Genomic DNA, 57,671 nt, shown 5'->3' on the forward strand with positions numbered 1-57,671 from the left:
GCCTGAAGGGCTACTCGGCTGGGCGGCCCGACCTTCGGAAGCGGTACTGCGATGCCGGCGTGCGGCCGGGCAACTCTGGTGCGAGTACTCGGAGATGAAAGAGAGCAGGCAGGCGAGCCCGAGCAGGGAGAGCCGTACCGAGGGCGTCTGCTCCTGAATCGCCGTCTCGCACAAAACTCCCAGCACGGGTGCCTGAGAACCAAGGACGCGCTTCATGCTCATGCGAAACCGGCGCGTCCTTGCTCGGCCTTTGTTTCCCATCGGACTGCCTTCCTGGACCGTGGCGGCCTCTTCGGCTCCGATGGTGCCCTGGGCGCTCAAACACCGGCGATTTACTGCGCGGGCGACCCATCGTCACGCAGGAATCCATTTCGGTGGGAATAGTTGGAGTCACTTCCCTCACACTGTCCGTACAGGAGAGAGGAGTTGGGCGTATGCCATCTGGTCGCAAGCTGTTGCCCATGGAACAGCCGCGTCTGCCGTTACAGAAGTTCGCATGGCTTGTGCGTGCGATGCGCGCTTTCCATCAGGATCCAAAGATCCAAGAAACGGCCAGCTTCACGGCAGCCCTCAACCGGCACTTGGAGGAGGAACTGAAGCCGGCCACCATCAACCGCCTCGAGAGTGGCAAAGCCGACTTCACCATCGAGCGCTGCTCTGCGTACGAGAAGGCCCTTGGCTTGAATGCCCTGGACCTCGTTGACTGCTACCTGTACGCAAGCCGAGCACAGGGCCTCACCCCGAAGACGTCTTCAGCCCGCCTGACCGAGGCGACGTCAACCGAGATGGAGCTGATCTTCCGCATGGGGGAAGGGGAGAACCTGACGACCCCGGAGTGGCTCAGGCTCGCCCACCTGTACCGCAATCGTCCTGACCTCCTGTCCCGCCCCCGCATCCGCGAAACCTTCCTCCACAAACTCCTGGACAACGCAGGCCAGAGCTTTGAGAAGGAAGAGCGCCTCGTACGAGAGGTTCTCATCACCACAGGCCCAGATGTCTTACCGATCCTGCAGGAAAGACTGCGGACAGACCCGCTCCGCTACTTCACGACGTGCGAGGCGGCCGGGTTCATGACAGGAACACAGAGCCATGAGTTCCTTGCGGACCTCGCGCTGGGCATGCGGGACGGAGCGGTCACAGCAACGCTCCTGGAGCCCTTGCGCAGAAGTCTCCAAGCGAACGGGCGCGGGCCGGCAGGCATGGAACACCGGGCACCCGAGTTCAAGGACTACGCGCTCAAGATCCTTGACGACACGGACGAATTCTTCACGGCCAGAGAAGAAGCCTTCACCTTCCTCCGCTGGGGAGGCTTCGCCCTCACAGGGCGGGAACACGCACGCATGCAGTCCATCCGGGAAGATCTCCAACAGTTGCGACTGGTGACAGGCCAGGCCTGGCAACGAGAGCTCCTCGCCGAGGTGAAGAAGCGCTTCATCAGCGATCTGTCCGCCTCCCCGTTGGCAGGGGCAGGAACGCCACTGGAAATCCCAGGAGTGCAGACCTTCATCCAAGAAGGCCTTTTTTCCCCTGAGAGAATCGACCGGCTCACCGCGTCCGTTCTCATCCGACCCTGGCAGCTGAGCGGTCTGCTCGGCAGCTCGCTGGGGGCAGTGATCAGCCAGAACGTCGACAAGAACAACTATGGTGTGCAGCGAGCTGCCGTGCGCTTCCTTACGAAACTCATGCGCCCCGAAGCCCTTGAGCCGATCCGCACCATCGGATGGTCACACATCAAGGACGACAGTGTCCGACTCGTGGTCGGATGGGCCCTGGGCGCAGGCAGCCCGGAGCACGATGCCTCACTGCTTCGACACCTCGGCCAAACAGCCACCACCACCGCCACCCGCCGGGTCGTGGCCCTGTCCGCCGCACGGCTAGGAGCCCATCCCGTACTGCAAGATCTTGCCTCCAGTACGGACTCCCTCGCGGCTGCTGAAGCCCAAGAATTACTTCGCCAACAGTGACCGAGAGCGGGCGGGCCCTGGTGAGCCCTGTTCATCGACTCCTACAGAGACAGTCCCCAGGGTGCTGCCGGCGTGCCGTCAGCCATGAGCCCGTCATGGGCGATTGCCTGGGCACGAGGTGGGTCATCGGGGAAAAGTTGGGGACCCAGCAGGCCCTCGGTGATGACGGTGTAGTCGCCCGCGTCCGCGGCTTTCAACAGCCAACGCTGAGCCTCCTGTACATTGCCTCGGGCAGCGGCGAGAGTACCGAGGTCACGTCGGGCTGCTCCGAGGTCTAGTGCAGCGAACTGCAGCAGGGTGTCTACCTCTTGTGGCATGTCGGCTGCATCACGTCCCTCCGCCAGCACCCTTGCCAGCTCGAGCGCCGCCCCAGCATTTCCGTCCGCGGCCAGAAGCCGCAGCACGCCGGTTGCGAGTCGGCGATCGCGGATACCTCTGGTCAGCAGTGGCTTGATTGCTTGGTGTACCGCCCGACCGCGCCCTTCTCGTCGAGCCCGGCTCAACATGCACAGCGCTTCGCGCGACCGATCCGGCCAGAGGTGGCGGAAGAGGTCTGCGAATCCTGAGGTGCTGGAGGCTGCCCACTCCTGGCGCGCGGATTCGGCTGCTGCGGGCTGGCCCCTGTCGTCCAGGTAGGAGAACAGATCGTGAGCTGCGTTGGGGTCATTGGCTTCCACGCCCGCCCGGAGGATGGCAAGTGCCAAGTGGCCGGCCCCGGCCTGTGCCAGTTTGGTGGGCCAGTGCGCCAATCTGGGAACGACGTCGAAAGCCTGGGAAGCCAGGGTACGTAGGGCCTCACCGCGCGCGGTCACGATGTGTTCCACAGCGTCCAGTGCAGCAGCATCGCCGTCGGCAGCCTGCAAGAGCGTTGTCACCAATGCCGGGAGCTTCGTGGGTTCCTGCGGATCGCGGTGCTCCAGTGCAGCAGCGTCGGTGAATCGGCCTTGATGCTCGTACAGCTCCTGCAGATGCGGGACGGCATGGGCGTCGCCTGCATCCACCGCAGCCGTCAAGAGACTCTCGGCGATCGCTGCCCGTTCGTCGCCGTACTCGACAGGAATTTGCGAGGTGTGCATCGCAGCCAGGATCCACCCCAGTTCGGTTTGGCTACTTCCGCCATCGCTGATCGTGGTTAGCGCATCGCGGAGTTCGTCGAGCCCTTGGCGGGTTTTGATCCGCTCGGTCTCGCTGTAGAGGAAGCAGAGTCCCTCGAAGCCCTCGGTCGTACAGCCCCGGCGGATCGCTTCCTGGTACAGACCGGCGGCGATGGCGAAGCGACCACGGGTCGTGGCGGCCATCGCCAGCTCCGCCAAGGCGGTCCCCGGGACGGCAGGATGGCGGACAGCTTCCCAGAAGGTTCCTGGGGGTGCTGTGAATCTGCGGCGTTCTGCCAGGTGATCTTCTAGGTAGTCGTCGAGTCCGCACAGACCGGGTGCGGGACCCATGCCGCTAGCGTCCAGTACTGCCGGCAGGGCGCAGGCAACGTTTTGGACCTTGTGCTGAGCCCATTCAAGGCCCACGTCGCGCCATTCGGGTGTGACCTCGAGGCGCTCTTTCTGGGTGAGGTAGCCCGGTGTTGCCTCCTGCAGGACTTCCAGAGGCAGAGGACCGTGCAGTCCCAGTCGGCGGGCGTCGGCAGCGGCAGTGACCAACGCCCGTCCCACTGCGCAATCGGACTGCTCGTAGCGGCGCATCAGATCCACTGCGGCTGCGAGCGTCTGGCACAGATTGCCGTCCCTTTGCGCACTGCGGACGGCTTGCCCCCAGGCCGGCTCGCCGACGGATGCCTCGGCGAACTCCTCCATCGCCTGGCCGGTGAACTGATCGGAGACAGGGAACAGATGCGCCTGCGACAACAATGCCCGGGCTTGTGTGTGACGGTCCGGCCGATCGTGACGGGGTGGGGCGGTAAGGGCTTCGTGGCGTGATGTCCAGATGGTGGCTACCACCACGATGTGCCGTCCAGAGTCCAGCAGCGCGTGCAGTGCCTCGGCTGCCGTCTCGCCGTCCTTGTCCGTCAGGGTGATGTGCAGATCATCGAGCCACAGCACCGTACGTTCCGCGATGGACCCAGAGGCCAGGCGAGTCAGTGCGCCGGCGGACTTGGGATAGAGCAGGTCCCAACCGGAAAGGCGCTCGACTACGGCTTCGTACGCAGCGCGCGTCTTTCCAGCGCAGGGGCCGCCCACCAGCACAGCAAGTCCGGTCTCCCCTGCCGCGAGTGTGCCGAGGTACGCGCGAAGTGCCGTGTCGTGTGCTCGCGGTACATACGGGGGTAGTCCGTCTCCGACGGATGGGTGCACTCCCAATTGCCCAGCAGTCCACGACAGCAGCGCTCGTGGGGTCTCCAGGGGCAGTGGTTGGTCGGAGCGTGAGTAGTAGTACCGCCTGTAATCGTTGTGGATGCCGGTGGCATGGCCGCCGTTGGAGGCATTGACTGTTAGGTCACGCAGCTCGGCGGGTGGGGGAGGGGGCTGGACCGCATGGCCACTTCTTTCACCGGACGGGGTCAGCCCTTGTTCGAGTCCGGCTGCGGAGGGGTGCCGATCGATGCACCGCCAGTGATGACGGCGGCGGCAATCGAACCTTGATCGGCTCTGATGTTGACTTGATCTGCGGCCACGCCGCCTGCTCCTGCTGATTTCGCAGATCCCCGCCCCTGCGCGGCTTCCTGGACTGCTTCAACGGCGGCGGTCAGCTGCGCGGCGAAGCTTTCGTCGCCTTCGGCCACGTCGGCAAGAGCATCCTCGACCTGCCGCTGCGTACGGTCTTTGAGCTGGGGCAGACCTTCGTCAGCCTCCTTGCGCAGCTGGGTGAGCACCCTGTCGGTACCAAGCGCTTGGTCAACCACCCCGGACAGCTTGTCAAGCGCAGCATCAAGAGCATGGTCGACCTCGCCGTCGACTCGCTTCCCTACCCGCGATGCCTTCTTGAACAGCCACGTCGCCGCGAGTGACGTGGCGACGGCAATTTCGATCATGAAGCTTCCCCGGAAACAGTTGGTTGAACAGGACCGTAGCGCGTTCTGTGCATCCGTCAGGGAAGAACATCACAAACGTGCCCAGGACCGGTACAGGTCCTGGCCGGGGTTCGCGCGGGCATCGGCTCGGACCCGGGTGCGCGCTGCGGGGGTCGTCGAGCTGCTCGCCGCTGGGATGGTGGTTTGTGGAAAGCGGCGTGGGACCGGGTTCGTGCTCGGCGCCCGCCGCTTGCCTGGTGAGAAGCTGGTGGCTGCCCGGCGCGGGGATGTTGGCCCTCCGGAGAGGTTGCCACGGCCTCAGTTTGCTGCTGCGGTCGCGCCCAACGCCCCTTGGTACCGTCCTCGCAGACCACGCCGGGTTGGCCGGCCGCCTTCGGGCCCATCTCGGGTGGCGAAAGAGCAGCAACGCCTACCACTGAGCCCGTTGGTCTCGAAACTTCCTCCGTGTGCACTGGCCCGTGACGCATCGTGGGTGCGCAGAACATCTATATCCTCTGAGGTTGCTCCCGTGGATTCTCGTAGACCGAAATCCGCCGACAGGGCGAAGGGCGAAGCCACCGAATAGTCGAACGCTTTATCGAATATCCGGGGGTGGAGGACGTTGCTCGACAGTCGCGTGCAGGGCTTCGGATCATTCTTGAACATGGCCGAATCGAAACCGAAAAGCGGCGGCGGCAAAGACTGCGACTACGCCCTTCATGCGCTGCTCCTGTGAGCTTCATGCCCTGCTGGGGTAGTCGTCAGTGCAGCTCAAGTGCGATCCAGGCGGACCACGTCGAGGGAGAGTGCGACGTGGCACTTGATCATTCTGAACAGGAAGGATGCGATGCATTTGCGTCGCATACGGCCTGACAGGTGCTCCCTTAATTGACGCTTTCCCCGGAGCATTGTCGGTGGTGGCGTCTACCTTCCAAAGGAGGCGTAGGGCAAGCGTGCTTGGCGTCGTGGAGGGGGAGCGGTGTCATCAGAAGAAGAAATGCCCGCCGTGACCGGCAGCGTGACCGACGCGCGTAAGGCCGTGGGATATCTGGTGCGGCCCGAGTCCGGTGAATACATCGCGATCATGGATGTGTTGGAGGGGTCGGTGACCGACCTGACGGTCGCCGAAATCGCTGCGGCGGTGGTGGTTGGTGGAACGCGCCTGGACGCACGTCTGGTGGAGACGCGCCTGGACGCGCTGAAGGACATGGGTGCGGTCTCGATTAGGACGGACACCAGCCACGCACGCCGCTACGCCGAGATCCTGCCCCGCAACTGGCGCTACACCGCCAGCCCCACGGGCCGGCACGTTCAGCGCTTCTACCGCCAGGTCCTGGCCGGCACGGTCACCGCGCGGGAAATCCCGATCGCATCACTCAGCCGCATCGTTTCCCACCTCGAGCAGCTCGCAGCTGCCCTGGATACGGCCCAGCCCGATGCAGGCCTCCTCGACGCCGCCGTGCTGGATGCGGTGGGGTCGGTGTTCACCAGCCACGACGACCTCGATGCCGCACTGGTCGGCGCCGAGGACGCGCTGATCGGCCTTGCCGACCGGTTCGACCTGGACGAGGAGCGCACCAGCGACCTGAAGGGCCTGCTGGTCGACTACGCCACCCGCGTGGGGGCCGAACTCGACTCCGGATCCGCCCGGGCTGCCGCAGCACTCGTGTTCCTGCGGCCGTGGTTCGGCCACCTGTCCCAGGCAGCCGTCGATGCCTCCCAGGCGCGCGACCTCATCGCCGCCGGCGCGCTCAGCGCCTCCCGCGGCGGCCGCAGGGAGGACTGGGAAGGACTGTGCGCGTGGTTCGATGCCCGCACCGGGCGGGCCGCACGGTTCTCGCTGCGACTGGTGCGGGCGCTGCCGGGCATGCACGCCAACCTGCGCCGACTGCACTCCTCGGCCGGTACCGCCTCCACCCGCAGCCGCGCTCTGGCCCTGGCCCGTGCCGTGCTGACCCCGGACATCGGGGTGCAGATCTTCCAAGCCTCGGTCGGCGATCACCCCTGGCGGAAGCTCTATGGCCAGGTGGACGAAGACGACCGGGGCCGCAACCCCTCCTGGCGCGACGGAGGGCAGGTGCCCGTGCCCACGCTGCTGCGTACCGCGGGTCGGTCCGGCCCGCGCGGCAGGGGCGCCGCACCGCGCGACGACACCGCGGCCAAAGCCCAAGTCGCCGAGGCCCGGGCACGCCGCGAAGCCGGACACCGAAAGGCGCTCGCCGCAGTCCTGGCCGCGCTTCCTAGCCAGCAGCTGGACGAAGCTGCCGCCCGGGCCGCACTCGCCGCCCTGATGGCCGCCGCCCGCACTGGCGCCACCGGGCCACGGCGCACCGGTACGAGCGGCGGTCTGGCCTGCACTCTCCTTCACACCGGCTCCGGCACCGGCGCCCTGATCGCCCCCACCTGGCGCGTGCTCCTGCCCGGACGCATCCCGCTCTTCCACCGGCCCGGCGAACGCCCCTCCGCCGAGGTCCTCGCCGCCCTTGCGGACACCACGACGACACCCGACCGATCGACACACGCCGCCTTGCGCATCACTCACTCCCGCCCCGACGCCCCCGACGCTGTTCTGCGGCCCATCTCCCGTCAGGAGGGTGCGGCATGAGGGAACAGACAAGCACCCGCACACCCGCCCCGACGCCTGCTGCCGGTCGTTCGCCGCGGCGCAAGGCCTGGCGGCCCGAGGCCGACGCCGAGGCGGCCGCGCTGCTGCGCCGTCTGGCAGCACGCTGCTGGCTCATCGGCGGCCGCGACGACGAACTCATTGCCGCGGTGCGCCGCAACGAGCACGCGCTGCGCTCCGCCGTCGCCCGACTGGGATGGGTACTGATCGTGGAGCGCGACCTGGTGCGCCTGCGTAAGAGCCCGCCCCCACGCCCCCAGGCATGGGCCGAACAGGGACCCACGCCTGCTGCCTGCTCGTGGTTCTTCCTGTTGCTGGCGGCCGCGGAGTCGATGCCCTCGCGCACGGGCGTAGGGCACCTGGTCACCCAGGCGCACGCGGCTGCTGCCGAGGCCGGACTGCCCGTGCGCCACGACATCACCGAGCGCAGGGCCGTCCTGGCCGCCCTGCACATGCTTGATGACCGTGGCGTGATCGAACGCCTCGACGGTGACCTCGACCGCTACCTCCACGACGACCAGGCGCCCGTCCTGCTGGCCATCCACCACACCCGACTGGCCTACGTCATCGCCAACCCCGGCACCCTCGACCCTGCCGCCGACCCACAGGCCTGGCTGAAGCAGGTACAGCGGGAGCCGGACGCCGCACGCCGGATGCGCCGCGCGCTCGTGGACGACACCTGTGTTCACACCGCACTGCTGGACGAGGCAGAGGCGCAGTGGCTGAGCCAACGGGTGCGCGGTGACGACGGAGGCCCGCTGGCCGACGCCTTCGGGCTCGTGCTCGAACGCCGGGCGGAGGGAGCGGCGTTCGTGGTCCCCGACGAAGCCTTCCGCCACCCCCATGAGCTCGGGCCGCTGACCTTCCCCGCGCCCGGAACCGTCGCCCATGCCGCACTGCTTCTTCTGGACCATGCCGCCCTGCACGGCCATACCGACCACGCTCCCGGGCCGGGCTGGCGCGGGATGGGAGAGAAGGCTGTGGTGGAAGCTCTGACCGCGTTCGGTACCCGCAACGCCGCCGGCCGCGGCGGCTGGGGCAGCGAGTACATCCAGGACCCGTCCCTGCTCGCCGGCAAGGTCCGCGACCTGCTGACCGGTACCCACCTGGCCCGGCTGATCCCCGCCGCCGCACCGGCCGGCGGGGAGGCGACTTTCATGTGGTGGTTCGCCCCCGCCACCGGCCGCTGGGCCGAAGAAGGCACTGCCCAGCCCAAGACCCCGCGCCCCCGCTCCCGGGCCGCCAGGCCAGCACCGCAACAGCCCCCAGCCCAGCAGGAAGGCCTGTTCGACGCGATGAACACCGACCGGGCCGCGGAGGAGCCCCCGGCATGAGTGACATCCTCGACCTCGACTTCACCCAGCCCCCGACGCCCGCGCCGTCCGGCAACACCGGCCGCTTCGGCGGACGCTGGCGGCTGATAGGCGCAGGGGCATCGAACGTGTGGCGCTACGGCGACCTGGACCTGGTCGCCCCCTCGGGCCGACTGCTGCTGCGCGGCCCCAACGGGACGGGCAAGACCACCGCGCTGGAAGCCCTGTGGCCCTACCTCCTCGATCTCAACGGAGCCAAACTGGCCGCCGGCAAGGCCCGCCCCACCACCTTGAAACTCCTGATGAGCGAAGGCGCCCCCGCCAAGGGCCGCCGCTACGGATACCTGTGGCTGACCTTCGCCGCCCCGGACAGCGCGACGGCACCCGACCTGCCGGACGAGGCGGCCGACAACGGCCGTGTGGTCAGCTTCGGAGCCCGGCTGCAGTACTCACCCAGCTCCACCCCCGCCGTCAAGGTCGTCCCCTTCATGGTCACAGGCCGCCCGCTCGAAGATCTGGCGTTGCGCGGTCCCCACAACAGTGCCCTGGAACTCGAGGAGTTCACCAGCCGCGTCGAGGCCGCCGGCGGACGTGTCTTCGCCGAGCCCGAGGAGTACGTCGAAGAACTGGCCGGACGCATCTGGTCCACCACCGCAGGCGAACTGAGGCTGCTCGCCTCGCGGCTGCGGGAGGTCCGCAACCCCACCCTGCTGGGCGACGTCTCCCCAGCCGCGGCCGCCGACGCGCTGCGCCAGTCCCTGCCCGGGGTGGCCGAGGACGTCGTCACCGCCACCGCCGAAGCGCTCGCCGAATCCGACACCACCCGCGAGGCGTTCGCCCGAGACGCACACGCCGCCACCCTCCTGACAGAGTTCGCCCGCGTATGGAGCGGACACGCCGTCGACGTCACCCGCACCGCCCAGAGCCACGCGCGCCACGCCCACGATGCCGCCGCCGCCCGCCAACGGGACGTCCACAAGCACACCGGCCTGCTGGAGAGGGCCACAGCCGAGGCCGAGCAGGCCGCAGAGGACGTCCAACGTCTGGAAGGCGACCGCGACCGGGCCCAGGCCGCTGTGCGCGCCATCGAGACCAGCGACGCCTACCGCTCCCACGGGCACGTCATGAGCCTGCGCAAACGGCTGCGCGCCGAACAGAAGACCGCAGCCGGCAGCTACGCCAGCCTGCATGAGGCCGCCCAGGACGCGATCCGGCAGACCGCGAACGGCCGCAACGCCCTCGACGAGGTCATCGGCGACATCCGCGAGACGCTGGCCGACGCAGAGGAGGCCGGGGGAGCGCCGGTGGCGTTGGAGACCCTGCTCGCCCACCATCCCCGGGCCCGCGTCACCCGTCGAGTCGCCGACCGCATGACCGATCCCGGTCCGGGCATCACCCTCACCCACGACCGTGAGGGCCTCAACCGGCTCGCCGCCACGTGGACGGCCCACGCCCGCGAGCACCGTGCCACGGCTGACCGGGCCACCCTGGTCCTGCGCGACCATGACAGCGTGGCAGCCGCCGAAGAAGCTGCCAAGGTCGCACACCGCGCGGCAGCCGGTGCCGAGAGCGCCTACGACGAAGCCGTCCAAGCCCAGGACCGTGCCACCGCGGCGGCCCGATCGGCCGCCCGCCGGGTGCTCGGCGAGGTGACGCGGTGGGCGCAGGAGCATCCGGTGCTGCGGGGCCTGTACGACCCAGCAGCCCCGGGCGGAGACCCGTCGCCGGTGTGGGACACACACGACGTCGACGCCCTCCAGCATGCGGAACCTGCCGCGGTCCGCGACCAGCTCACCGCCTGGGCTGAGGACGCCCTGCGCATCGCTGAACGGCTCGCCGCCAGCCACGACAGCGCGGCCGAACACCACCTCGCCACCGCAGCAGATCTCGAGAGCACCGCAGCTCAATACCGCGCGCAGGCAGTCCAGTTGCGGTCGGGGCGGCTCCTGCCGCTGCCCCGGCCCAGCTGGGCCGGGGCGGGCGAGGACGACACCGCGCTCGGCAGTCTGTTGGAATGGCAGCCAGCCCTCGACGACGCCCCAGAGGCCAAGGCCTTGCTGGAGCTGGCCCTGGCCGCCTCCGGCATCCTCAGCGCCCACCTGCACGCGGGCGGCGCCACCAGCCACGCCTGGCACATCAGCCCCACCGGGACGGTCCAGGAACACAATCTGACCGCCGTCCTCGACATTGCCGACGGCCATCCGCACGCCGACCTCGCCCGCGCCGTCCTGCATCGCATTGCCCTGGCCGACACCACCACCCCCGACGAGGGCCGCCGGGACACGACAGCGCTCGTCATCGGACGCGACGGCACCTTCACCGCCGGCACCCTCGCCGCCCGCCCCGCCACCGCCCTGCACGCCACAGGCCAGCACATTCCGGCCGCCTCGCACGTCGGCGCCCGCACCCGCCTGACCCAGGCTCGCGCGCGAGCCGACGAGCTCGATACCGCCGCGCAGGAGCTGACCGACCATGCCGCCGCCGAGCGCCAGCTCGCCGCAGAGGCTCACCGCAAACGCGACGCCCTACGCGCCCAAGGATCCAGCTTCCCTCCGCAGAGCGAACTGACCACGGCCGAAGCCGAACGCGTCGGCATGGCAAAGACGGCGCACGCACGCCACACCGTTGCCCAGACTCTGCGCCGGCAGGCCGACGACGCCACGAGCGAACACACCCGCCTGCGCACCGACTGGCAAACCCGCGCCCGAAGCCTGCACCTGCCCGCCGACCCCGCCAGCCTGACCCGACTGATCGACACCAGCCACGCCGCGGCCCGAAAACTGAACGGCTGCGCAACCCAGTTGACCAGCCGGCTGCTGCCCCGCCTCAAGCGCGTCATCGAGCAGACCCTGCCTGACGAGAGCGTCCTTGCCGAGCGCCTCGCCGCACTCCAGCACGGCGCCCAGGACGCACACACCACCGTGCTCGAGACCCAGGCAGAACTCACCGAAGCCCAAGCCCACGGGGACGCCGACGACGCGGCCCGCCGCTACGAGCACGCCACCGCCCAAGCCAAGCACCTCAACCAGCAGCTCAAAGACGCCACAGCGCATACCCTCACCGCCGAAAAACACCTCAGCAGCTGCGAGAGCAACCTCGCCACCGCCCACGAACGCCTCACCGAAGCCCTACCCCTGCAAATGTCCACCGCAGCCCGCCTGCGCGCCCTGCTCGCCTGGCCACCCCTGGCCCGGGCCCTGGACGCCGATCCCGACCTCACCATCCAGCACCCCAACCCCGCCGCCCTGATCACCGCCGTCGACACGCTCCTCGCCCGCCGCCCCACCGCCTCCAAGAAGACCCTCGGCGAGCGCTACGACACCGTCCGCGCCGAACTTGCTCAGACCTGGACCATTGCCCGCGGCGACGCACCCGAGGGCATCGAAGGGCTCGACACCTTCGTCCTCACCCACGCCGAAACCCCCTACGACCCCCTCACCGCCGCCGACCGCGCCCAAAGCCTTGCCAGCCGTGCCAAAGCCGGACTCGACGCCGCAGAGGCCGCCGCCCTGCGTGACTTCGTCATCGGCCGCCTGCCCTCCGCCATCGGCACCGCCTGGGCCGCCCTGACCGGCTGGAAGAAGACCGTCAACCGCAAGATGCGCTCCGCCCAGGCCTCCTCCGGCGTCGGCGTCCAGGTCCAGATCGACCTGCGCAGCGACCTCGACCCGGCCACCCGCACCGTGTACGAACTGTGCTGCACCGTCGGCGACGCCCTGCGCACCGACGCCCAGAAGGAACAAGTCGGCCAGGCACTGCAAGCCCTCCTGGCCGCCGCGGACGGCTCCACCATGTACGAGCGCCTTACCACCGCCGTCGACATCCGCGCCTGGGTCGAAGTCCGCTACGTCGTCGAACGCCCCGGACCCAACGGTCAGCCCATCACCGGCCAATGGGGCTCACGCACCGGCCTGTCCGGTGGCGAACGCCGCCTGGTCGTCCTGGCCCCCATGCTCGCCGCCATCGCCGCCGCCTACGACCGCTACACCCCCACCGGCCTGCGCCTGGTCCCCCTCGACGAAGTCCCCGCCGAAGTCGACGAACGCGGCCGCGAAGGACTGGCCCGCTACCTCGCCGAACTCGACCTCGACATCCTGTGCACCTCCTACCTGTGGGACGGGGCACCCGGCGCCTGGGACGGCATCGACGCCCACGACCTCGAAGCCGGCACCGACGGCACCGTCGTCGCCTTCCCCATGCACATCCGCGCCGACCACCCCCTGCCCGGAGAAGCAGACCCGACACTGCCGGCTGGGGGAGCGCAATGACCTGCACCCTGTGCGCGGGAGCATGCAAGGACGCTGACCTTGCGCCGCTGCTCAGCCTCGACCTCGCGTGGCTGTGGCAGGCTCTGGCAGCAGCGGCCGACCGGCGCGGGGATGAGTCCCTCGCCAGCGGGCCCGCCGTCACCGTAACCGTGCCCACCGAACCGGCACAGTGCGCGGCCGCCGCCGGCCTCATCGACGGACGCCCTCTCCAGCCAGGCCAGAGCCGCCGCATTAACCTGGCCTATCTGACCAGCGCCTTGAGTGCCCGTGGTTCCCGTCTCACTCCTGGCGCCGTCGCAGCCCACGCCTGCAACCGGCGCTTGGCGACGAACGCCCGCCACCGCGCTCAGCAGACCATCGCCACCGACCGGATCCGCACCCACCTGGAAAACGCGACAGCCGACCTGCCCCACCACGTCCGCGAACTCGTCGGCCCCGACACCGTCTTCACCCGCCTGCGCACCCTCGGATGGATCACCCGCCTGCTCAATACACCCGACCCGAGCGACCTCCTCGAGCAGGCGCTCAAGGTCGCCGCGCAACTGCCGCCGCCCGGCCGGAGCATCGACCGCCGCCTGATGGTCCCCGGCAATCCCCACGCACTTGACGCAGGCCCCCTGCCCGCCCTCGTCCTTGCCCTGACCGGCTCCTCCGGTATCCCAACCCGTTCGGCCTGGGCCCGCTTGGGCGTGGACTGCGACGACCTGCTCGGCGGACTCATCATCACCGGCATTACGCCCCGACACTGGCGGATCCCGCCCGGCGTGACCTACACCCTTCCACCCCGGGAACTGGCCTCGGTGGATTGGCAGCCCCCCGAGCGGCCGGACCTGTGGGTCTTCGTGACCGAGAATCCCTCCGTCCTAGCCGCAGCTTGCAACCGCGCCCTGGCGGGAGACAGCCCCGTGACACCCCGGGTAATCTGCACCGCCGGCACCCCCTCCAGACAGGAATGCGGCGCCGTCGCATCCCTCTCGGACGCTGGCTGGAACGTCGCCGTCCGCGCCGACTTCGACCAGGCCGGACTGGCCCACGTACGCGCCCTCCTCAACGCCGCCCCAGCAGCGATCCCTTGGCGGATGCGCACCACCGACTACCTCGCCACCGCCCCCGAAGGAACCGACACCCTGCACTTGCAGGACGAGGACGCCCCTTGGGACGACCGCCTCGTCCCTACGATGCGAAAGCACTCCGTGCCGGCGTACGAGGAGGATTTGCTTCCGGCGCTGCTCACCGACATCGATGCTGGTGCACCAGACTCACCCTTGTATGTGGAGCATGTCGTACCAGTCGACGCTGAGGTGAGCAGACGGTGCTGAATCGTCCAACCGCCCTTCTCAGCGCGGTGATCCACTCCACTGCTATCGGACGCTCCCGACGCAGGCCGTCGTCGCAGACGTGGGCGCTGTCGCGCGAGTGCTCCTTCGCTGTCCAGTCGATCTTCATAGCGTTGAACAGAACAAGCCCTGCCGGGCGGACGACGACTACGTCAGAAGCGATGCCTGCTTGCGCGCGACGCCTCGTTGACAGCCCTGGGCTGGATCACAGCCGCCGATCGCACCTTCTGCGTTTGCATCAGTAGGTCACTCCTCGTCACGCAGAGCGTTGGTCGTCTTATCGATTCGTGAACTCTGCGCAGCTTTAGGCGCGGGCCGTGCTGCCAAGTTCCGTCACGGGAGGCGGAGATCATCTGTAAAATCCTGCCATGTCGATCATTGAATACCGTGGTGAAGCTGCGAACTTGAAGGTGCTCGCACGGGAAATCGAGGCGGATCAATGCCTGTCCGGAAAGTGTTCCCTTGCCCTGAAAACCTTGCATCAGGACCGACGCGATTCCTTGCGCCATGCGCAGTGGGCCGAGATCTCCATTTCTGTCGCCTCCGGATTGGCTACAAATGTGCTGTACGACGCTCTGCGGGCGCTGGTAGAGCGGGCGCGCGACCGTGGGCCCGTGGACGAGGTGAGCCCCCGCCTGGAAGGCGGTGGTGAGGACGCGGAAGGCAGAGAAGGGGGCGACCAGTGACCGTCCACACTCCGCGTCTTCGGAACTCCAGCGGCGCCGAACTGAACCTGCGCAGTCAGATCCTCTTTCAGGACCCGACTCGTACCCGCACCAAAGACCTCATTACTGCGGCCGGATCCTGGCACAAGACCTACGTGCACGAGAGCAGCCACTGGGCGCGGTACCACGGATCAACCGTCGGCGTCCTGCTCAGCCTGCTGCGGCGATCGAGGGACCAACTGGCCGCGTACACGATCTCTCACATGAGCCGCCAGGAGACGGTGGCCTTCCACGAGGGCCGGAGCAGTGGACTCCCCTTCATCTCCTTCAATCGATACCCCCAGCACACCCGCGGAGAGCTGAGGTACAACGAGCTGGACTGGCTCAACCTCTACTACGCCTACTACGTTCTTCTGGACCCTGAGGGCCTGGCCGCGTCCGATCTCGCGGCCTGGGATATGCAGGCGGCGTTCGAAAATTCGCTGGACGACACTTGGCGGCAAAGCGGTGGCGTGGAGATGATCGAGCGCCCCGACGATACGAGTGTCAGCGTTACGGGACCCATGCAACTCGTGCATACCTCTGAGGGGCCGCTCACCACCCGAACCCTGTTCGAGTGCGCGGCGGTGATCGATGAGCTCTTCCAGTTCGAGGGCACCTTCATGCGGCTGACCGACCCCACGCTGCGGGAGCTCTTGCTGGAGGAGATGCAGGGTGAGTATGGAATTCCGTGGCGTCTGGCGAACGCACTGGCAGGGAGGGAACTCGGCGGGAGTGTCGTGCTGGCCCTCATCGATTTTGCGTTGAACCCGGTGGTGCCGGGCCTGACCACCCACAACCCTTCCGTTGACTGGAGAGAGCTCTACCCTGCCTACCGCTTCGTGGCAGCGGCGAAGACGATGGCGGACTGGAAAAGCGACCTGGAAGCCAAGCCTCCAAGTCATGAGGCGACGGTTCACTTTCACCACACGCTTGCCGAGCGCAGCGGACTGCACATGGGACGGGTGGTGTCCCGCCTTTCCGGCCTCTCGACCCTGCGTGAAGCCGCCACGTTGCCCATGCACCTGGCCGACCGAACCCCTGCCGTTTCCTTTATATGCGCCTCGCGCCTCTTCGACCTCCGCGAGGAGGACGTCTGCGCGCTCTCCCACTACGGCGTCAATTTCCTGGGCGAACAGGCGGCCAGGTTCGCCGACCCCTACCGCGACATGTGGTGGCTCTTTCCCGTGTTCCAAGTGAGTTGGGGAGAGTACCGGTGGCCGGAACGGCACGTGAACCTCGACCAAGCCACGGACCTGCTATTGGGTGCCGCTGTGGCGTCGGCATACGACGACATCCTGCACGGCACCGGCCCCCTTACCTTCGAACACCTTCCCCGTGCCCTGTTCGAGGACCGAGGGGAAGTTGCAGCGCTAGACAAGGTTCTCAAGGACTCCACAGGGTTGGACCTGGGCTGGGGCCGCGCCTGACGTTCTCCTCATGGTGCAGGCCGACCAGGGGCGTCCGCCCGGCCGCCTCGCGATCTGAAATCGGCTGCTCCGAAGGGGCATTCGCCGGGCAGACGCATGCACGGGGGGATGCGGTTCACCCAGGTAAGTGACGTGGTCGGAGCAGGGCACTGCAACCGGGTGCAGACGGTAATCTTTGGATAACGGAGAGGGACTGGTGGGGGCGGTGTGTCCCGGGTGCGGACGATGAAGCTGAACGTGAGAGCCCGCGTTCTCCACGGAGTCCGCGCGCTGGTATCACCCCGGCCGTCAGGGCGGGTCGCCCTCCGGTACCTCGTGGGGGACAAGCTGTTGGACGCGCAAGGGCGGAACGCAAGGGGGCGGCAGTGGATACGAACGCGATGACGCTGCGGGAGTTGTTCGGTCCGGATCAGAGGCTGGTGGTGCCGGTCTTCCAGCGGCCGTACGTATGGTCCGAAGACCGCAACTGGCGGCCGCTCTGGGAGGACGTCACCGCCCTGGTGCAGCGCCGCCTCGAGGGGGAGGAGGTGCATCCCCACTTTCTCGGCGCGGTGGTGTTGGACCAGATGCCCACGCCGACGGGGTCGATGCCGGCCCGTCAAGTCATCGATGGGCAACAGCGGCTGACGACGCTGCAGGTCCTGCTGGCCGCAGTGCGGGATGTGGCACGTCGCCTGCACCTGCACGACAAGTACGTACGGGCCCTGACGAAGCTGACCGTCAACGACGACGACATGAGCGACGACCTGGACGCCGCCTACAAGGTGTGGCCCACCAACCTCGACCGGCCGGCGTTCCGCACCGTTATGAACGGGCCCCAGCCCGCCGCCCCAGGCACTGCTGCTGCAGGCCTGGGAGCATCGGTGATCGAGCAGGCATACGGCTTCTTCACCGCCCGTACCGGCGAGTGGGCACAGGACCTCGCGGGCGAACACACTGCGGACGAACTGTTCGACGCGCTGGTGCGCGTACTGCGGGACAAGTTCGAACTCATCGTCATCGATCTCAAGCCCCAGGACAACGCCCAGGTCATCTTCGAGTCCCTCAACGACCGCGGTACCCCACTGCAGGCCTCCGACCTGGTCAAGAACCTCGTCTTCCAAAAAGCCGAGGAACAGAGCCTGCCCGTCGAATCGCTTTACGAGGATGTGTGGCAGCGCCTTGAAACACCCGACTGGCGCCAGGAAGTACGCCAGGGACGTCTCAAGCGTCCCCGGCTGGATGTCTTCCTCACCCACTACCTGACCAGTGAACTCGGCGAAGAGGTCCTCACACCGGAGCTGTTCTTGACGTTCCGGCGCTATGTCGCGAACGCCCAAACACCACTGACCGCGCTGATGCAACACCTCAACGGTCAGGCGGACGCCTACCGGCGCCTGACCGACGAGCAGCAGCCCGCCACTGCCGAGGGCCGCTTCCTGCACACCGTCGGTGTACTGGATGCCAACACCGTCGTGCCCATCCTGCTGTGGCTGACCACCCGCTTCGACGAGAGCGACCGCGCCGAAGCCATCGCTGCCCTCAACTCCTATCTGGTACGCCGGACTGTGAGCCGGTTGACGACGAAAAACTACAACCGCCTCTTCCTGGAACTCCTCAAAGAACTCAAAGCCAAAGACGACCCGGCCGTCGTCAGCGACTTCCTACTGCGCCAGGACACCGACTCAGGCCGCTGGCCCACCGACCACGACATGCACACGGTGCTGCGCACCCAGCCGCTGTACCGGCATCTCACCCGTGCCCGGTTGCGCCTGATCCTCACCGAACTGGAAGAGGCCCTCTACACCAGCAAGACCGAACGTCTCGTCCACAACGGCACCCTGACGATCGAGCACCTGCTGCCACAGGCATGGGAGGCACACTGGCCCCTGCCCACCATCGGTGGGGACGGCGTCGAGGCGCGTGAGCGCCGGCAGACTCTCCTGCACAGCCTGGGCAACCTGACCCTGCTCACCCGCAGCCTCAACCCGGCCGTCTCCAACGGCCCCTGGCAGCACAAACGGGCCGACATCCTCCTGCACAGTGCTCTGTCACTGAACCGGTCGCTGCCCGAGCAGTGGAACGAGGACGCCATCAGCGCCCGCGCCGCTCACCTCGCGCAGGCCTTCTGCCACCGCTGGCAACACCCCGCCGGCCCCGCCCCCGCTTCAACGAGCGCGGCACTTTCCCTGCCAGCCTCCGCTGCCGTCCCGCCGCACGCGACTGTCCATGCACCTGCGCACCCTTCGTCGATCCGGCCGGCCGCGGCCGGTATCGGTATCCCGTCGGCCCGCCGGGATGTCGCCCGCCACATCCATGAGGCCTTCGCCCAGTACGCGGACGGCAGCGCCCTGACCGTCGCACAGATCGCCGCAGTTGCCACCAGCCAATACCAGGCAGGGGAGATCAGTCCCGGCGCCGTCGCTGCCCGGCTCAAGGCGAACACCGTGGACGGCGTCGAGACCGTGCGCGACAGCACTCCTCTCACCGCACGAAAGACCAGCTGACGGAGTCCGACGGCGTGGTGCCGCCGACACGAAGGCCGCCTCAGCGCGGCAACGAGAGAGGAATCTGCGGGGCAGCGAGAGGAGCTGGAGACCGGCACTGTTCGTTGAGGTACCCGCTTCGGGGCATCGCCGGCAGACAACGTGTCGGCTGGCGACGCTGACCCGTGGCAGTGATCGCAGCGGCACAGAGCCGTGTCCGCGCACCACTGTTTGAGGGCTTCGGCGAGATGGGTGATCTCGTCGGTCAGTGGAGGTCAGGTCCGCCTGCCTCGACTATCTTGCCCAGCAAGCTGATTTCCTCGTCGGCGTCGTCCGGGACATCCGGGTCAGCATCGGGAAACGGTTCTGAGGCCTCCTCGTCGGCGAGATGCGGGTACTTCTCCAGGAGGAACCGCCGTCGGTATGCCACCTCGGCTGCGTCGACGATCCCTTCCAGAGTGGTCCAGTTGAGGGTGCTTCCAACGACGATTCCAACTGCGGGGACGGCCTTGCCGAGTCCCTTCTTGGTGAGGCGAAAGCTGAATGCCTTCGCGAACTGCGAGGAGACCTTGGCGACAAGTTTCGTTCAGCACCTCCCACGTCTTGCCGCGGAAGAGCGCCTGGGTGAGCCGGGAGATGTCTGCCATCGCAGCGTTCTTGGCGGTGGCTGAACTTGCTGTCCCGACGTTGACGACAGACATTACGAAGAGCTTTTCGGCAGGCTCCTCGGGGTCGTAGCCGTAGAACAGCGAGACTTGGCCGACGGCGCGGGACGCGAGTCCGAGGACGAACGCGGTATCTGCGACGAAGGCACCGGTGATCGCACCTCCCGTGGGAGCTGCCGCGGCGCCAGCGGAGGCGGCGATAACGAGCTGTCCTCCGGAGATCACAAGACCCGCGCTGGCTCCCGAGAGCGCCGCGGCGGCCGGAAAGTACCAGCTTGCTGCCCGCCCGCGGACCGCATCAACCTGTTCGAGGTCGAGGCGGCGCACGTCGGAGAGCCTTGCGACATCGTGTCCGCGCTTGTTGTGGAGGGCAACCACCCGCTTTGAGGAGAGTCCCGCTCGAGAGAGTCGTCCCAACGTTCGTCGTATGGACTGAACAGCTGTGCCGCTCCAGTCCGGCAGGGCGTCGGCGGCTCCGCGAGCCCCGACTCCGACCTTGTGCGTGCCCTTGGCGACGAATTCCTGCCCACGCGAAACGGCTGACTTGGCCCGTGGGTAGTTCTCCAGTCGCTTCGTGGCACGCTTGCCGACTTGCTTGACGCCATTGGAGACCTGCTCGCCGGCATTTCTCATCGCTCGTGACAGCGGTCGCTGCTTGAACTGCTGGAGTGCCTGCCATTGCGCGAGCTCGTACTCCGATGGCAACTGAGTGGGCTGCTGCGGGTACTGCGGGTTGCTCATGAGTTCCCCCCGGGGCGTGGATAGTGATGTGTCAGTAACTGAGTCGTCAGATCACAGATCGAGAGTCCTGGTACGTGGCTGACGGCGGTGTACCGAGCAGCAGGACGCGCCTTGTGCGGGCGGGCCTGGGCGTTTTGAGGGTGTGCCGCTTGTGATGGGCTGTAGCCGCGAGTGCGTTGGACCTTCGAGGCGTTTCTTTTGGTCACGTCCCGCCAAGTGGTGTAGAGATGTGGAGTTCACGACTCCGCAGGTCACAAGTGCCGACAAGGCCGATGCCCGAGCAGAGACTGCTCCGGCGGCCGGGAACAGCATCGACAGCACCCGTGGGATCTCAATGTGCTTGCCGAAGAAGCCGTCGCCGGAGCGAGGTGGTCCGGATTTTTTACACCACTTCACGGGACACCATCCTTCCTTTTCCGGCGGTCCCGATCTGCTTGTGCGGCGGATGGGGTGCGGACGGGCCGACGGCCTGGCTGAGTTCAGGCTTCGAGGGCAGATCCGGCGTCGGGCCCATCCCAGCTTCCGGGTGTGCGCCAGAAGACGCGGACGTCGAAGACGCTGCGCAGGGTAGCGGTCGACCAGTCATTGGTGGGTGGTTCAGACAGGACCAGGTACAGGCGGTCGGCGGGAGCGGTAAGGGTGTGGTTGATCTCGAGGAGCCGGGCGGCTCCTGCGCGGAGGTCGGCGTGGGTGGAGTGGCCGGCACCGAGAACCTCGTAGAGGAAGTGGCCGTCCTCGGCGACGCGGCTGACGTCGATGACTGGGGAGTCGGTCGGCTGAAGGTCTGCCCACAGCAGGTCCGACATCAAGGCGTGGCGCACTGCCTCATGCTTCTTGCACCTACGGTCGGCGGTCGCCGCCGCCTCCAGGCTGTCCAAGAGACCCGTCGAGGTGGGTGTTGGCATGGCGGGCAGGTCTGCGACGGGCGTCATAGGTGGGGCTTCCTTCTGTGCGGGCTGCGGTCTGGCCGGAGCCGTTACGCGTGCGGTTTCCGGCTCGTACAGCTCAGCCAGGCGTTGTTGCAGCGTCGCGCGGGCCTCGGCCAGTGGCTGTGTCCAGCTGGCGCGTGCCAGGTCCGCCCGAAGGCGGTCGATGTCGAGGGTGTCGTCCTTGAGAGCCCGGTTGGTGGCTGTGGCGAGGTCGCGCAGCAGGTTCAGCCGTTGCTTGTCCGGGGAGCCGAGCATACGTCGTACGTCCACCCAGTCCGCTTGGTCGCGGCGTAGGACGCGGTTGGCCATGCCCTTGAGTTCGGAGAGGCGTTCGCGGGCGTTGTCCGGAGCGGTTCCGTCTTCGTTGGTGAGTTCCTCGAAAACGCCGAGGGCTGCCGCGTAGCGTTCGGCCATTCGGAGTGAGATGGGCTGGCGTCCGCGCTGGTCCGTGGTGAGCAGGCAGTGGTGTGGGTCGTGGGCGAGCACCCAGCAGTCCAGTTCGTCGCCGGTGTGCGGGGGAGTGGAGCCGTGGCGGATGGCCAGGACCAGGGGCACGTCGGTCATCGGGGAGAGGGCTTCGACCCGGCAACGGCCGCCGGGCCCGGGGCCGAGGACGCGGACTCGGATGTCGGTCCCGATCTCGGGGAGTTCAGCGTCCGCTAGGACGGGTGTTGTCTGGGCGGCCGGGGGCGCGGTGGTGTTGCCGGTGTTCGCCAGGGCGTGCGGGAGCGGGGAGGTGTGCAGGACAGTCAGGCTCTGGGTGCTGCGGGTAAGGGCGATGTAGAGCTGGCGCAGGCCAGCAGGGCCGCGGTCGGCGATGGTGGCGGGTTCGACGACGAGGACGTGGTCGTACTCCATGCCCTTGGCCTGGTCGGCGGCCAGGACGGACACAGCCTCCCGCTGTTCGTCGCTGATGCCGGCGGCGTGCTCCAGGTGGCGACTGATCTCGTCGAGCCAGCCGGAGTCGTCGGGGACGATGACGGCCACGGAGCGCAGGGTGCTGCCGTCGGTGGTGCCCAGGAGCCGGGTGGCGTGGCCGACGGTGTCGTCGAGGAGTTTCCACGGCTCGGTCGCCAGTGTTCGGACGGCCCTCTCGCCGGCTTCACGGATGGCCCGCGGATAGGGCAGTGCGGGGGCGATCGTGCGGGCCAGGGGCGCGACGAACTCCATGATCTCTGCGGGAACGCGGTAGCTGGTGCTCAGTTCGGCGACGCGCCAGTCGCCATGGTCGGACAGGAGGGCGCCCAGACGGTCCCAGTCGGTGTAGGCGTGGGGGCCGGTGGCCTGGGCGAGGTCGCCCAGGACGGTCATGGAACCGTTCACCGCGGAGCGCCGACGCAGGGAGCGGGCCTGCATGGGGGTGAGGTCCTGGGCTTCGTCGATGACGATGTGCCCATAGCGTTGTGGGGTTTCGCCGGTGATGAGGTACTGCAGTTCTTCGAGGCAGACGTGGTCGTGGAGGGTCCAGGGATCGGCGTCTGCCTTGTCGGCCCGGGGGCGCTGCAGAGCGGCCTGCTCCGGGGCGTCGAGGATGCCATCGGCACAGGCGTGCAGGAGGTCGGGGGAGTCGTACAGGCTGCGGAGCGCCTCCCGGGGGCCGGGAGACTGCCAGACGCGTTCGATCAGACGCTCCACCTGGCGGTTTCGTTCCAGGTCGCGGCGGATGGTGCTGTCACGACTGCGGCGCGGGGCGACGGCGACGAGTTCTTGCAGCAGACGGTCGACAAGCAGGCTGCGGAAGCGATCGCGCCGCTGACGGTAGGAGCCGTCGCCTTCGCGGACGTCCGTCAGGAGGGAGAGGACCTCGGAGCGCGGGATGCGCAGGGTGGTGCTGCCTGCGGTGACGGTGAATTCCGGCTGGGCGTCCTTGTAGGAGGGCGTAGTGGTGAAGTCGTCGATCGCCTCGGGCCGGCACTCCTGCTCAACCCGCTGGTGCAGGACGGCTGCCATGCGCTCGTCGGACTTGATGGCCTGTGCCTGGGGCGTGTCGGTGCCCGCGATCTCACTGTCCCACAGGCGGGACAGTTGTACGGCGTTGATGTTGCGGGTGCCGAGGGTAGGCAGGACCTGGCCGACGTAGTCGAGGAACTGCTGGTGGGGGCCGAGGACGAGGATGTCCTGCGCGGTGAAGTGCCCGTTGTTGACGAGCCACGTCACGCGGTGCAGGCCGACGGCGGACTTGCCGGTGCCCGGCCCTCCCTGCACAACGAGGATGTCCGCGGGGGAGCCGGTGACGAGGTCCATCTGGTCGCGGCGGATGGTCTCGACGATGTCGCGCATGCTGCCCCGGCGAGAGCGCTGAAGCTCCCTCAGGAGGAAGTCGTCGGGCGGCTGAGGCTTTTGCCGGTGCAGGCGTGCGACATCGGTCGGGGTGAGGGCTGGCGCCCGGGTCTCTTTCGGCTGCTGTACATCTGCGGTCGTTCCATCCGCGGCGCCCTGCTGATCGGAGTCGCCTGCCGGTGGTCGTGGGGAGGGGAGGACGAGGGAGATGTCGTCGGCGTAGTCTTCGACGCGCTGGCGCGTGCAGCGCAGTTGCCGCCGCAGGACGACGTCGCCCGGTGCCTCGGGCAGTGCCTGGGCCCATTTCTTCGCCTGCTGGGTGGTCCACAGCACCACCACGGTGTCGCGGGTGCGGACATCGGAGACGGCACGCCGTCCGACGTACCAGGACTGCGGCGCCCGGCCGGGTGCGTCCTGGACGTCCACCCGGCTGATGACCAAAGAAGCGTCACCGAGACCACCGTATGCGGCAGCTTTCCCTTCGGCGTCGAGGCGGTTGGCGACACTGTCCTTGCCGCTGGCGGAAGCCGAGGCGATCGAGCCCCCGGTCAGTTCGGCCAGTCGATCGTGGTAGCAGTCGTAGGCGCGGTCCACCGCCTTCTGTTCGAGGGCGATGATCTCGTCGCGTGTGGTGCTGCTCATGTACTTTTTCCCTCCCCTGCGGCACCTCGAAAGGTGCTGCGCCGGGCACAGGCCCGGTCCCCAGCGAAAGACATATCAGACCCTGCAAGCCGTCCGGGTGATCAGTCAGGTATTCAGCAGAGCGACGAGATCGCCGACCTCTGCACGCCAGACGCGGACTTGGCCGCGGCTGGGGCCGATTTCGTATTGGTGGTAGTGGCATCCCAGGCACATGTGCGCCCACACGGCGTGAGCACGGCGTGCGGTCGCCGCCGCCGTGTAGCTGGGCAAGCAGAGCATCTTGGCCCGGGCGGTACTGCTCGCGAGCCCCGGTACCGCGGCTTCAAGCGTGCGGTCGACGGCGATCTCCAAGGCCGTGCGCAGGGCGACGGTGGCACCGCGGTGACGCCCGGCCGGCGTCGCTGCCACGTGGGGGCCGGACAGCAGCTGGTCTGCGGTCAGCAGAAGGTCCTCGGCAGAGGTGATCGGGGTGTTCATCACGCGGTCACCTCCGGCTTGCGGACCTTCTGCGCGAAGACCGTAATCTCGTCCACGAACCGGTGAGGACCGGTGATCTTGACCCCAGTAGCGTGGGCGCCACTCTGGCATTGCTTGAGAAGGTCCACCGCACGCGGTCCGCACCGGGCACGCAGTTCCCGGTAGACGTCGGCGGTCCGCCCGGCGTCGCCGAAGAGGGCCAGCGCGGCGACCTTCATCAGCTTGTCGGCGTCGGACACAGCGGCCTGCAGGGCGTGTTCGGGGCCGCCGGAGCGGTGGTGGCGGATCCAGGCGGCCTCGAGGAAGGCATTCTCCAGGGCGATGCGGCACAGGCTGGGCAGCACGTGAGTGAGCGCCGCCTCCGGCAGGTTGGTGGTACTGGCGAGGGAGCGGGCGTCGTCGAGGGCCTGCGCGACCGGGTCGGTGACCGGTCTGATCTTCACCGTCGAGGCTTCGCCCCGCTCTACCTCGCACACCGTCACCGGCAGCTCCTGACCGACGAACGCCCGCTGGAGACGGGTGTCGTGAGTGAACACAACGACCTGCCGGTGCTTGCCGAGTTCGGACAGGACCTGGGCGAGTCCGTGAACCTTGGCAGTGTCCATGGACTGCACGGGGTCGTCGATGATGACGAAGCCGAACGGGCTGTCGGCGGTGGCGGCCCGTGGCAGGAACAGGGACAGCGCGAGGGAGTGCTGCTCGCCCTGGCTCATGACGCTGAGCGCTGAGGCTTCCTGACCATCGACGGAGACGTCCATGACGAGCTTGCGGACGGTGGCCTTCTCACTGCCCTTCAGGCTCACCGCCGTGAGGGCGATGTTGCTCTCCTGGCGAAGCTTCTCCCAGATCCGCTGCGAGTGATCCGCGAAGCCCTCCATGCGCTGCTCCCGCAGCTCGGCGGCCAGGGCCTTGATCCAGGTGCTTGCCTTCTTGAGGTCACGCAGCCGCCCCCTGTTCGCCTCAACAGCACGGGCCTTCTCCGCCCAGTCCGTCAGGCGGGTGACAAGCCTGCGCCAGCGTTCGTCCCGCTTCTCCAGCTCCCTGCAGGCCCTTTCCTTGACCGCAGCGCAGGCGTCAGCCAGGGGCCCGGCGGTTGCGTGGGCACGCCGGGCGAGTTCGACGGGATCGCTGATCGTACGACAGGCGGTCCAGGCGTCCCAGGGGGCGGTCAAGGCGACGGGGATCCGTCCAGGCGCAAACTCCCAGGTCAGAAAGGATGCTGCTGACCTTGAGAAAACCCGGCAACCCCGACCCGACCACCGACCACGAACCCCTGACCATGGTCACGATGGGGGCACGAAGCCCATGGCCGGCCTAGTGGTCGGGCCGGCCATCACCCCGACCACGGGTCTGCTGTGATCTGGGCGGCAGGCTCCCGCGTCCGGCGCACGCCGGCCGGACCGGCAACCATCGTGCGATCACCTCCCGCCCGGTCACAGGGCCCGGAAACCGATGCGCGGACGGAAGCCGACCGAGCGCGACAGACACCCACGCAGTACGCCAGAGACAGCTGCGCAGGAGAAGATCAGGAAGCTCGGCCGACATGCGCAGCGGCCCCGGCCTGACTCGACTGCGCACGCTCTCCCGGGCGTTGCGCAGCTCGATGACGTAACCCCCCGGGGCTGCGCAGTCGGGAGCTGAGTGTGGTGCTGGGGCTGAGCGGTGCGTCGGCGGTGATCTACCACCTGCGCAACCTGGAGCAGCACGGCACTCTGCCCGGCGACGGCCTCGGCTGGCGCACCTGCCCCCGGTAACCACTTCGGCCCCTGCGGCTACTTCTGCACCTTGTCCTGGGTCATCTCTTGCAGTGTCTCTTGCGCGAGTCCGGACGATCTTCCCGGATCCGTGCCCGCCACCATGCGTTGCCGGGCGTGGTCGGGGGCCTGGCATCCCGCACAGAGCACCCTGCGACCGCCACGGCAGAAAGAAGGAAGAAGCCGGACAGGACGGAGGCCGGGGCGCGCTGGCCTGCGGCAGCCGCCCATCTGTGCGTGCTCACCGCGCCGGGGAAAGAGGCCGCGGGCCGGCGCGGCAGGTCGCTTCTGCGGCGGTGGCGCAGGCACTCACCGACGGTCTGCTCCCGCAGTGGCGTGCCCGTCCGATGGCCTCCCGTAACGTTGCGCGGGCACTGGGGTTTCGCGAGCTGGGCAGCCAGCTCAGCATCCGCTTGGACCAGCAGGAGCTTCACCTAGAAGGCTGACCCGAGCGTGTCAGCCTGTGGCCCGCATGATCCATCCCCAGGGGGCGAGCTCTCGCCTCATCGCTATCAGGCTTGCCGGAATCAGTGAAAGTCAATGGAAAAGCTCTGCTGGCCAGGTGGCTTCGCAGGTCAGACAGTCTGCTCCCCGCACCCGCGGGGATGGTCCCCATCTCGGGTACGCCTCACGGCAACATCTCTTGCGCCAACTCCTGCGAGATCTCTTGCGACTTCTCTTGCGGGAGGATCGCCCACGTCACGGAGTCCGTGCAGGGCATCTCCCTCTTGCGGGTGTGGTCGGGGCTCTGACGTCCCCGTTGCGACCGCTTTCGCCTTTGGCTGAGTGAAGGAGAAGGAAGGGCGGCGGGACGCGGCCGGGGACCGGGCGTGCTCACGGGTGTTGCGCGCCGGGGGAGCCGTAGGCCCTGACCGCCCGGCCAAGCGGACTTCGGATGCTTCGGTCGGCATCTTGCGCAGCTCTTCGGCCCTGGCTGCAGGTGCCCCGTCCGCGCGGTGATTCCCCCTTGAACAAAGCGGGTCCGGCGCGGTGGGGGACCGCATGGTCTGGGTATGGATCGGGGTATTCCCCGCGTGTGCGGCGGGGCGAGGGCGCGTGGGGGCGCGGGATCGGTGCCGGGGGGCGGGTTGAGTCGGGGGCTGCGGGCGCGTCTTTTTTTGGTGCCCATAGTGGTGGCGTTCGCGTTGTTCTTCTCGTTCACATCTGTTGGTGGCGTCGCTCGCGCGGCGGACGACGCGTGCTTCTCCGGGCAGTTGGTGTCGGCGCGGGTCACCGCGTCGGTGCGTATGACGCACTCAGGCGAGGACTACACCAAGGCCGAGGGCCGTCTCAGCGTCACTGTGCCCAGATCCTGGCGTCTGTCGGAAGCCTTGCTGCTGAACGGGGACACGGAACGCTACCGCTCGGCTATGCGGTGCCTATTGCGCGAAGTTGACGACCCGTTTCCGTACCGGGACACCGAGGGGCGTCCGCGGCCACCCCGGATCACCGTGCAGAAGAAGTGGGTGAGCGTCGAGCAGCGCGTCACCACGTGGGTCAACAATCGTCAGCAGCACGATTTCGGCGTGTGGAGGATGACCGAGGGAAAGCGGCTGTGGACCTTGGAACTGCTGCCTCCGCAAGCCTTAAGCCGGTCCTGGTGGCAGAGGGTGAGTGTCGACCTCGGCGGACGGCCGGCCCGCAGGGTCTCCCCGGCACCGACCACCGGATCCGACGCCATGCTGGTCTGGATCGGGAAGACAGCCGATGGCTCACGCCCGACATTGAAGGTTGGTGGCGCACGAACCGCCAAGAAGGCCGGTGGCGCACCGCCCGCTGTGCGAATCACCCTGCAACCGCCGGCCGCCAAGGCCTTGGCCACCTGGTGGAACGAGGACCCGGGCTATCTGGTCTACCCGGCCGCCTGGCTGCCGTGGGACCTCCTGGTCCTCGCCCTCCTCCTGTTCGTGGTGCGCGCACTGCGGCGAGACCCCGGCGCCTCACCACCGGGCAGAGCTGAGCGGCGCACGGTCCGCAATCTGCGGAACTTCGGCTGTCTGATGTTCGCCCTCACGGTCGTCTGCTACTTCGACGACCCGTTACTGGCCCACCTCGCCAACGACTCAACGGCCGTGTTCTGGACCGACAGGCACAGGGTCGCCCTCCATCTCGCCCTCACGCTTGCGACCGGGCTGTGCCTGTGTGCGTTCGGCCGACCCGGGCGGATGGCCGTCGCCGCCGTCACGGCCGCCGCCAGCTACGTCACGGTGGTGGTGTTGCGTCCCGGATGGCTCACCCTGCCCGGCCAACTGGTGCTCAACTGGGACGACGACCAGGTCGAGCCGTTCCGTGAGGCGGGCGGCATGTACACCTACGCAGCCGCCTGTGCCTGCCTCGTACTGATCTGGCTGGTGGGCGCCACCGCCTCCCTGCTGCGGCTCTTACGTTCTTGCGACGCCCCGGCAGCCGTTTCCCCGCAGGGGCGCTTCCCGCACTCAGTACTCGGCGTGCTCCTGCTGGTAGCGGCCGCGGTGGCCACCGCGAGCTTGTGGTCGGCGGAGAACCGGTGGCTGCAGCAAAGCTGGCTGAGCCGGCACGCCGAAGCGCTCTACGAGCCATGGCATGTGTCCTCCGTCTTCGACGACTTCCGCATGTTCCCCTCGAACTGGCTGGACTGGTTCTTCGGTAGCCACTTCTGGTGGTGGGGTCCGTCCGTGGCGATTGTGGCCGTGCTGCGCGCCCGTGCCGTTGCGCGCGGCCGCGCGGCCGCGTTTCCGTCGGCTTCGGAGGAACTGAGCCTGAGGCTGTTCTTCACCGTCGTGGTTACGCCGGTCGTCGGGATCTATGCTGGTGTTCCCTTCCCTCTGCCGAGCCTGCTCGCGCTGTGGCTTGCCATAACGGCGCTGCTCGCCTACGGCAGGAAGCGAGCAGTACTCCACCGGCCGCTGCGGCCTGGTCACCCCCTGCACAAGGAGATCAGAGAGTCCTCGCGGCGACGACTACACAGGAACGCCCGGCGGCACCGTGAACTCCATGCACAGCTACGCCGGTTAGAACAGGGCCAGCAGGATGGTGACCGGGCGCGGATCGAACAGGAGCTAGATCGTCTGCACCGCCTGCCGTACCCGTCCCAGTCGGGACCCTCATGGGTAAGACTGCCGTCGGGTGTCGGTCCGGTGGAGTTGGCACTGGCCTGGGGGCCGCGCGCTACCTGGTGGGGAAATGCCCGCCGAGCCGCGTACTTTGCCGCGCTTTTCGCTCTGCCGGCCGATGTGGTCTCGCTCTGGGCCGAACAGCTGAGGGGGTCACTGTGGAACGACACGTTCACGCAGCCCTTCGGGTTCGCCGAGTTGATGGCCTCCGTGATCACCGACGAGGTCACCTGGGTGGGCGCGGGCTTCATGCTTGGCGCCCTCTGGAGGGTTCTGCCCGGCCGGCGGGGACCGGTGCGTGCGATCGCTCTGTCACTCGTGTACACGGCTCCCGTCCTTGTGCAGTGGATCGGTACCGAGATCGTCGACCAATCCTTCAGTACGTGGGCGCTCAATCTCAGCCTCACCTTGCTGGTCCTGACTCTGACCGCGGTCGCCATGGACATTGACACCTTCCGGTGGGAAGGGCACTACTGGCCCAACAAGGCCGGACTGCTGCTGTCCGTGTATCAGTGGCGCACTGCCTCGGTTCAGTTGGCTTTCCTCATCGCCCAGTTCGTGGCGCTGGTGTCTATCTGGCAGCAGCTGAAGGGCGGTGAGCCGATGGTCCTGATACAGCACGACCCGAGCGATGTCTCAGGGGGTGGCGGGTCGAGCAGCTCTCCTTGACGGACTCACAGACTCTTGCCCAACGTCCCGTGCCAGAGGGCGAGCGGTGCCACCTGTCCGGCCAGGCCGCCGCCGTTGTAGGCGGGCGTTTTCGGTGAACGGCCCGCGCTGGAGTGACCGAGTCCGTAGGCTTTGCGGAGAATCGCTGAAGTCCTCCTGTATAGGCTGAGTCACCGTGAATACTGCGACACTGCTGCTCGGCGCCGCAGGCGGCGCGGTACGCGGGATCATGCACGCCTACGACTGCATGACCGAATGGTTGAACGGGCGTCAGCAGTACCGGCATGCTCCTGATCCCAGCGCGGACGGGCCGCCCGCGTTCGGGGCGTTTTACGACGTCGGCGGCGAATCCATCGCTGCCGTGGTGCACTCGTTTCTGGGAGCCCTGGTCGCCGGAGTGCTGGGGGCGTCGGGGCAGGTCACTGGGAGCTTTGCGGTGTTTGCCGCCGGAGCCTCCGCACCCCTGGTTCTCGTCCAGCTCAAGAACTCCCGCCTGGCCGAGGTGATTCTCGGGGACGGAGCTGTTCCGTTGCCTGCGGGCGTCGCACAGCCGGCTGCCGAATCAGGCACCAGCCCAGGACACGACCTGCACGGCAGGCGTGACAGCCCGTCGGCACAGGGCACTGGTGCCGACACACCCTTGCCGTCGGCGGACAGTCCGCCCCCTCCGCGTTCCTCCCGTCAGCCGGTCAGGGCGCGCAGGCCGTCCACGGACCAGGACGGTCCCGGATGAGGCGGCTCAGCCTGCTGCGGCGGTCCGCAGCCGCCGTCATCGGCGGCACGGCACTCAACACCCGGACCACCGTGCTGACCCCTGCCCTTGAACTCGGCGTGGCGCGCCGGGCCGCAGCCGCCGTCATCGGCATCCGTTCCTACTCCTCCCAGCCCACCACGACAGCGGCAGCAGCCGGGACATCCCATCCGGCCGGGAGCTCAGCGGCAAGCTCGAGGATCTGGGAAATCCGCCGCCCAACCGGCGACATCACACGTCGGTCCATCCACACAGCCCCGCCGCCGCAGGCCTGGAAGGGCACAGCCACGGGCCTTGAGCTCGTGCACTATGACGACCCCCAGCCGGACGCATCGGACTGGCTTACGGTGGTCCTCAATCCCGCATCGCCCATGGTGATCGACACGAGCGACACCCCTGCGCAGCCGCGCCGTCCACGCCACGTTTTTGCGCTGGCCGCGATGGCCGCAGTCTTCGCCATCTTCTTCACTGTGTTCGGCTATCAACTCCACCCCTTGGTGCATCGGCAGACCCCCTCGTCCCCCGTGGGGAGCGACGAGCCTTCCCCCACGCCATCCGCCAGCAGCGACAAGACCTCGCCCACTCCCGTAACAGAGGGAGTCGTGCCTGATACCTTCCTTGGCACTTGGACCGCCACCGTCAGCAACGAGAGTGGCGAGCACACCAGGACCATGGTCATCACGCAGGGGGGCATCGGCGACGACGTGCTGATCGTCACTGCCGATGGAAGCAACTACCACTGTGTATTCATGGCCGCCCTGACAGCACCGCCCAGCGCAGGTCGGAACCGACTGGAGATCGGCCCCAGCATCGTCACCTCCGGTACGTCTCCCGTCTGTAAACCGGGGGTCCGTTCAGTCGTTAGCCTCAAGAGCGACGGCAGACTGGTCCGTAACTCGGTCCCGTACTCGGCCTCAAATTCCCTCAGCTACACGAGGGCCCAATAACTCGTTCCACTGTGGCGCGTGGCGGGAAGCCAGCGGCGAAGAAGGCGGTGCCGCTGCCGCGCCGCTCGGCGCGGGGCCGTTCCCGGGCACCTGCCCTGCCTGCATCAGGGACTACGACAAGGGCAAGGTCATCACGAAGGTGACGGACGGCTGGCGGCACCCCATCTGCGGGTCCAGGAACCTGCCGGCAGCCGATCGGAAGTTCGCCCGGAACAGGTCCAGGATCGAGAGCGGCGAGACATTCCGCGGTCAGAAGTCCTTGGGATGGCGGTGTGGAGCCTCGTTGAGTTCGTCCCGAACAGCCCCGGCTGGCCAGGCGGGGCCGTGGCACGTCGCCCATGACGGACCCGCAGCGCCTCCGTGCTGCTGCGAGGCTGCGCCTTGCTGTCGTGGCGTTCTGTAGCAACTGGGGGGTTTGGGTGGGTTGTTGTGGGTACGGTTGGCGCAGAGTGTCGGCCGGTGTCGACGGGGGTCTCGTGGTTCCGGGTGTGGAGATCGCGGTCGGGTACGTGTGCGCGTGGCTGGTGGGCAAGGCCAGGCGGGTGGCGGGCCGCGCGGACGCGGAGATCGACCGGGGCCTGGACGCGGGCATGGACCGCCTGCACGGGCTTGTCAGCGCGAAACTCGGGACCGATCCGGCACTGGAACGGGCCCGGGAGGAAGCAGACGCAGGAGAAGGGGAACGGGAGCCGAGCGAGCGTACCCGCCAGCGCCTGATCCTGGCCCTGGAAGAGGCCGCCGAGACGGACCATGACTTCACCGCGGCCTTGGCGCAGGCCCTCGCCGCGGTGCAGGCCGCAGGACCGGTGGACGTCGCGTTCGCCACCGGCACCGCCAAGGCCACCAACGGCGCCGCCGCGAGCACCGGCGTCGTGCGCCCCGGGGGGACCGGATCGGGGTCCGCGACTGCGGAGCACACCGGGGACGCCACCGCCGACGGCACGAACAGCAAGGCGAGTACTGGTGTCGACTACAGCTGACCTCCCCGACACTCCCGACCAGCCGACCAAGGAGCCCTCGGTCGCGCCGAGCCCGGTGAGCGCTCGGGACACCGGCGACGCCCATGCGCAGGACGGCGGCACCGCGGTGTCCGGGTACCGGGGACCCGCCCCGAGCGGTGAGGGGACGCCGGTGTCGGCACAGGCCACGAATACCGGGAACGCGACCGTGACCGGGGACGGCGCCATCGCCAACACCGGAATCCTGACCATCCGTCGGAGCAGCCCGCAGAAACCCGCCGCCTGGCCGCACCAGCAAGATCACCGAAGCGTTGCGCGATCTCCCCGCAGATGTTCCTGCAGGAGCCCAAGTGGCCGACCTGATCGAGCAGATGACCACCAGCCCGCCCGCGATCATGGATACCGCCGTGTACCAGCAGTGGTGCCCCAAACTGGCTCGCTTCTCCTTCTACACGCGCAACCTCACCGGTTGACCCGGCAGCCGCGCCCCAGCCCCGGGACGCTCGGCGACCTGCAGTCGTCCTCGGTGGCTGGGCCAGGCGCAGCATGCTCGCAGACGTGTCACGTTCGGTCCATGCGTATCCGATCGACACGTCCGCGCTCTGCTGGGCACCGGAATCCGTCTGGAGCGTGGCGTTCGAGTGAGGCCCGCGAAGATCGAGTCGGACCATGGCGAGCCTGGCCAGTCCCACCGGTTCGACGTCGCGTTCGCCGACGCCATGACCGATGGGACATCGCGCACCCCGCGGGCAATGTCTGTCCGGGAGCACGCTGTGTTGGGACGGCTCAAGCGAAATATCCGGGGAAGTCCTTGGCAGGTGTTCCGACGAGGTGCGCACGATCGAGGAACGTGTTGTTCATTTCGCAGCTCGTCTCGGGCAGCAGGACGCAAGCGTGGCAGGCGGCCATGTTGAGCCCACCGACACCATTGGCGTCGGCCTCCATGCACAGAGGGTCGCACGAGCACCAGGTGGCACGTTCCAAGGCGAACGACAAGCTCCTCGACAGCTCCGCGACCTCTCCTCGCGCGACGATGCCGCCCAGGCTTCCTGCGGAGTCACTGGTCGCGGTGTAGAGAAGGACCCCGCACATGTCGTCGTCGACGTAGAGCCGTTCCCGCAGGGACGCCGCAGGGTAGCCGCAGTCCAGGCTCCACTCGTTGATCAGTGCGTGCGCCAGGGTGTGCAGGAGGACGAAGCGTGACGTCAGCGGCGAGCGCGGATTCTCCCACTCCTGTTCCCGGAGCAGGTCCGCGTGCGCGGCTCGCATGCGGTCGGTCCGGTTGGAGTCGATACCCAGCACCGCCGCCTCCCACCGGCGGAGCCGCTCCTGGTCCAGGGTGAGGAAGACTCCCTCGCCGACGACGTCGACGGCTGGCAGCCAGCCGAGGTCCGTGTTCCGGCTCAGGCGACCGATGCGATCACGATCGGCCTTCGAGCCTTGCGGAGGGCGGATGCGGGTGAAGCCGGTGAGGACCCGAACCTCGCGGAGACGTTTGACCAACATCACCCGGTCGACGCCCGGGACATCGGATCGCTGCGCATCCTTCGGGGGCTCGCACACGAAGTGCTTGTTCTCGGGGGTGTCCTCGGTGACCTTGGAAAGCTGCTCGTACTCCTCCTGCCGGAGGGGCTCGCCGGCGGCGAACCGGATCTCGTCCTCGTCGTCCTCCGTGGGCTCGGGATGGACTGCGTTCTCCAGGGTGCGGACGGTGCGCAGTACCTGGGAGGCGGAGTATCCGCCGGGTGTCAGCCAGCCTTCGTCCTGTGCGAACTCCGCGATGCGCTCGTCGCTCTTGCCGACGAGGTGTCTGCGGTGCGCCTCGACGAGTTCCATCAGTTCCGTGTGCCACGGCGGGATCGACAGGGCGGAGCGCAGGTCGGCGAACCAGGCTGCCGAGGAACCGCGCTGGAGGGTCCGCAGGGGACGCTTGCATCCGCGCTCCGTGGCGCCGCGGCCCAGCCACGGGCGGGTGCCTTGGCACATTAGGCCCAGGCGGCGCAGAGCCGCCTTGCCGAAGGCCCCCTCCATCGAGGCCTTCTCCCCGCAGCTGCAGCTGATGACGATGCTGCGGAGACTGGCGGTGCGACCGTCGGTCTCCAACGTCAGCTCACTGGCGGCCTGCGAGCACGTACGGGGGTGAGCGTCCTTGCGTTCCGGGTCGGCGTGGACCCAGGCCTCGTAGGGGAACTCGTCGAGATGCCCGTCCTCGCAGGCCACCATGAAGCGAGACGGCGTCAGCAGGGCCGCGCAGTGCGCGCAACGGTTGTCGCCCTCTGCCGCGCTCAGGTCGCGGAACGCCTTGAGCACCTTGCATTGGGGGCACGCGTAGGTGTCGGGGAAACGACGCACGCGCACGCCACGCCCGGTGGCGACGCGCGCCGCGGGCGGCCTTCTGAATCCGTTGACGTGCAGCATCGGTTCCAGGCGCTGGTCTCGCAGGTCGGGTTCGCCCGTGACGTCCCAGGTGTCCAGGCCGCTGACGATGTAGGACTGGTCGGCCACGGCGAGCAGGCCACCCACGCCGTAGGTCGTGATCTGTTGAGCCCGCCGGACAGAGCCCACGGAGGGGCGTTTGCGCTCGTCGTCGGGGGGAGTGGTGCCGGGGGTGCTTCTGCGAGGCATGTCAGCTCTCCAGGTACAGGTGGGACTCGACATCGACGTCGCGCAGGCTCCACAGGGTGGGACGGGCCTTGGTGAGGTCGTGGTCCTCGTGGGTGCGCAGCAGGGCGAGGTCCGGCCGGCGGCGGGGGTTGGCCTTGAACGTGAAGGCGGCCTCGTACTCCAGCTTTTCGTTGGTCTCGACGAGTTGACGCCACTGGTCGACGAAGACGCGGATCTCCGCATCCGCGTGGTCGGCCTCGGCAGGCGAGACGCGGCGGATGCGCTTGACCAACTGCTCGCGGGTCGAGTCCAGTTGAGAGGCGAATTCGTTCACGTCTTTGGCATCCGTGTTGTCCCGGATCTCCGGATGCAGGAGGCGGGCGAGTCCGAGGAAGGCGGCATGCAGGGCCTTATCGCGGGCGCGGGCGGCGAACGGCGTCACGCTGGTCGACTCGACCTGCCGGTAGAGGGCCGAGTGGTAGCTGACGAAGTTCTCGTAGTGGGACAGGTCCCTGGATCGTGCCGCGTTGAACAGGGTGACGACGAGGCCGGGGTGGGCACGACCGACACGACTGGTGGCCTGGATGTATTCGGCCGTGGTCTGCGGCTGCCCCGTCACGGCCATCAGGCCCAGGCGGTCGAAGTCGACACCGACGGAGATGATGTTGGTCGCCAGCGGCACGTCCAACGCCGACCCGGTTCGCAGGGATCGCCCCAGGGCGCCGAGCAGCGCGGGAAGGTCGCTGGAGGGAACGCGGCTGGTGATCTCGGTCGGCAGGACCTCCCGGGGCTCCACCCCGTCACGCGCGGCGAGCGTCCGCAGTCGTTCGTTGACGTCGGCGTTGACCTGCAGCTCGGCGGCGCCGAGCAGGCGCAGGCTGTTGAAGTACCCCACCAGCGTCCAGTAGGCGTCTCGTACCTCCTCGTCCGGGCACGGCAGGTGCCGGGCGTTGTGGAGCAGGGATGCGTAGGCGCGGATGAGGAGGGTCGCCTGGGAGAGCCCGGGCGCGAGAAGGCCGACATAGAAGCGCGAGGGCCTGCTCGCCGCGGGTGCCTGGACGGCGAACCACGAATCGCGGGCGTCCAGGCCGGACGGCGGGAACTGCGCCACGCCTCTGCCGAAAAGGGCCTGTCCTTGTTCCTGGGCGCGACGGATCGTCGCGGTGGAGGCGATGATCTTCGGTTGGGCGCACGCGATGTCCACGGCCGCCTCGTAGAGACCGGCGAGGGTTCCCAGCGGGCCGGAGATCAGGTGCAGTTCGTCCTGGATGACGAGCTCGGGCGGGGGAGTCTTCTGCCAGAGCCGGTCCTTGTCCCGGTTGAAGAGGGCCGCGACGTCCTCGCGCCAGGCGATGCGGGCGAACTTGTCGGCGGTGGCGATCACGAGTGTGGGCCGCACCCGGTAGAGCTCCGTGTCCACGACGTGCACCGGCAGTCCGGCGGAGAAGTCGCATGCCCGATCGTCACACCGTATGACCATGCGTTTGGCGACCAGGTCGACCGTATGGTTGCGGACCAGCAGGGGAGTGCCGCACCAGGGGCAGTTCTTGAGCTGGACGGGGTTTTCCTCCTGGAGCTTCCCGCCTCCCGCCAGCTTCTTCAGCGCCTTGTCGGCGTTCTTGAGTCTGTTGGGTGTTGCGGCCTTGCCGACCCACATGCCGATGGAGATCTGCTCCTGCCCCAGCCGCTCAGGTTGCTGGGCCCGCACGCGTTCCATCGCGCAGATCAGCAGGGCCGCTCGTTCGAACTGCTGAAGGGTCAGCAGACGCAGGGTGTAGCGCATGAGCACGCTCACGCCGGCCCCGGCCGCGCCGTGGCGCAGACGGCGATGGAAGACGGTGAAGGCGATCAACCCGAGGTAGGCCTCCGTCTTGCCGCCACCGGTGGGGAACCACAGCAGGTCGGCGACGTCCCGGTCGGGGTGGGCCGCGTCCACGGTGCCGTTCAGGCACAGCAGAACGAACCCGAGCTGGAACGGCCTCCACGCGCCTTCGGGCGAGGGCGCACCGGCCCGCTCCCGTTTGATCCACTGGCCTCTGCCGCGCTGCTCCGCCATGACGCGGTTGGCCAGCCGAAACGCCTCCAACGCATCGGTATCGCGTTCCAGGAGGTCGACTCCCGCGCTCATGCGCTGCTGTGCGGTGCGGCAGTGCTCCAGCTGCTCCTGCGCAACACGCAGGTAGGCGGGATCGCCGTAGATCCCCTCGCTCAGGAGATCCGCGTCCGCGCTCCGCTCCTTGATCCACTCTCCGTACAGGGCGACGAAGCTGCGAAGAGAACCGATCAGCTCGTGCTTCGGGGCCTGGGCGAGGTGCTGCATCCCCAGGATTTCCATGGGGACGGAGGAGTTGGAGTCGGACAGGAGGACCTCGCTCATGGGGACGTGCTCCGTCCACACACAGGCCACTCCTGCGGGCGCGGTGTGCCGCTCGGGTCGATCGACCGGTGAGGGGGACCAGGACCAGTTCGCGGCACAGCCGTGGCCGACGGCGAAGGTCGGGGCATGACGATGCAGGAGCAGCGAGAGCCGGCTCTCGTCGTCGAGATCACGGACGGTGGGACGCTCGACCAGCGCCGGGACTCCGTCCGGGACCGTGATCCGCAGTCCCACCTGGAAGAAGCACTTGGGGTCCTTGATCTCCCGCTGCTCCACGGTGTGGGTGTTCATCAAGGTGGTGGTCACGGAGATCGTGCCGTGGGGTCCGAGAGGGGGACGGACCCGCAGATGCAGAGACAGGCCCTTGGCGAGTTCCACAGCCTTGTCGGGCGGGTCCAGGACATCCACCGGCGTGACGGTGAGCTGCAGGGGACGGCGGCGCCAGCGTACGTCGGGTTGCCGGGTGCTGCGCTGTTCGGCTCGCTCGGGCACGGCCGGTTCGCCCGCGGCGTCCACCGGGTCGTACACGGCGGCGAACGCGTTTACGAGGACGTGACGGCCGCGCACGGGGTCGACGGCGAAGGTGAGACCGGTCGCCGAGGGGCGGGCGACCCTTGCGAGCACGATGCCCCCGTCGGGGGTCTCGTCCACCGTCACGGTGGAGTCGGCGTCGTCGAGGTCCTGCACCGCGGCGTCCGGATCCGGTTCGGGGTGCTCTTGCTGCGCCGGGCCCACGACACGGGGAAACAGAACCCCCGTGGAGTAGGTGGTGACGGGCCAGTCGTCGAGGATCTCGACGTCCTGGTGGTGCTCGCCGTGGGGGCCCAGCAGGTCCGACTTCAGTTGCTGGGCCAACTGACCACGCAACCGGTAGTGCTGCGTGTGATCGTCCGTCATGCGTCGTCGTCCTTGCGGTCGTAGTGGAACCGGCCTATTCCCATCGGCCGCGGCGCGAGCCAGAGCCCGCAGGAGCCCAGACCGGCGCGGACGGCCGCCGCGTCCTCGCCGGCGACGGTCTCGACGAGGTCGATCCGCGTTCCGGTGATGCGGCCGGGCCAGGCCGTCGGCCGATGCGCGGGCCATTGCTGCATGAAGCGGTAGAGGTCGCGGCGGAAGGCTTCGGAGGCGACAGCGACGATCTGTTCGTCGTGCACAAGGGCGTAACCGGGCGCCGTTCGGCTCTCGTGGGCAGCAGGCACGTCGTCCAGCCGCGTCCAGAGCACCTCGTCACCAGGAAGGACCTCGGCCGCCAGGTACTCCTGAATCTGCCGCGGGTCGCGGGCGACGTGCTCGAGTCCTGCGGGGTGGCCACGATGGACGTCCCCACCCAGCAACGAAAGCCCCAGCCGCCGGCTCGCCTTGTAGCCGAAGCGTCCCCATCGCTGCGTGCCCTTGACCTTGCGTACCAGCCGGAAACCGCGACGACGGGCGAGGTGCTCCTCGGGCGGCTGCAAGCGATACAGCTCGTGGCGGGCACGGGTCATCGCGACGTAGAGGGCCCGGGCGGCGTCGCAGCGGTCGGCGTCCACCCGCTCGTGCTCGTCCTCCAACGGGCCCGGGTCGACGACGAGCACCCGATCGAACTCCAGCCCCTTGGCCCGATGGAACGTGGAGACGACCAGCCCGCCCTCGCGCGGTGCCACCAGAGCGTCCGGCAGATTCCCGCGGGCGACGGCTTCACGCAGCCGCCCCGGCTCCACGACTCGCCCGTTGCGGTCGCCCGCCGCCCGCAGGAGCAGCTGCCACGCGCTGCGGCCCTGGTCGGGATCGGGCGCTTGCGCCAGAGCCTGCCACGCTTCGACGAACCGGTCCTGAGAGATCGAAACGGTATCGGCCAGCCGGGACACGACCTGGGCCACCCACCCGGGCACGGCATGATCCTCTGCACCTCTGCGGACACGATGATCGATACCCAGATCCGCCAACCATCGCGAGATCAGCAGCGCGTCGCCATTGGTGGAGCACAGGACGCCAGTGCTGAGGTTTGCCTCGCACAGCGAGGCGCGCACGTAGGGAACCTGCAGGTCGCCGAAGTCCATCCTCGAGGCCAACTCCGTGCGCAGCTGCTCGTGCACCGCGTCGGCCTGCGCACGCGTGGAGCAGGTACGCACCGCGGCCTCGTAGGGGCGGGCACAGGCGGCCTCGTCGGAAGCGGCTCGGAAATTCTCCTCCAGAGTGCATTCCACGAGCTCGCCCGCGAACCGCCCGCGCAGCCAGGAGAAGAACATGCCCGTCTCGCCCGCCCGTTCCTCGGGATCCTTGACCTGGAATCCGTAGATGGCCTGGGCGGGGTCGCCGACCACGGTGAATCCGCACTCGTAGGCCTCCAGGAAGGCCTGCACGAGTCGTCGTCGATCACCGACCAGGTCTTGGACCTCGTCGACGACGACGTGCCGGACCGTGTCGAGCGACTGCGGTGCGCGGCTCTCGTCCTCAACGAGTTCGATGGCCGCACCGATGCGGTCGTCGAAGGAGCGGGCGTGCCAGTTCTCGTCGTGCGCCGCCTCACGCAGCAGACTCAGAGCCCAGGCGTCGAACGTCGACACGCGCACGTGCCGGGACCTGCCGCCCAACAGGTGCAGGCGATCGCGGACCTCGGCCGAGGCGGCGCGCGAGAAGGTCAGCACGAGGAGGTCCCCACCCGCGAGACCTTCCGAGACCAGGTGCTCGATCCGCCTGACCAGCGTGAAGGTCTTGCCGGTTCCGGCGCCCGCGGTGACCAGCGCCTTGCAGTGCGCAGGCTCCTGGACGACGTGACGCTGAGCGTCGGTGAGTTCCACCGTGCCGGTCATGGATCCGGTCACCGGTCCGCCCTGCGCCACAGGTGCTCCATGCGGGTGTAGGCAAGTCCACGACCGAAGTTCTCGATGTTGTCGGCCACGTTGAGGATCCGGCAGGACTCCTTGCCCCCGTTGAGCTCGCCGCGCAGCCCCCGGCCGATCATCTGGATGTAGGTGTTGGGGCTGAACGTGGGGCGGGCGACCACGACGGCCCGCACGGCAGGGGCGTCGAACCCCTGCGTCAGCACCCGGTAGTTGGTCAGGACCCTGATCCTCTTGTCCTTGAACGCGGCGATGCGGCGCCGCCTGATGCTCGGCGGCGTCCCCCCGTCGATCGAGGCCGCCGTGATACCACGATCCTGCAGCAGCGCGGCAAGAACCTGGGCGTGCTCCACCGAGGTGGCGAAGACCAGGATCGGCCAGTCGGGGGGCAGTTCCCCGATCCTGTCGACGATGCGCTGGGTGCGTTCGACGTCCTGGGCGAGGCGGGCGACGACCTCGGCCGGCAGCGTCATCGCGTTCGTGCTGCGCGTCTCGGCCACCTGCTGGGCCGTCAGCGTGTAGGAGCCGCCGAGGAGTTCCTCGTGCTCGACCTTGGCCAGGACCTTCAAGGCCTGCAGGTGTCCGTAGGCGTCGTCGTTTTCGAACACCCCGTAGTCCAGGCGCTTGCGGCCGAAACGGGAGACCAGCGTCCGTGTCTCGTCGTCGTTGTCCCCGCGAAAGGCGGTGGCCGTCAGACCGATCAGGTGGCGCGAGGTCCGGTACTGGTCGATGCCCAGGGCGTCCAGGAGCCGTGTGTAGGTCTTCGGCACGGCGAAGTGAGCCTCGTCGACGATGACGAGGGCGCACTCACGCAGCCAGGCGTAGTCCTCCTTGGGGAGCCGCTTGACGGCCGTGTCGTCGATGGCGACGACCACCTGCGGCCCGTCGACGACGGGAACGGCGTCCGGGATGCCGCCCCACAGACGGGTGATGCGCAGCGGCTGGTCCGTTCCCACGGTCTGCCAGACGTAGGCCCAGGTCTCGATGGCCTGCTCGGCCAGCTCCTGGCTCTGGGAGATCCACAGGATCGGGCCGTCGAGCAGGCCCTCGCGCAGCGCGCGGACACCGGCCTCGGCGGCGATCCGGGTCTTGCCCGACCCGGTGGGGATCTGCAGCATGGCCCGCTTCTCCTCGCCCTGGGCGAGGTGCTCGTACATGCGCTGCACGAGCGCTTCCTGGTACGGGTGCAGCTTCAGCGGCTTGCGCGGGCCCGGGACCGTCTCGTACGGCTCGGGGCTGCTGGGGGTCTGCGGGTCGCCGGCCCACGCCTGCGGGAAGCCGTAGGTGCGCACGAAACGTTGTGCCGCCGAACCGCTCCTCCAGATTCGCGGCACATCGAAGCCCGCGTCGGCGAGCGCAGGTGCCAGGAAACGCAGGATGTCATCCCCGTGAGCGGCGATCAGCAGCTCGGCCGCTCGCAGACCGTCGACCGGGATGCCACGCAGTTGCGCGTCCGCCGACGCCAGTCCCGGCGGCAGCTCGGCCGTCAGCCGGTCCTCGCCGATGGCCAGCAACAGCTTTCTGATCGGATCGGTCTCCTGGCGGACCATCACCAACCTCTTGTCGTCCCGGTCCCGCGCCTGCTGGCGCAGGAGATCCCGACACCCCTCGGCTCCCAACCGCAGTCCCAGGAGCCGATCGACGGCCCCCAGGGTCGACTCGTCGTCACGCTCGCCACACAGCAGCACCGTGTATCCGTCGAGCGTCTCGGTCAGCGCGTGCTCCCGTCTGCCCTCGGGGCCACGGACGATCCTGACCAGCTCGGAGCAGTGCGCCAGTTTCCAGGCCGTTCCTCGAGGAAGCACCTGACGCAGCCGAGGAAAGGCGTCCGTCAGGGACACCGGTTCGGTGAGCGGCACCCAGTGGATCTCCTCCACCAGAAGATCGGACGGGTTGCGGAAACGGAACCGGTCGATGAGAAGTTGGGCGTCGGCCTCGCCGGGGACGAGGAGCGCCGGTACACGCTCACGCAGCAGCACCTCGAACTGGTCCTGCTCGAAGGTGACGGCGATGCTCTCGCGCCGCTTCGATGCCCAGTCCTCGCCCACCTTGCACCGGAACAGGCGTGTCTCGTCCCCGAGGTTGTCCAAGGGGCCCGAACCCGCGAGAAACGCGTAGGCGCTTCCGACGAATCCGATGTCGGTGCCCGCATCCGCACGCAGAGCCAGTTCGCTCCACAAGGCGGCGGGAACGTTCTTGACCGTGGAGGGCAGCCGCAGCGCACGTGCGTGGGCGACGGCGACCTCGGCGACGGGCAGAAGCGTGTCGTCCACGTCCAGCTCGGGGCTCACCGCGGCATTCGGCCGCCTCACGCCCAACGAGGTGGCCAGCATGCCCTGCTCGCGGAGCATCCAGATCAGAGGCGACTCGACGCGCAGTTCGCCGCCCTGACCGGTGGTTCGCGAGCATCGCCAATCGGGCACGAGCCCGGGGTCGGGCAGCTCCCGCGCGAAGGCGGCCTTGCCTTCCGCGGACAGCTCCGTCAGGAGGTGCAGGGGACCGGCGGGGTCTTGACCCATCAGGCTCACGGAGGACGGCCGAGGACGGGAACCGTGGGGCGGAAGAGCAGCGCAGAACTGGTTGTACATGACCGCGCTGTAGTCGTCGAACCAGGAATCCGAGCGAGGGTTCATCCGGGGCACCGGACGATCCACCGCGCCGAGCGCCTCGAGCACGTCCGTGTCGGGCGCGTGGAAGGCCGGGTCGATCAGAACCGCGGCATCGCGTATTCCGTCCTCGGGCACGACGGGTCCCGGCAGGATGCAGTCGCGCACGAAGCGGAACTGGCCGGCGGCGGTGCGCACCTTGAGCACCCCCTGCGGTGTCGGGTGGCGCTTCTTGACGACCTCGACCACCTCGTCGCGCTCGACGGCGCGTGTCAGCGTCCAGAAGTCCTCCCAGTCGTTGTTCCGGTACCGGTCGAAGCCCGCTGTGACGGCAGCCCGCAGACGTCCGGCCGCGTTGGCCTCCTCCACCCCCAGGATCCGCAACGCGTTGACCGTCTCGGGGTCCTGCCCGACGGCGTCGTGCAGGTACTGCGTCGTCTCGTGGGCGAGCCGCACGTCGTCGTGCCGACGAAACACCGTGCCCTCGGACGGGGAACGAAAGGCGCCGCCCTCGGTGAGCAGGATCTTCGCGCTTCGCGCCTCGGTCGCCTGAGCCGCATTGCCGGTCTTGACGACGGAGGCCGCCAGCGCCAGCGCGCACCTGACGCCTTCCACACTGCGATCCGAGACCAGTGCCTCCAGCCAGTTGCGCAGCGGGGACGCGACGACACCGGCCTGGTCGAGGATGTCCCTGGCCCTCGATCGTCGGTCGCGCCCCTCCACACTGTGATGGCACCAGTTCTTGGGACGCCCCGGGTGGGATGCCCATCGTTCGAGCCATGCAGGCGCGAGATTCTCCGGATGCAGCCGCAGCTTTTCCGGGAGCCGCAGAATCCCGTCCTGGTCCGGCAGGGAGGGGCGACGGGCGGCCGCCTGCAGCACCTTTTGGCTGAGCATCTCGTCGCCCCACTGGGAGGCCTCACGACCACGCGCCGTGAGCAGGGTCAAGAAGGCCCCCGGGTCCTTCTCCTCGTACAGATCGGGGATCGAGTCGACCACGAGCTGCGCGGCCCTGGTCACCAACTCCTCGTTGAAATCGCTCTTGGTCAGATTCTGGCGATCCTCGGGGGTCTTCCACGGCGCGTTGAGAAGGCCGGTCAAAGTCGTGTCGTAGTTGGTCGGGAAGTAGGCCCAGAACGTCCCGCGCTTCGCGCGCTGCGGGACCCCCTTGTCGGGGACCGCCCACGAGATGGTGACGACAGGCCGATCGTGCAGCTCTCCCGCCGTCCGTGCGGCGCTCGCACTGGGTTCGTGGTCGATGCTGAAGACGAACCAGCGCTCGTTGCTGCGTGGAGCGCCGTCGCGCTGCTCCACGACACGGTGCTCGACCCCCTGCGTCTCCTGTGTGATCTCCCGGCACACCTCGTGGCCGCCGCGAGCGTCCTCCAGGACCAGGCGGTCCACGTGGGGCGAGAAGAGCATGAAATGCGCGGGGAAGTTGACGATGTCCCGCCCCAGCCGGTCCGCGGCCCCCTCGTGCAGCGGAAGCACCACCGTCGTCGACGCCCACGTCATCAGCGCGTCGAGCCGCTCGTCACGCCGACGCTCCGCCTCCAGGTCCAGCGGCTGCGCCATTCGCAGCACCGGGGTGGGATCGAGCCCGGAGAGGTCCGGGACCGTCTCCCGGATGACACGGGCAGACCAGTTTTTGTCGAAGCCGAACGAGCCGGACGCACTGTAGAAGCGGGGGGTGTCCGACACGCTCAGCACCGACTTGACGCCGACCCCGAAGCGTCCGATCTTCCCGGTGCGCTTCCGCGACACGGCCATGCGCAGGATCGTGTCGGCGCCGCCCGGGGTCATCGGTGTGCCGGTGTTGGCGCAGTACAGGTGTGTGGCGGTGAGAAGGACGTGGATCGTGCCCACGGCGCCGGGCTGGCGCTCCATGTTCTCGTCCGCGCCGTTCTGGACGAGCTCGTAGATCTGGCGTTCGCCGTAGCCGCCCTGGGTGATGCGCCGTTCGTTGTTGGCGTGCTCCAGGACGTGGCCGGGATCGGCCCGGTAGACGTTGAGAACCCGTTGCGACAGTTCCTCGACGACCTTGACGACGCCGTTCGCCTCGGGCTCGAAATCAGACATGAAAGAAAATACCCCGATCGCATGGGAAAGACAGCCTTCGATGCCGGACGTGAAAACCCGTCGGAAGGCTCGACTCGAAAGGCTTTCCGTATCGCTGACATGGCGACAGAAAAGCGCAGTGCGGCTCTATATGTGCGACGGCCCCCCCGGGCTTACGGAACCGGCCGTGAAGTGGCTGGTTTCCCATCGGAGCACACCCTAACCATGCCGATTCGATCCGAGCAAGGACTCTTGACAACGGCCACCGATGTCAGACGGGACCTGCGTGAGGGGTTCAATCACCCCTGGCAGGCGCTCTTGTGGCGGGCGGTCATTATTGGCTCACAGTTGAGTATTATTTCGGATCGATGGCGAACTGGAACCATATGCGAATATTGCGAAGTTCATCACCCTTTGCCTTTACTGAGAAGCACTCGCTCACGTCGAGCCGGACCACTCCGGCCGGTCTCAAATTTGCATAATGAGACGGACTTCGTAGCCGGGTTCACAAAATTCGAAGTCCACCGAGCATTCTCGGAATCCCTTGAACTGCGGTGCCTGGAAGGCGGATTGGCGGAATCCGGAAGAAGTCGACCGACGGTTCCCCGGTCGCAGACAGATCCGACCGGGAATGCTGCAATCCATCCGGGGCCGGCGCCGAATGTGTTCGGGTGCGTGGGACGGCGACCCGCGATGTGAGCGGCTGCGCACCTGCCGAACAGAGCACGACCGCCCACCCGGTACCCAGCGCCGCACCCGCAGGCACCGCTGGAACCGGAGGCCAACACCCTCACGCGCTTCTCGACGACAACGAATCGGCCGCGATGGCCCGGAGCGAGTCGCGATCCGACGGCCCCGTCCGCATCAACCGCACGCCAAATGCCCCCATGCGGACACCATCGGCCGGAAGGCAGCTGTCCGGCATGACCGGACGACCACGCGGACGCCTGCCGACGCCGGATGACATCCTTGATCGGATACGCCGTCATGTACCGGAGGTTCGCGTGCCGCTCGTTGTCATCCAACCGTCCTACGGCAATCCCGCAGCCCGCCGTCACTGGCGCGACACCCTCGACCACGTCGTCGACTTCACCCACACCGTGCGCGCACCTCTTCTGACCCCCTCGCAGCGCGAGCAACTGCAGGGGTTCCGCCCCGGTGGATCCGCCCGGTTCTGGGGGGGGGCGACGGGCCGTCAGGACCGGAAGATGGAGCGCCTGGGCCCCGGAGACGTCGTCCTGTTCACCGGCCTGAACCATGTGCGCGGCATCGGCGAGATCGGCGCGCTCTTTCGCAACGCGGCCTTCGCGGACAGCATGTGGGGTGCCGACGAGGACAACGGCAGCTGGCACAACGTCTACAGCCTCCTGTCGTTCACCCCTGTCGAGATCCCCTACACCGAGATCTGGGACCTCCCCGGATTCAACGCCGGCGACAACTTCATGGGCCTGCGCATCCTGGACCCCGAGAAGGCCGCCACCGTCCTGGACGGCCTGGGCATCGAGACACAGACCGAGGCTCGCGACGACGGCAACCTGCAGGAACCCCTCGCCCGCGCCCTGCGCACCCACACCGACATTGTCGACGGCGAGGTTCTGGGCACGCCGAGCACCCGGTACCGGCTCCAGGAGCGCGAACTGGTCGTCCACCGCACGGAGGCTTTCCTGGTGCAGGAGTACGTCGGCTTCCTGGGCCTCGACCGGCCGAAGCGACTGCGCACCCCGGCCGGGATCACCGACCTCCATCTGGCCCTGCCGGACGGCAGCGAGGTCGTGGAGGCCAAACGCGCCAGCAGCCGCCGGTTCGTGCGGGAGGCCCTGGCACAGCTGTTGGACTACGCCCCCCACACCCCCGACCCGGCGATACGTCTGTCGGCGCTCTTCCCGGACCGCCCCGCCGACCGTGATCTGGAGCTGCTGCACCGCTACGGCGTCGACTGCGTCCACCGCACGCACCCGATGACCTTCGAGCGCACACCGGCACCGCAGGAGGCGCGTGCGAGCATGATGCCGTTGTGGCAGCAACGCCGGCACGACTGAGGCCAGCCACGTGCAACACGCCGGTATGCCGACGGCCATCGAGAGTCTCGACCACCGGCCGCGCCCTCGCGCCCCCGACCGGTGTCGATCTTTATTCGGTCCGGGAACACGGTCCGAAGATCGTGGATGTGCGCTGAGCGTGCTGCTCGGGATCACGAACGGATGCCGCACGGCGGTCCGAAGGAAACGCCTTGGAATGACAAGGCCTAAGAGTGACGTGGCCGGTGGACCGGGTTGCGGGCGAGGGTGACCTGGCCGGTGCCGTTGTGAGCCGTGAGCGTCGGCTGTGGGAAGTCCCCCTGAAGCGACGTTGCCGCTCCTCATGACTACCGGCACGCCTTGCATCAAGCCACCCCACTCACGGTTTGTGGCCGGAGTCAGTTCGCCCAGCTCCACCGTGACCACGGCCTGCTCAGTCCCCACGACCAGCTCGGCCGCCCAGGAGATCTGCCGCCTGCGAGGCCGCGGGAGGCCCGCGCCGTGAACCCGCAGGCCCCGAAGCAGCAGACTTGTCCGTGCCCTCGTCCGCGACCCTAGTGGCGTGCCGCGCCCACGGCGGTCCAGCGAGCGCCGCCCTGCGGTTGTGGAGAGCTGGCTGGCATCGGCATGTGGTGCGCTGAATATCCGTTTGGCGTTTGGTTTGCAGCCCTGTCGTGGGGGATGCCCCACAGGCGGGCGCGCTGGACAGTTGCTGTTCGGTTAGTTGGTTCCGGCCTTTCACCGCGTGGCGGCGACCCGGGCGAGCGGCGGGACGTGGTCGAGCAGGCCGAGGAGGCCCCCGTGCTGTTTCGTCCACAAGTAGTCGGAGTGGGTTAGCAGCTGAAGCCTGGCTGCAGGGGCTTGCGGTTCACTGCGGCTGCAGCTGGTCGAGTAGGCGGTGCGCGAGGGCCAGATGGCGGTGACCGGGCTCCAGTACACGCTGCGCGTCGTCGATGATCTGTACCAGCTCCTGCTGCGCCTGCTCTCCGCGGCCCGTGCTGATCAGTCCTTGAGCTCGTTGTAGGCGGCTGTGAAGGGCATGAGGGTGGTCGTGCCCGAGGATCCTGCTGCGTTCAGCCACCAACTGTGTGAAGAGAACGGTCGCTTCGCGGGTCCGGCCTGCCCGGGCGGCGAAGTCCGCCTGGGTACTGCGTACGGCCAGCACGTGAGGGTCATCTGGCCCGAGCGTTCGCATGGCATCGTCTATGAGCTGGCGCACCTGTTGTTCGGCGTCTGCGAGGTCTGCGTTTATGCCGGAGAACCAGATGAGGCTGCGCCGGACGGCAAGGACTTGGGGGTGGTCGGGGCCCTCCAGTCTTGCCCTGTCCTCAAGGAGGGTCCTGAGCTGATGGACAGCGGATTGCGTGTCCCCGGCTTCCCCGGTGAAGTAGGCCTGTTGGTGCCGGGCGGCCAGCGTGTCGGTGTGCTCGGGGCCCAGCGCCGCGATCGTGTCGGTGACCAGGTCACCGAATGCGTTCGCGGCTGTCTGTACATCACCAGCTTCCCCCGTGAAGAACGCCCATTGATGCAAGGAAGCCAGCGTGTCGGGGTGACGCGGGCCCAACTGGGCCCGCCTGCGCCGTACGACGCCTTCGAGGCGCCTGGCCGCCTCGCGTGGCCGGCCGCGGTCACCGACTACTGTCGCCAGGAGGAAATCTGCTCCTGCCGCGCCACCCGCCCGGGCCCGATCCAGGGCTGCTGTCGCCCGTGACAGCTGACTTGCCTGATGGGCGAGAAGCCCCATGTCGTACGCATCGGCTGCCTCCACGCGGGATAAGAGCGCCTCCCACAGATGGTCCGGCACCGGAGGCAGCCGTGGAGCGTTCAACAGGTAGTCGAAGGCGATGTAGCCCTGGCTGTAGTTGCCGATCAGCAGTCCGCTGGTGGCGTATGCGGCCGTGCACGCCCATTGCATCGCCTCGGCAAACGGCTCGGGCTGCAGGTCCGGCCCGCCACGCTCGGCCAGGTAGGGCAGATGGAAGTCCTGGAGCCACTGCCTGCTCGCAGGCCGCCGCAACCCTGATCTGCGGCAGTCGACGGCTGCCGCGACGATCGCCGCGCCCCGCGGATTGGTCCCCGGCGCCCAAGCGTTCTCCCATGCCGCCAGCAACTCCGGCCCTGCCGCGACGACTTCTGCGAGCCCAAACCGGTCACAGCTACCCAGGGCCAGCCTGATCCGCGGATCCCTCCGGTGTGCGGCAGCACGCTGCTGCTCTGCCGTGGACCAGCGACGTTCCAGCCGGACCATCGCGGCCATGTGGAGTACTTCGCGCTGCACCCGCCAGGCGTCCCGGTCCGACCCTGTCAGCCGGCTCTCTTCTCGGGCGTCGTAACGGCGGAATTCCTGCGACCGCATCGTCGCCAGGACCACGATCCGTCCGGGCCGGCCCTGAAGCAGCTCAGCCAGCTCGGACGCCGTCACCCCGTCCGCACCCAGATAGTTCTCGAGATCGTCCAGCCACAGAACAGCACGGCGACGACGCCGGGCGACCTTGACAGCATGCGCGAGCGCCGGCCTGGTCAAGGGGCGGACAAACGCATGACGAGGAAAACACGAGTGCGTAACCTCATACGCCAGACGGGTCTTGCCCGCGGTCGACTCACCGACGATGAGGACGAAACCGCTCTCCCGCACGGCCTGCCGCAGCAAAGGCTCGGCATCACGCTCGACGTAGGGCGGCGCCGCCTGGTGATCAGGGTGTCCCTCTGCGGGGTGCACACCGGCCAGCTCAGGACGGTCCACCTGATCGACCCGAGGAATACGGCCCGCCGCACTGCGCAGCAGCGCGGCATCCCTCGGCTCGCCTTGCTGCGGCCGCACATGATCTGTCACAACGGTGTAGACAGTTGTGACGGCCGCACCGATACCGGCGGCCAACGGACCTGAAGTCCACATGACCGAGAGCGCCACAGCGCCGCCACCGGCCCCCACCGCCGTCAGATACCTCAGCCAACCACGAGACCGGTTGCCACCCTGCCGCAGATACGCTGACACGCGCTGCCCCCTTGCGTGACGTGGTCTCCCATTCTCGCCGCCACACCGTCCCTGTCGAGGGATCCGCCCGTACAGCCGCTGAGGTTCCCCGTGTAACCACGATCTGATCGGCAGTTATTCGAGCCTGCAAAGTCCGGGACCGGATCACGGACTGAATTAGAACTTGAGTTCCCATCCACAGGCGCTTCACATTGTTGGCTTGTTTGTACCCGCCCAAGGCCTGGACTGTCATTCGATGCACTTAGTTGTGCCATTTTCGGGCGACCGCTTGCGTATTGACCAGCCCGCCAGCCGCGCAGAGCGGGCCGTAGTCGTCAAACTGAGCATCGTCGTCGAGCAGGTCCGCCGCATGCAGCAGAAGCTGCAGCTCAAAGGCACGAACTGCTGAGGGTCGGGCTGGCTCACGCGCCGTGCCCCTGCTCCTTGGCCTCGAGGTCACGACGGGCCCGCCGTTCAGCCTCCCGCTGCGCCCGCGATTCCGTGGCATTCTGATGCTCCGCCCGACCCGGCACGGCCGCAGCCCTCGTCCAGGCCGGCAGTATCACTGCGGCCGTGCGTAAGCGGAGATGTCAGAGCCCACGCAGAACCTTGACCACCTCAATAGGATCTTCCCTGCTACTCCCGGGCTTGCGCATGTTCAAACGGAACCAGACGGGTTCGCCTTCCTCCAGCGACCTGATTCCGTCTCCGAGAGCAGCGTGGTGAACGAAGACGTCTGCACCGCCTTCGACTGCGATGAAGCCGTACCCCTTCTCCGCGTTGAACCATTTGACCGTTCCCTTGATCCATCCCTCTCCCTCGGGGCGAGCGGCGCCCTGGGGAGGCGGCGAGTATGCGGTCCGCGGGTTGGCTTGCTGCACAGGCGTTGGCTGCGACCGAGGCCCTTCCACAGCAGCGCCTTTCTGCCCGGTGATCGCAGCCAAACCAGAGGAAAGGTCCATGCCGTCCTTCAGCGAAGACAATACTGCCTGGTCAACAACCTTCAGCCAAGAGTCCAGCTCAGGGTCGTCATCGTCGATGAACACTTCGCGGTACTCGCTCATCAGGCACCTCCTCGCTGGCTTTGGCGAGCCTTGAGCGCGGCCCGGGCTCGGCATAGGTTCTGGCGTACTGCATCTTCCGTGATCTTGAGTACCTCGGCGATCTCCGGCACTGTGTACCAGTCGTAGTACCACGCCATCACCTGCCGCTGCCGAGGTGGCAGTTCGACGAGAGCGCCATAGACCTCGCGCTCCTGATCACTCAACTCGATGTTGCTGGGTAGATGAAACTCGGTACGGGACGAGGGAAGCTCACCAGGAAGGTCTTCGCGCAGCTTCGCCCGGAAAAAGACTCGACTGGCCACCGTGCGCAGCCACCGTGATGGATAGCGGATGTTGCCCCATACTTCGTAGGCTTGGACGAAGGCCTCATGGGCGGCATCCGCAGCCTCCTGCGGACTCGCACCGTGTTTCATCACGAACCGGGCCAGTAATGGCATCTCAGCCCTGTAAACATCGGCAAAGGACTGCGGCCCAAGCACGGTTTCGATACGCGCCGAGGCCGACCTGACGGCCGGTGGGGAGATGTCATCCACCGTGTGGCCCCTGTACTCGCTGGAAGCCTTGCTTGCCTACTTCGATCACGACCTCATCTCCAGCAGCAGAGCGCATCCGTACGCGGCTCCCCGTCGGGAGGGCTTTGACCATCCGTGCTCCGGCAAGGTGCTGAGAAATGGCGGTGCCCGCATCCCGGCGGGTACGAAACCACGCCATGAGGCAGCGCGCTGCATACGCCACCGCGCATAAGCCAGCGGTCGTCAACGAGGCCTCCATCCGCCTCTCCTTCCTGCACATCCAGTGAAGCGCACGCCCACCAACTTCAGCTGGGCTATTGCTTAGTGCAGGAACCCACGCTCTGTGTGACATCGGATGCCGAGAAAATCTTCAACGCCGGCCGGGCGGGCGTTGGTCCTACTCCGCGCGGCTCCGACGCGGCCCCGGTGTATGCCTTCTTTGTGCTGGCTCTGGTTACGGCTACCGCATCACGACACCCTGCCAACGTACTCAGCACGGGCATGATCGTGATCAGCATCTTTCTGCCGGACATCCCCGTCCTGCACACCTGGGCGGTCCACCTGCAACCCCCGCTCAACCCGGACTGAGACGGCGGCGCTGTTGCCGTACAAGGGGCCTGTACGGCAACGATTCATGAGACCTGGCGGCGACGACCCACAGGCGGCCGGGAACTTCCCCGAGTCGCAACCAGGGACACGCCTGCGGAGCCTTCGGTGGCTGTGCTGTTCGAAGGTCGTGCGACGCAGCCGCTCCGCTGTCTTCTGGCCCACAGCCAATAGCCGATCTCGGCCCCGGACGGAGACCGTTGAGACCTGCCGACCCCGGACCGGGCGTCTAGCCCGGCGGTCGGGTTGCGCTGTCTGCTGCGCTCAACTATTGCGCAGCGTGTTGCGACATCTGTTGCCCTTACCTGATTCCGCACGACCACATTTACACAGATCAGGCCGTGCAGTGGGGGGCTTCCGGTTGGGCTGACATCCCCTCTGCGCCACCCAGGCCCGCCCCGAACGCCAGGCAAGGGAGGTGTGGGGGGGTGAGGTGCGGGCCGGGCGGCGGGCGAGGGGATCGGGCGGCGTGTCGACTGTTCCGCACGGCGGTCGCCGCGCGGTCCCGCCAGCACTTTGCTGCCGGGCGCGGTCAGCAGCAGATCACGGCAACACGCCCTAGGGGTCATTGACCCCAGCAACGCGCTCCGGGCCGTGCTGCTCGACGTGACAGATCCCGGTGGCAGCACGCTAGGCGATAAACGGACTCCTCCGACCGTGGTGTTCTCGACTACAGGGCCAGACGCGCCGGAGCGGCCTGGAGTGCCGCCAGGTCTGTGAGTTCGACACCACCCGCATCAAGACGAACAGGCTCGACGTCTCCGACGCCCCTTGACCGGCCCACCCCGACAGCCCCTGCCCGCCGGGGCGTTGACGGCAGCGCTCCGGCGGGCGCGTTCCACGGCAGTAGGTTGGGCACATGACCGACTTCCTGCCGCCCGGCGGTGCCGTACTCGATGACGACGAGGTCGACGCCCGGTGGGCGCACGCCTGGCGGCCGGAGCAGGTGGCGGAGCGGCTGTCCGGGGTCCGTACACCCTGGTGTGTCGCCGCGGGATGGGCCCTCGACCTCTTCCGCGGCGGGCCGTCCAGGCCGCACGGCGACCTGGAGATCGCGGTTCCCGCGGCGGCATTCAGGGAGATCAGGGACCGCTTCCCGGAGCTCGCGTGCGACGCGGTGGGCTCGGGGCAGGTCTGGGCGGACGCGGGCGCCGAAGTGCTGGCGGCCACGCACCAGACCTGGTTCCGGGATCCGGCGAGCGGCCGGTACCTGTTCGACGTCTTCCGGGAGCCGCACGAGGGCGGGACATGGATCTGCCGGCGCGACGAGTCGTTGCGGCTCTCGTACGACACGGTCGTCGAGCGGACCGCGGACGGCATTCCCTATCTGGCACCGGAGTTGGTGCTGCTGTTCAAGGCGAAGGCCGTCCGGCCCAAGGACCAGCGGGACTTCGACGGTGTGCTGCCCCTGCTGGGTCCCGAGCGGCGGGACCGACTCGGCGGGTTGCTGGAGCGGGTGCACCCGCGGCATCCGTGGCTGGCGGCGATCGGCGACCGGGCGACACCCGTGACGGGAGACCCCTCGCCCACGTGTGAGTGGGCGCAGCCGACAGCCCTGGAAGTGCGCGCCGTCGGCCGGGCGACGACCGAGGATGGACGCGTGAGCGAGGAGGGAAGCGTGACCGGAGAATCGAGCGCGACCGGGGGTCCAAGTGTGGCGGGGGCCTCGCGTGTGTCGGGGGATTCGAGGGTGAAGGGGGCGTCCAGCGCCACGGGGGGTTCGAGAGTGGCGGGGGCATCGGGCGTCACGGCCGACGCGGGCGAGGTCGCTCTGAGCAAGCAGGACCTCCGGGAGGTCACCGGGTTCGCCGCCGCGTGCGCGGAAGCCGTACTCGAGGTGTTCGAGGCCGATCGTCCGGGCGACACGCGGCCTCGGGAGGCGCTCGCCGCCGCGTGGGCGTTCGCCGGGGGCGGTGAGCGGGGCAAGCTGCTGCGCGACACGGCTTGGGCGGCGCTCAAGGCGGCCAAGAGCGCGGACACTCCGGCCGCGAGCGAGGCGGCCCGGGCGGCGATGGCCGCCGCGGGCGCCGCCTACCTCCATCCCCTGGCCAAGGCCACCCAGGTCAAGCACATCCTGGGATCGGGGGCCCACGCGGCCAGGGCGGCCGAGCTCGCCGCCGGTGATGATCCGGGCAGGGCCGATGAACTGGTCGGGCAGGCGGTGCGCCGGGCGACACCGGCCGTCGTGGACGTGCTCGAACGCTTTCCGACGGCACCGGCCGGCGGGGGACGCGTGGGCGAACTGACCCGGGTGCTGGATGCCGCCCTTCGTTCACGCCCCAGCGCCGGAGAGCCTGCTTAGGGTCTGTGGACAGCTCGCGTCGTCGGCCCGCCGGGCGGACGTGGATTGTCGGACAGGCCTAGGATCACCTGCATGGCCCTGATCATGAGTGACGTGGACCGGTTCGAGGCTGCCAGGCCCCGGCTGGAGGCCATCGCCTACCGGCTGCTGGGCTCGTCGGGCGACGCGGAGGACGCCGTGCAGGAGACATACCTGCGCTGGCAGGCGGCCGACGCCGACCGCATCGACGTGCCCGAGGCCTGGCTGACCAAGGTCCTCACCAACCTCTGCCTGAACCAGCTCACTTCGGCCCGCGCGCGACGCGAGACGTACGTCGGGCGCTGGCTCCCCGAGCCGCTGCTCGCCGGGGACACGATGCTCGGGCCCGCCGACACCGCCGAACAGCGCGAGTCGGTGTCGTACGCCGTCCTCGTCCTGCTGGAGCGGCTGTCCCCGAAGGAGCGGGCCGTCTACGTCCTGCGGGAGGCATTCGACTATCCGCACCGGGAGATCGCCGAGATCCTGGACATCACCGAGGCGGCCGGCCAGCAGATCTACCACCGGGCCAAGAAGCACGTCGCCGAGGGCAGGGCGCGCACCGAGGTCGACGAGGCCGCCGCCCGACGGATCGTGGAGGAGTTCCTGGCCGCGGCGACCAGCGGACGGACCGAACCGCTGGTCCGCCTGCTCACCCAGGACGCCGTCTCGGTCGGTGACGGCGGCGGCAAGGTCCCCGCCCGCGCGAAGGCGTTCGAGGGCGCGCTCGCGGTCGCCACCTTCCTGCGCGGCCTGTTCAAGCCGAGCGACGCGAAGCGCAAGTACGTCGGCGGGGCGCCCGCCATGTACGCCACCACCGCCAACGGCGGGCCCGCGGTCGTCGCGGTCGTGGACGGCCGGGTCGTCGGGATCAGCTGCCTGGAGGTCACCGAGGACGGCATCGTGGCGGTCCGCAGTCAGGTCAACCCCGACAAGCTCCTCCGCGCGACCGAGCGGTGGGCCGCGATGGACCACGACGAGGAGCCTCTCTACGTCCTCTGAGATGGTGTGACGCAGGTCACATTCAGATCCTGTCAGGAAACGCGGGGCCGTCCGGTTCAAGGGGCGACACCACGCCGGACAACGGCGGACCCCGCTCAGACAGGAGCACGGACATGCAGCACCGCATCGTCGTCCTCGGCGCCGGCTACACCGGAGCCACCGCCGCCGGCCGCCTCGCCAAGCGGCTGCGCCGCGAGGACGTCACCATCACCCTCGTCAACCCCGAGCCCGACTTCGTCGAGCGCGTCCGGATGCACCAGCTCGCCACGGGCCAGGACCTCAAGCCCCGCCCGTTCGCCGAGATGTTCGCCGGTACGGGGGTGGAGCTGAAGGTCGCGAGCGTGACCGCCGTGGACGTGGACCGCAGGACGGTCTCCGTCACCGGCGCCGACGGCCCGGCCGAACTCGCCTACGACACCCTGGTCTACGCCCTCGGCAGCGGCTGGAACGACGGGGGCGTCCCCGGCGCCGCCGAACACGCCGACGAGGTGGCCGGCCGTCCGGGTGCCCGGCGCCTGCGCGACCGCCTGGCCGCGCTGGAGGCAGGCCGGCCCGTGGTCGTCGTGGGCGGCGGCCTGACCGGTCTGGAGGCCGCGACCGAGATTGCCGAGGCCCGCCCGGACCTCGCCGTCTCCCTGACCGCTCGTGGCGCCCTCGGTGACTGGCTCTCGGCCAAGGGGCGCGCCCACCTGCGCAAGGTCACCGACCGGCTCGGCGTCGAGGTCCACGAGAACGCGGCGGTCACCGCCGTGACGGCGGAGGGTGTGGAGACGGCCGACGGCCGGACCGTCCCCGCCGCGGTCACCGTCTGGACCACCGGCTTCGCCGTCCACCCCGTCGCCCGGGCCACCGCCCTGGAGACCACGGAGCACGGCCGGATCGTGGTCGACGCGACGATGCGCTCGGTCTCCCACCCCGACGTGTACGCCGTGGGCGACGCCGCGATCGCGACCGGCCCCCAGGGCAAGCCCCTGCGCATGTCCTGCGCCTCGGGCGTCCCGATGGCCTGGCAGGCCGCCGACGCCATCGCGGCCCGGCTCGCCGGCGCCAAGGTGCCGCACGTCTCGATCCGCTACTTCCAGCAGTGCGTCTCCCTGGGCCGTAGCGAAGGGCTGATCCAGTTCGTCACCGCCGACGACCGTGCGGTCGACCGCACCCTGACGGGCCGCACCGCCGCGCTCTACAAGGAGCTGATCTGCAAGGGCGCGGCCTGGGGCGTCGCCAACCCGACGCTGCGACTGCCGTCCCGGCGCCGCCGGGTCGTGCGGCAGGGCGTCCAGGACCTCGCCCCGGAGGGCGTGAGCGCCTGAGCGTGCCGGCCGGGAAGCCCCGACGGGCTCCCCGGCCCGCCGGCGGTCCTGCCGGCGCCCGGCTCAGACGCCGGCCGTCTCGGTGAACCGGGCAGTGACGTCGGCCCAGTCGACCAGGTCCCAGAGCTTGGCGACGTAGTCGGGGCGGATGTTCTTGTACTGCAGGTAGTAGGCGTGCTCCCAGGCGTCGAAGACCAGCAGCGGGGTGCTGCCCAGGCCCACGTTGCCGTGATGGTCGTAGACCTGTTCTACGATCAGACGCCTGCCGAGGGGTTCCCAGGCGAGCACGCCCCAGCCCGAACCCTGGACGCCGGCGGTCGCGACGGTGAGCTGCTTCTTGAACCGCTCGAAACCGCCGAGGTGTTCGTCGATGGCGTCGGCGAGCGCGCCGTCGGGGCGGTCGCCGCCGTCGGGGGACAGGTTCTGCCAGAA

At 68.3% G+C, this 57,671-nt stretch carries 30 protein-coding genes and 5 pseudogenes (1 of these 35 only partly in view); 20 read left to right on the forward strand and 15 right to left on the reverse strand.

The window, feature by feature from the left end; all coding sequences use genetic code 11:
- Positions 1-461: 461 nt before the first annotated feature.
- Positions 462-1,964, forward strand: a complete 1,503-nt coding sequence (locus tag IO36_RS25120) for a hypothetical protein (RefSeq protein ID WP_158997496.1) — start codon at positions 462-464, stop codon at positions 1,962-1,964.
- 41 nt (positions 1,965-2,005) lie between these two features.
- Here IO36_RS25120 and IO36_RS25125 read toward each other — a convergent pair whose 3' ends face one another.
- Positions 2,006-4,159 carry a hypothetical protein gene (locus IO36_RS25125; protein WP_158997498.1) on the reverse strand — a complete coding sequence of 718 codons (2,154 nt, stop codon included), beginning with the start codon at positions 4,157-4,159 and terminating at the stop codon, positions 2,006-2,008.
- A gap of 314 nt (positions 4,160-4,473) precedes the next feature.
- Positions 4,474-4,944: a hypothetical protein gene (locus tag IO36_RS25130; RefSeq protein ID WP_051900927.1), complete on the reverse strand. Its 471-nt coding sequence runs from the start codon at positions 4,942-4,944 to the stop codon at positions 4,474-4,476.
- 985 nt (positions 4,945-5,929) lie between these two features.
- On the opposite strand from IO36_RS25130, the gene IO36_RS25135 reads away from it, so the two are divergent.
- The 7 genes from IO36_RS25135 (at position 5,930) to IO36_RS25160 (ending at position 19,084) form a co-directional block, all read left to right on the forward strand.
- Positions 5,930-7,528 carry a DUF2397 family protein gene (locus tag IO36_RS25135; protein ID WP_245173475.1) on the forward strand — a complete coding sequence of 533 codons (1,599 nt, stop codon included), beginning with the start codon at positions 5,930-5,932 and terminating at the stop codon, positions 7,526-7,528.
- The gene (locus IO36_RS25140; RefSeq protein ID WP_245173476.1) at positions 7,525-8,880 is read left to right on the forward strand and encodes a DUF2398 family protein; all 1,356 of its coding nucleotides are present in this window, start codon (positions 7,525-7,527) and stop codon (positions 8,878-8,880) included. Before IO36_RS25135 ends, IO36_RS25140 begins: the two co-directional genes overlap by 4 nt.
- Complete coding sequence (locus tag IO36_RS48990) at positions 8,877-13,127, forward strand: SbcC/MukB-like Walker B domain-containing protein (protein WP_037623133.1); 4,251 nt, start codon at positions 8,877-8,879, stop codon at positions 13,125-13,127. Before IO36_RS25140 ends, IO36_RS48990 begins: the two co-directional genes overlap by 4 nt.
- Positions 13,124-14,446 (forward strand): DUF2399 domain-containing protein, encoded by a 1,323-nt coding sequence (locus IO36_RS25150; RefSeq protein WP_037623135.1) that lies wholly within the window; start codon positions 13,124-13,126, stop codon positions 14,444-14,446. Before IO36_RS48990 ends, IO36_RS25150 begins: the two co-directional genes overlap by 4 nt.
- 386 nt (positions 14,447-14,832) lie before the next feature.
- Positions 14,833-15,150, forward strand: a complete 318-nt coding sequence (locus tag IO36_RS46980) for a hypothetical protein (RefSeq protein WP_158997500.1) — start codon at positions 14,833-14,835, stop codon at positions 15,148-15,150.
- The gene (locus IO36_RS43845; protein ID WP_037623137.1) at positions 15,147-16,598 is read left to right on the forward strand and encodes a hypothetical protein; all 1,452 of its coding nucleotides are present in this window, start codon (positions 15,147-15,149) and stop codon (positions 16,596-16,598) included. Before IO36_RS46980 ends, IO36_RS43845 begins: the two co-directional genes overlap by 4 nt.
- Before the next feature lie 365 nt (positions 16,599-16,963).
- A complete protein-coding gene (locus IO36_RS25160) occupies positions 16,964-19,084 on the forward strand; it encodes a DUF262 domain-containing protein (protein ID WP_158997502.1) in 2,121 nt (706 codons plus the stop codon).
- Positions 19,085-19,328: 244 nt separating this feature from the next.
- On the opposite strand, the pseudogene IO36_RS48995 reads toward IO36_RS25160, so the two are convergent.
- From IO36_RS48995 to IO36_RS25180, 5 genes and pseudogenes are all read right to left on the reverse strand, one after another.
- Positions 19,329-19,565, reverse strand: a pseudogene (locus IO36_RS48995) (EcsC family protein); the annotation flags it as partial.
- Between the two features lie 175 nt (positions 19,566-19,740).
- Positions 19,741-20,469: pseudogene (locus IO36_RS49000) on the reverse strand (EcsC family protein); the annotation flags it as partial.
- A 479-nt stretch (positions 20,470-20,948) separates the two neighbouring features.
- On the reverse strand, positions 20,949-24,320 hold the full coding sequence (locus IO36_RS25170; RefSeq protein ID WP_037623138.1) for a helicase domain-containing protein: 3,372 nt from the start codon (positions 24,318-24,320) through the stop codon (positions 20,949-20,951).
- A 105-nt stretch (positions 24,321-24,425) separates the two neighbouring features.
- A complete protein-coding gene (locus IO36_RS25175) occupies positions 24,426-24,797 on the reverse strand; it encodes a hypothetical protein (protein WP_037623227.1) in 372 nt (123 codons plus the stop codon).
- Positions 24,797-25,969: an AAA family ATPase gene (locus IO36_RS25180; RefSeq protein WP_245173477.1), complete on the reverse strand. Its 1,173-nt coding sequence runs from the start codon at positions 25,967-25,969 to the stop codon at positions 24,797-24,799. The genes IO36_RS25175 and IO36_RS25180 overlap by 1 nt, the downstream gene beginning before the upstream one ends.
- A gap of 792 nt (positions 25,970-26,761) precedes the next feature.
- Between IO36_RS25180 and IO36_RS48360 the strand changes: the two are divergent.
- The 5 genes and pseudogenes from IO36_RS48360 to IO36_RS49005 form a co-directional block, all read left to right on the forward strand.
- A pseudogene (locus IO36_RS48360) lies at positions 26,762-26,997 on the forward strand (GNAT family N-acetyltransferase); the annotation flags it as partial.
- A gap of 684 nt (positions 26,998-27,681) precedes the next feature.
- A complete protein-coding gene (locus tag IO36_RS25185) occupies positions 27,682-30,312 on the forward strand; it encodes a DUF6185 family protein (protein ID WP_245173478.1) in 2,631 nt (876 codons plus the stop codon).
- Between the two features lie 729 nt (positions 30,313-31,041).
- The gene (locus tag IO36_RS25190; RefSeq protein WP_037623139.1) at positions 31,042-32,010 is read left to right on the forward strand and encodes a hypothetical protein; all 969 of its coding nucleotides are present in this window, start codon (positions 31,042-31,044) and stop codon (positions 32,008-32,010) included.
- A gap of 449 nt (positions 32,011-32,459) precedes the next feature.
- Positions 32,460-32,990 carry a hypothetical protein gene (locus IO36_RS43335; RefSeq protein WP_051900929.1) on the forward strand — a complete coding sequence of 177 codons (531 nt, stop codon included), beginning with the start codon at positions 32,460-32,462 and terminating at the stop codon, positions 32,988-32,990.
- 329 nt (positions 32,991-33,319) lie between these two features.
- On the forward strand, positions 33,320-33,442 hold the full coding sequence (locus IO36_RS49005; protein WP_280923751.1) for a hypothetical protein: 123 nt from the start codon (positions 33,320-33,322) through the stop codon (positions 33,440-33,442).
- A gap of 313 nt (positions 33,443-33,755) precedes the next feature.
- On the opposite strand, the gene drmB is transcribed toward IO36_RS49005, so the two are convergent.
- Genes drmB through IO36_RS25215 form a run of 4 tightly spaced genes read right to left on the reverse strand, consistent with a single transcriptional unit; the run spans position 33,756 to position 45,457 of the window.
- Positions 33,756-35,594, reverse strand: a complete 1,839-nt coding sequence (gene drmB / locus IO36_RS25200; RefSeq protein ID WP_078943422.1) for a DUF1998 domain-containing protein — start codon at positions 35,592-35,594, stop codon at positions 33,756-33,758.
- A gap of 1 nt (position 35,595) precedes the next feature.
- Entirely contained in the window at positions 35,596-38,847 is a 3,252-nt protein-coding gene (locus tag IO36_RS25205; RefSeq protein WP_037623140.1) for a helicase-related protein, read from the reverse strand.
- On the reverse strand, positions 38,844-40,772 hold the full coding sequence (locus IO36_RS25210) for an ATP-dependent helicase (RefSeq protein ID WP_051900930.1): 1,929 nt from the start codon (positions 40,770-40,772) through the stop codon (positions 38,844-38,846). Before IO36_RS25210 ends, IO36_RS25205 begins: the two co-directional genes overlap by 4 nt.
- The gene (locus IO36_RS25215; protein WP_037623141.1) at positions 40,751-45,457 is read right to left on the reverse strand and encodes a helicase-related protein; all 4,707 of its coding nucleotides are present in this window, start codon (positions 45,455-45,457) and stop codon (positions 40,751-40,753) included. The genes IO36_RS25210 and IO36_RS25215 overlap by 22 nt, the downstream gene beginning before the upstream one ends.
- Positions 45,458-46,440: 983 nt before the next feature.
- Between IO36_RS25215 and IO36_RS43340 the strand changes: the two genes are divergently transcribed.
- Complete coding sequence (locus IO36_RS43340) at positions 46,441-47,475, forward strand: hypothetical protein (protein WP_209441264.1); 1,035 nt, start codon at positions 46,441-46,443, stop codon at positions 47,473-47,475.
- 847 nt (positions 47,476-48,322) lie between these two features.
- Here the strand turns inward: IO36_RS43340 and IO36_RS43345 are convergent.
- Positions 48,323-50,449 (reverse strand): tetratricopeptide repeat protein, encoded by a 2,127-nt coding sequence (locus IO36_RS43345; RefSeq protein ID WP_158997506.1) that lies wholly within the window; start codon positions 50,447-50,449, stop codon positions 48,323-48,325.
- Between the two features lie 235 nt (positions 50,450-50,684).
- Here IO36_RS43345 and IO36_RS46985 point away from each other — a divergent pair, with 235 nt between their 5' ends.
- The gene (locus IO36_RS46985) at positions 50,685-50,837 is read left to right on the forward strand and encodes a hypothetical protein (protein WP_158997509.1); all 153 of its coding nucleotides are present in this window, start codon (positions 50,685-50,687) and stop codon (positions 50,835-50,837) included.
- Between the two features lie 181 nt (positions 50,838-51,018).
- Here IO36_RS46985 and IO36_RS48365 read toward each other — a convergent pair whose 3' ends face one another.
- Positions 51,019-51,234 carry a cold-shock protein gene (locus tag IO36_RS48365; RefSeq protein ID WP_037623236.1) on the reverse strand — a complete coding sequence of 72 codons (216 nt, stop codon included), beginning with the start codon at positions 51,232-51,234 and terminating at the stop codon, positions 51,019-51,021.
- A gap of 257 nt (positions 51,235-51,491) precedes the next feature.
- Positions 51,492-52,025, reverse strand: a complete 534-nt coding sequence (locus tag IO36_RS44865; RefSeq protein ID WP_078943423.1) for an RNA polymerase sigma factor — start codon at positions 52,023-52,025, stop codon at positions 51,492-51,494.
- Between the two features lie 303 nt (positions 52,026-52,328).
- Here IO36_RS44865 and IO36_RS46990 point away from each other — a divergent pair, with 303 nt between their 5' ends.
- The 5 genes and pseudogenes from IO36_RS46990 to IO36_RS25250 all read left to right on the forward strand — a co-directional run bounded on the left by IO36_RS46990 (position 52,329) and on the right by IO36_RS25250 (position 57,239).
- Positions 52,329-52,592 (forward strand): hypothetical protein, encoded by a 264-nt coding sequence (locus tag IO36_RS46990; RefSeq protein WP_158997511.1) that lies wholly within the window; start codon positions 52,329-52,331, stop codon positions 52,590-52,592.
- Positions 52,593-53,469: 877 nt separating this feature from the next.
- Positions 53,470-54,099: pseudogene (locus tag IO36_RS25240) on the forward strand (nucleotidyltransferase domain-containing protein); the annotation flags it as partial.
- 294 nt (positions 54,100-54,393) lie between these two features.
- Positions 54,394-54,912 (forward strand): annotated as a pseudogene (locus IO36_RS44870) (putative immunity protein); the annotation flags it as partial.
- Positions 54,913-54,984: 72 nt separating this feature from the next.
- Positions 54,985-55,929 (forward strand): RNA polymerase sigma-70 factor, encoded by a 945-nt coding sequence (locus IO36_RS25245; protein WP_037623144.1) that lies wholly within the window; start codon positions 54,985-54,987, stop codon positions 55,927-55,929.
- A gap of 113 nt (positions 55,930-56,042) precedes the next feature.
- A complete protein-coding gene (locus tag IO36_RS25250; RefSeq protein WP_037623145.1) occupies positions 56,043-57,239 on the forward strand; it encodes an NAD(P)/FAD-dependent oxidoreductase in 1,197 nt (398 codons plus the stop codon).
- A gap of 63 nt (positions 57,240-57,302) precedes the next feature.
- Here IO36_RS25250 and IO36_RS25255 read toward each other — a convergent pair whose 3' ends face one another.
- A protein-coding gene (locus IO36_RS25255; RefSeq protein WP_037623146.1) for a superoxide dismutase crosses the window boundary here: on the reverse strand, positions 57,303-57,671 show its 3' portion. It continues 240 nt past the right edge of the window; 369 of the gene's 609 nt are visible here — the last part of the coding sequence; its start codon lies beyond the right edge, outside the window; the stop codon is at positions 57,303-57,305.

Source organism: Streptomyces aureus, assembly GCF_000725495.1.
Taxonomy (GTDB): Bacteria; Actinomycetota; Actinomycetes; order Streptomycetales; family Streptomycetaceae; genus Streptomyces; species Streptomyces aureus_B.

Excerpts from the sequence above, each read along its gene's own strand:
- IO36_RS25120 (WP_158997496.1), top strand. The coding sequence starts at position 462 with ATGGAACAGCCGCGTCTGCCGTTACAGAAGTTCGCATGGCTTGTGCGT.
- IO36_RS25130 (WP_051900927.1), bottom strand. The coding sequence starts at position 4,944 with ATGATCGAAATTGCCGTCGCCACGTCACTCGCGGCGACGTGGCTGTTC.
- IO36_RS25140 (WP_245173476.1), top strand. The coding sequence starts at position 7,525 with ATGAGGGAACAGACAAGCACCCGCACACCCGCCCCGACGCCTGCTGCC.
- IO36_RS48990 (WP_037623133.1), top strand. The coding sequence starts at position 8,877 with ATGAGTGACATCCTCGACCTCGACTTCACCCAGCCCCCGACGCCCGCG.
- IO36_RS25150 (WP_037623135.1), top strand. The coding sequence starts at position 13,124 with ATGACCTGCACCCTGTGCGCGGGAGCATGCAAGGACGCTGACCTTGCG.
- IO36_RS46980 (WP_158997500.1), top strand. The coding sequence starts at position 14,833 with ATGTCGATCATTGAATACCGTGGTGAAGCTGCGAACTTGAAGGTGCTC.
- IO36_RS25170 (WP_037623138.1), bottom strand. The coding sequence starts at position 24,320 with ATGAGCAGCACCACACGCGACGAGATCATCGCCCTCGAACAGAAGGCG.
- IO36_RS25175 (WP_037623227.1), bottom strand. The coding sequence starts at position 24,797 with ATGAACACCCCGATCACCTCTGCCGAGGACCTTCTGCTGACCGCAGAC.
- IO36_RS25190 (WP_037623139.1), top strand. The coding sequence starts at position 31,042 with ATGAGGCGGCTCAGCCTGCTGCGGCGGTCCGCAGCCGCCGTCATCGGC.
- drmB (WP_078943422.1), bottom strand. The coding sequence starts at position 35,594 with ATGCCTCGCAGAAGCACCCCCGGCACCACTCCCCCCGACGACGAGCGC.
- IO36_RS25205 (WP_037623140.1), bottom strand. The coding sequence starts at position 38,847 with ATGACGGACGATCACACGCAGCACTACCGGTTGCGTGGTCAGTTGGCC.
- IO36_RS25215 (WP_037623141.1), bottom strand. The coding sequence starts at position 45,457 with ATGTCTGATTTCGAGCCCGAGGCGAACGGCGTCGTCAAGGTCGTCGAG.
- IO36_RS46985 (WP_158997509.1), top strand. The coding sequence starts at position 50,685 with ATGCACTTAGTTGTGCCATTTTCGGGCGACCGCTTGCGTATTGACCAG.
- IO36_RS25245 (WP_037623144.1), top strand. The coding sequence starts at position 54,985 with ATGGCCCTGATCATGAGTGACGTGGACCGGTTCGAGGCTGCCAGGCCC.
- IO36_RS25250 (WP_037623145.1), top strand. The coding sequence starts at position 56,043 with ATGCAGCACCGCATCGTCGTCCTCGGCGCCGGCTACACCGGAGCCACC.